This window comes from Gordonia otitidis NBRC 100426 (assembly GCF_000248075.1).
GTDB lineage: Bacteria > Actinomycetota > Actinomycetes > Mycobacteriales > Mycobacteriaceae > Gordonia > Gordonia otitidis.
This window is the reverse complement of the sequence record NZ_BAFB01000113.1, coordinates 1-40,394: the sequence shown is the minus strand read 5'-3', so window position 1 is coordinate 40,394 and position 40,394 is coordinate 1. Positions and strand designations below refer to the sequence as shown.

The 40,394-nt window shown below is 65.8% G+C and carries 34 protein-coding genes; 20 read left to right on the top strand and 14 right to left on the bottom strand.

Annotation, left to right across the window (positions count from 1 at the left end):
* Positions 1-718, top strand: a 718-nt coding sequence (locus GOOTI_RS11740; RefSeq protein WP_007238807.1) for an AMP-binding enzyme, incomplete at its 5' end; no start/stop codon positions are given.
* 16 nt (positions 719-734) lie between these two features.
* Here the strand turns inward: GOOTI_RS11740 and GOOTI_RS11735 are convergent.
* The 4 genes from GOOTI_RS11735 to GOOTI_RS11720 all read right to left on the bottom strand — a co-directional run bounded on the left by GOOTI_RS11735 (position 735) and on the right by GOOTI_RS11720 (position 5,200).
* Complete coding sequence (locus GOOTI_RS11735; protein ID WP_007238806.1) at positions 735-2,309, bottom strand: hypothetical protein; 1,575 nt, start codon at positions 2,307-2,309, stop codon at positions 735-737.
* Positions 2,306-3,241, bottom strand: coding sequence for a PQQ-binding-like beta-propeller repeat protein (locus GOOTI_RS11730; RefSeq protein ID WP_007238805.1), 936 nt, complete (start codon positions 3,239-3,241; stop codon positions 2,306-2,308). Before GOOTI_RS11730 ends, GOOTI_RS11735 begins: the two co-directional genes overlap by 4 nt.
* Positions 3,242-3,256: 15 nt before the next feature.
* Complete coding sequence (locus GOOTI_RS11725; protein ID WP_007238804.1) at positions 3,257-4,030, bottom strand: hypothetical protein; 774 nt, start codon at positions 4,028-4,030, stop codon at positions 3,257-3,259.
* 132 nt (positions 4,031-4,162) lie between these two features.
* Positions 4,163-5,200, bottom strand: a complete 1,038-nt coding sequence (locus GOOTI_RS11720; protein WP_007238803.1) for a tocopherol cyclase family protein — start codon at positions 5,198-5,200, stop codon at positions 4,163-4,165.
* A gap of 335 nt (positions 5,201-5,535) precedes the next feature.
* On the opposite strand from GOOTI_RS11720, the gene GOOTI_RS11710 reads away from it, so the two are divergent.
* The 3 genes from GOOTI_RS11710 to clpB all read left to right on the top strand — a co-directional run bounded on the left by GOOTI_RS11710 (position 5,536) and on the right by clpB (position 10,148).
* Complete coding sequence (locus tag GOOTI_RS11710) at positions 5,536-6,393, top strand: NAD-dependent epimerase/dehydratase family protein (RefSeq protein WP_007238802.1); 858 nt, start codon at positions 5,536-5,538, stop codon at positions 6,391-6,393.
* A 71-nt stretch (positions 6,394-6,464) separates the two neighbouring features.
* Entirely contained in the window at positions 6,465-7,349 is an 885-nt protein-coding gene (locus GOOTI_RS11705) for a LysR family transcriptional regulator (protein ID WP_007238801.1), read from the top strand.
* Positions 7,350-7,595: 246 nt separating this feature from the next.
* Positions 7,596-10,148 carry an ATP-dependent chaperone ClpB gene (gene clpB, locus GOOTI_RS11700; protein ID WP_007238800.1) on the top strand — a complete coding sequence of 851 codons (2,553 nt, stop codon included), beginning with the start codon at positions 7,596-7,598 and terminating at the stop codon, positions 10,146-10,148.
* An 82-nt stretch (positions 10,149-10,230) separates the two neighbouring features.
* Here clpB and sigK read toward each other — a convergent pair whose 3' ends face one another.
* Both sigK and GOOTI_RS11690 read right to left on the bottom strand, forming a co-directional pair.
* Positions 10,231-10,797 carry an ECF RNA polymerase sigma factor SigK gene (sigK, locus tag GOOTI_RS11695; RefSeq protein ID WP_007238799.1) on the bottom strand — a complete coding sequence of 189 codons (567 nt, stop codon included), beginning with the start codon at positions 10,795-10,797 and terminating at the stop codon, positions 10,231-10,233.
* Positions 10,798-11,059: 262 nt separating this feature from the next.
* Positions 11,060-12,688 (bottom strand): dihydroxyacetone kinase family protein, encoded by a 1,629-nt coding sequence (locus tag GOOTI_RS11690; protein ID WP_007238798.1) that lies wholly within the window; start codon positions 12,686-12,688, stop codon positions 11,060-11,062.
* Between the two features lie 62 nt (positions 12,689-12,750).
* Here GOOTI_RS11690 and GOOTI_RS11685 point away from each other — a divergent pair, with 62 nt between their 5' ends.
* The 3 genes from GOOTI_RS11685 (at position 12,751) to GOOTI_RS11675 (ending at position 14,625) form a co-directional block, all read left to right on the top strand.
* Positions 12,751-13,353 (top strand): DNA-3-methyladenine glycosylase I, encoded by a 603-nt coding sequence (locus tag GOOTI_RS11685; protein WP_007238797.1) that lies wholly within the window; start codon positions 12,751-12,753, stop codon positions 13,351-13,353.
* A gap of 89 nt (positions 13,354-13,442) precedes the next feature.
* The gene (locus GOOTI_RS11680; protein ID WP_007238796.1) at positions 13,443-14,213 is read left to right on the top strand and encodes a maleate cis-trans isomerase family protein; all 771 of its coding nucleotides are present in this window, start codon (positions 13,443-13,445) and stop codon (positions 14,211-14,213) included.
* 22 nt (positions 14,214-14,235) lie between these two features.
* Positions 14,236-14,625, top strand: coding sequence for a PPOX class F420-dependent oxidoreductase (locus GOOTI_RS11675; protein ID WP_007238795.1), 390 nt, complete (start codon positions 14,236-14,238; stop codon positions 14,623-14,625).
* 32 nt (positions 14,626-14,657) lie between these two features.
* On the opposite strand, the gene GOOTI_RS11670 is transcribed toward GOOTI_RS11675, so the two are convergent.
* A complete protein-coding gene (locus GOOTI_RS11670; protein ID WP_007238794.1) occupies positions 14,658-15,179 on the bottom strand; it encodes a DUF6611 family protein in 522 nt (173 codons plus the stop codon).
* Positions 15,180-15,603: 424 nt separating this feature from the next.
* Here GOOTI_RS11670 and kdpF point away from each other — a divergent pair, with 424 nt between their 5' ends.
* The 6 genes from kdpF (at position 15,604) to GOOTI_RS11640 (ending at position 23,707) form a co-directional block, all read left to right on the top strand.
* Positions 15,604-15,702 carry a K(+)-transporting ATPase subunit F gene (gene kdpF, locus GOOTI_RS11665; protein WP_051997949.1) on the top strand — a complete coding sequence of 33 codons (99 nt, stop codon included), beginning with the start codon at positions 15,604-15,606 and terminating at the stop codon, positions 15,700-15,702.
* 54 nt (positions 15,703-15,756) lie between these two features.
* Positions 15,757-17,595 (top strand): potassium-transporting ATPase subunit KdpA, encoded by a 1,839-nt coding sequence (kdpA, locus tag GOOTI_RS11660; protein ID WP_039993992.1) that lies wholly within the window; start codon positions 15,757-15,759, stop codon positions 17,593-17,595.
* Positions 17,592-19,766: a potassium-transporting ATPase subunit KdpB gene (gene kdpB / locus GOOTI_RS11655; protein ID WP_007238792.1), complete on the top strand. Its 2,175-nt coding sequence runs from the start codon at positions 17,592-17,594 to the stop codon at positions 19,764-19,766. The genes kdpA and kdpB overlap by 4 nt, the downstream gene beginning before the upstream one ends.
* A 6-nt stretch (positions 19,767-19,772) precedes the next feature.
* On the top strand, positions 19,773-20,396 hold the full coding sequence (locus tag GOOTI_RS11650) for a potassium-transporting ATPase subunit C (RefSeq protein ID WP_007238791.1): 624 nt from the start codon (positions 19,773-19,775) through the stop codon (positions 20,394-20,396).
* 84 nt (positions 20,397-20,480) lie between these two features.
* Positions 20,481-23,000 (top strand): DUF4118 domain-containing protein, encoded by a 2,520-nt coding sequence (locus tag GOOTI_RS11645; RefSeq protein ID WP_007238790.1) that lies wholly within the window; start codon positions 20,481-20,483, stop codon positions 22,998-23,000.
* On the top strand, positions 22,997-23,707 hold the full coding sequence (locus GOOTI_RS11640) for a response regulator (RefSeq protein WP_007238789.1): 711 nt from the start codon (positions 22,997-22,999) through the stop codon (positions 23,705-23,707). The genes GOOTI_RS11645 and GOOTI_RS11640 overlap by 4 nt, the downstream gene beginning before the upstream one ends.
* Here the strand turns inward: GOOTI_RS11640 and GOOTI_RS11635 are convergent.
* The gene (locus GOOTI_RS11635) at positions 23,652-24,416 is read right to left on the bottom strand and encodes a maleate cis-trans isomerase family protein (protein ID WP_007238788.1); all 765 of its coding nucleotides are present in this window, start codon (positions 24,414-24,416) and stop codon (positions 23,652-23,654) included. The genes GOOTI_RS11640 and GOOTI_RS11635 overlap by 56 nt on opposite strands.
* Before the next feature lie 73 nt (positions 24,417-24,489).
* On the opposite strand from GOOTI_RS11635, the gene GOOTI_RS11630 reads away from it, so the two are divergent.
* The 5 genes from GOOTI_RS11630 to GOOTI_RS11610 all read left to right on the top strand — a co-directional run bounded on the left by GOOTI_RS11630 (position 24,490) and on the right by GOOTI_RS11610 (position 29,364).
* Positions 24,490-25,926 carry an amidase gene (locus tag GOOTI_RS11630; RefSeq protein WP_039993991.1) on the top strand — a complete coding sequence of 479 codons (1,437 nt, stop codon included), beginning with the start codon at positions 24,490-24,492 and terminating at the stop codon, positions 25,924-25,926.
* Positions 25,927-25,929: 3 nt separating this feature from the next.
* Positions 25,930-26,427, top strand: a complete 498-nt coding sequence (locus tag GOOTI_RS11625) for a DUF3830 family protein (protein WP_007238786.1) — start codon at positions 25,930-25,932, stop codon at positions 26,425-26,427.
* Positions 26,428-26,442: 15 nt separating this feature from the next.
* Entirely contained in the window at positions 26,443-27,180 is a 738-nt protein-coding gene (locus GOOTI_RS11620) for a GntR family transcriptional regulator (RefSeq protein WP_007238785.1), read from the top strand.
* Positions 27,181-27,324: 144 nt separating this feature from the next.
* Positions 27,325-28,719, top strand: a complete 1,395-nt coding sequence (locus GOOTI_RS11615; RefSeq protein ID WP_007238784.1) for an MFS transporter — start codon at positions 27,325-27,327, stop codon at positions 28,717-28,719.
* A 51-nt stretch (positions 28,720-28,770) separates the two neighbouring features.
* Complete coding sequence (locus tag GOOTI_RS11610) at positions 28,771-29,364, top strand: TetR/AcrR family transcriptional regulator (protein ID WP_007238783.1); 594 nt, start codon at positions 28,771-28,773, stop codon at positions 29,362-29,364.
* 41 nt (positions 29,365-29,405) lie between these two features.
* Here the strand turns inward: GOOTI_RS11610 and GOOTI_RS11605 are convergent, their stop codons facing one another.
* From GOOTI_RS11605 to GOOTI_RS11580, 6 genes are all read right to left on the bottom strand, one after another.
* Positions 29,406-30,596 carry a M20 family metallopeptidase gene (locus GOOTI_RS11605; RefSeq protein ID WP_007238782.1) on the bottom strand — a complete coding sequence of 397 codons (1,191 nt, stop codon included), beginning with the start codon at positions 30,594-30,596 and terminating at the stop codon, positions 29,406-29,408.
* 42 nt (positions 30,597-30,638) lie between these two features.
* Positions 30,639-31,907 carry an aminotransferase-like domain-containing protein gene (locus tag GOOTI_RS11600; RefSeq protein ID WP_007238781.1) on the bottom strand — a complete coding sequence of 423 codons (1,269 nt, stop codon included), beginning with the start codon at positions 31,905-31,907 and terminating at the stop codon, positions 30,639-30,641.
* A gap of 9 nt (positions 31,908-31,916) precedes the next feature.
* On the bottom strand, positions 31,917-33,110 hold the full coding sequence (locus GOOTI_RS11595) for a M24 family metallopeptidase (protein ID WP_007238780.1): 1,194 nt from the start codon (positions 33,108-33,110) through the stop codon (positions 31,917-31,919).
* A gap of 65 nt (positions 33,111-33,175) precedes the next feature.
* The gene (locus GOOTI_RS11590) at positions 33,176-34,666 is read right to left on the bottom strand and encodes an NAD-dependent succinate-semialdehyde dehydrogenase (protein WP_007238779.1); all 1,491 of its coding nucleotides are present in this window, start codon (positions 34,664-34,666) and stop codon (positions 33,176-33,178) included.
* Positions 34,663-37,644 (bottom strand): FAD-binding and (Fe-S)-binding domain-containing protein, encoded by a 2,982-nt coding sequence (locus GOOTI_RS11585; protein WP_007238778.1) that lies wholly within the window; start codon positions 37,642-37,644, stop codon positions 34,663-34,665. Before GOOTI_RS11585 ends, GOOTI_RS11590 begins: the two co-directional genes overlap by 4 nt.
* Positions 37,645-37,653: 9 nt before the next feature.
* Complete coding sequence (locus tag GOOTI_RS11580) at positions 37,654-38,982, bottom strand: aspartate aminotransferase family protein (protein WP_007238777.1); 1,329 nt, start codon at positions 38,980-38,982, stop codon at positions 37,654-37,656.
* 86 nt (positions 38,983-39,068) lie between these two features.
* Between GOOTI_RS11580 and GOOTI_RS11575 the strand changes: the two genes are divergently transcribed.
* Complete coding sequence (locus GOOTI_RS11575) at positions 39,069-40,100, top strand: D-2-hydroxyacid dehydrogenase (RefSeq protein WP_007238776.1); 1,032 nt, start codon at positions 39,069-39,071, stop codon at positions 40,098-40,100.
* Between the two features lie 113 nt (positions 40,101-40,213).
* A partial coding sequence (locus GOOTI_RS11570; protein ID WP_007238775.1) for a TtfA family protein occupies positions 40,214-40,394 on the top strand: 181 nt, incomplete at its 3' end.

The window sequence follows — 40,394 nt, the reverse complement described above, 5'->3', positions numbered from 1 at the left end:
CGGGGGATCCCCCATGCCGCTGCCGACGATTCGGGCATGTCTGGACACGTGGCCAGACGTCGACTTCTACCAGGTGTACGGCATGACCGAGATGTCCGGCGTATTCAGTGTTCTCGGTCCTGCCGATCATCGCGACGTCGAACATCCTGAACGGCTCGTCTCCGCGGGTCGACCGCTTCCCGGAGTCACCGTCAAAGTTGTTGACCCAGAGGGAAAGACGGTGGCTCCCGGTGAGGTCGGCGAGTTCTGGACACAGTCCCAGCAGCACATGCTCGGCTACTGGGACAAGCCACAGGAGACCGCGGAGACACTCGTCGGTGACGACTGGTTGCGTACCGGGGACGCCGGGCACATGGATGCCGACGGCTACCTGTTCATCTCCGACCGGGTCAAGGACATGATCATCACCGGCGGCGAGAACGTCTATCCCGTCGAGGTCGAACGTGTCGTGATCGAACACGACGCCGTCGCCGATGTTGCGGTGATCGGTGTGCCCGACACGAAGTGGGGCGAGTCCGTGAAAGCGGTGATCGTATTGAGTCCCGGCGCCGAGGTCACCGAGGATGAACTTGTCGCCCACTGCCGCGCCCGGCTCGCCGGATACAAGGTGCCCAAGTCGGTCGACATCGTCACCGATCTGCCGCGCAACTCGACCGGCAAGATCCTCAAACGCGAGATCCGCAAGGAATTCTGGGAGGGGCGGACGCTGCACACGTGACGATCATGCCGAGCAGTTAACGGAGGCCGATGATGTCAAATGTCCCGGACGACAGTTCGCATACTGCGATGACGGAACCGGGCACGGTCAGCACCTGGCGGATGTACTGGGAACCGGTGCAGGTCGCGACGTCGACGGCTTGCACAGCGCCGGTGAGCGGGTCGACTCTCGAGAGGCTGCGACCGTCGAGCGTGGCGACGATGTGGTCACCGACGAGTGCGAAGTCACCTGGCCGACGTGCGGGATAAGCAGGCACTTCCACCGTGTGACGCTGTGCGTATGAGCGCACGAATACCGAATCGGCCGACACATCTGTGGGGATGAGAACGACCGTACCGCGCGGGCCGCGTGCGAGCTGCCCGACGCTGCCGGGCACCGGTGCGGAGTCGACCTGCTGCCCGCGATCGTTGATCACGACGACGTGTGCTGAGTCCGCCGAGCTTCCCGGCGCGACGAGAACCGCGAACTCATCCTCGGAGACCGCGGCAACGTGGACGACGTTGCCCGAGGGCAGGTCGGACTGCAGACGAATGGGTGCACCCGTCGTACGATCGGTCAGCTCGAGCTGTCCGTCGAGGCACCTCGCCTGTGCAGCGTGTGTTTCTACACCAGGGCAGTCCTCGTAGGACTGATCCGCATGGCTGTCGTCGACGGAGCGCGAACGGATCTCGCCGGTGACGGGGTCGAGTCCGACGGTGATGTTCGCGCGGCGCGCCGACACGGTTCCGTCGGGTTCGACGGCGAGTGTGACCTGAGGCCCGTCCTGATCATCGACGGTGAGATCAGCGAAATCGAACGACCATCGGGGTGATCCGGTGCGCCCGTCGTAGGCTGTCACCGTGTTGTCGTAAACCGCCACGAATCCGTCACCAGCGCGAGCGAGTGGGTCTCGGCCGTCTCCATTCAGCCTTGTGCGGTAGGCGACTTCGGTGACATCGGTCGGCAGTGGCGCCGTCGGCTCGGCCGCGGCGAGGTGCGGCCGCCACGGATTCGCGTACGAGCGTGCGAGGGTGATCGTCGACGGCACGACGAGTGCGATGACGAGAAGAGCGACGACAGCGCTGGTCCGGGCCCGACGTGGTGCGGAGATGGGCAGCGCAGCGACTGTGCACAGTGCGACCGAACCACACACAGCCGCGACGATCGCGTAGACGAACGCACCATGGCTGTCGAAAAGTCTTGTGACATCGCGGTTCTTCGATCCTGCGACAACGCAGGCAATCACCGCGATCACGGCCATGATCGCAACCGACGGCAGGCTCGCCGACCACCATTCCGCGGTCCACGCTCGCCTGCGGACCGACAGCGCAAGCAGTGCGAGAGCACCAGCGATGAGAGCGCCGAATGCGAGCGCCCGTGCGATCGCACCCGGCGCACCGGCGAGGTGGAGATCGGTTCGGAGTATCAGCGAGGTCACCCCGAAAGCAAGTGCGAGCAACGCGAGCGATATCGAGAAGCCGACGAGCACCGGCGCACTGACGACGTTCGACTCGACGGGCGCACCCTGCGTCGGTGACGCAGTCGATTCGTCCGTCGGTTGTGCGTCCTCCGACGGCGCCGCCACGTCGTCGCGATCACTCTGAGCGGTCATCGGGTACCTCGCATCGTGGAGATGGTGTCGTCGAAGCCCATGACGACACCGCCTGGGAAGGGTTCCATCGACTCCGCCCGGCCAGGTCGGCTCTCATGGGTGCCCGCGCGCAGGTCGACCGTGGTGATCTGTCCCGTGGATGCCGAGCGCGGCTGACTCCCGTCCCAGGAAAGGGTGGCGATCAGGAGTTGATCGTGCAGGAAGAGCGAGGAGGAGTAGCTGCCCTCGACCGGAAATAGCAGAGGAGTGGTGGGTGCGGCGAGCGAGATGAGTTCGATTTCCCCACGGTTGGCCGGTTCTGCGATGCAGTTCTTGGAGGCGTTGTCGCAGTTGATGATTCGCTTGTCAGTTAACTCCGCGACATGCTTGCCGGTCGCGTCCGCGATAGCGGCAGGGTACTGATCCTGCTGGTCGGCGACGTAGTGATATCCCTCCGGTAGTGGTGGTCGGTCGGGGTCGCGCGCGTCGCGCTCCGGGCGGCTCGGGAGCACTGCGCCGGTGTTCGCGTCGAGTACGCGGGTGTGACTGCCGTCGGGGCAGGTGAGCGTGAGCTCGACGGTGTCGTCCAGATCTCTGACGTCGTCGATGCTGCACGTCGTTCCCGCGTCGTGGCTCCAGCGCAGTTGGCCGGACGTGGGGTCGTACTCGCGAACGGTGCTGTCGTCCGTTGCCTCCAGGAGGTGATGAACCTGTGGGTCACCCTCGACATCGCGATCCGAGTTCGCTCGTGGAAGCGACAACGTTGTCGAGTTCTTCCATATTCTCTCGCCGGTTGTCGCGTCGATACCGAATGATCTCGTCCCTCCGGGGAATCCGCCGACGGTGACCGCAACGATTCCCTTGGCGGTGACGACGTGGACGCGTATCGAGGGGGAAGGATTGCCGACCACTCGCAGGTTCCATCTGGTGGTGAGGTCGTCGCCGTTGTACATCGTCAGACTGCTCGGTTAATCGTAAAGCCCGGCCGCGTCGACCGTCACGAAACCTGGACCCACCGGGTATGCGGCTACGACGCCGTCGGCGAACTGACGCGGCTCGCCAACGACAGCAGTGGGAAGAGGCGTCGAAACCTGATGGCGGTCACCGAGATCGATCTCGATCATCTGATCTTCGGCACCGGCTGTCGGCGGCGCGAAGACCGCTGTCGCGGTTGCCGCTGCAACGAGCGCGATCACTGCGGCCAGGGCGACTCCGCGCGTCGTCGACGTGCGGGGTGCGCGCCCTGCGAGGCCGAAGGGCAGAAGAAGAAGCCCAACGAGCGCCACCCAGAATGCGGCGAGTGTGCCGCCGTAGCCGGTGCCGTGGATGTCCGCGTCGTTCATCGACGGCGCGTGAGTGAAGTAGAACAGGCCCACGAGGGCCTGGCAGAGCAGCGCGACGAGGCACACGAGTTTCGCGGTGTACCGGGCAGTATTCGAACGCGTGAGCACGGCGACGACCGTCAGCGCGACAACGACCAGGGACAGCACCATCGTCGCCGTGTTGACGGTGAGCCGGATGTCGCTGAAGCGGACCTTGCCGCCCGTCATCGACCTGTCGACCAGGTTCTCGGTACCGAACAGGATCACCATCAGGGCGACGGCGGACGCTCCGAGCAGTGCACCGAGGCCAAGGCCGGTGACCACCCAGTCGACCCAACCGCGGTGCTTGGTCGTGCCCCCTGGCTGGTCAGCTGCTGACGCTGTGACTTTTCGGGCGTCGGGGTCGGGGGTTCTGCGCACGCCGGGGATGCTACCTATCGGGCAAACGAGTGGTTCGACGTCCTCATTCGCGCGAGCGACGGCTCGAAGCAGATCGGCCTGTGGAGCCGGGGTGGATGCGTTCGGGTGTGAACGCGGCGCGGGTCCGAGGATTCAGGGGATCGGGGGAGCGTCGGTGTCGCTCGCGGTGCCGCCGCGACGCAGGATTTCTGCTTTCGCTCGGGCGATGCCACCGTGTTCCAGTGCGGCCAGGTTGGATTCGCCACTCCAGACCACCCGACCGTCGCGGCGTCGAACCTCGACAGTCATATGTGCGCCGAGATGCTCGATCGCGCCGGGGATGTTGCGTCGCTGGCTGGGGAGGGGCACCGGCAAGACGTGCGCATCGCCCAAACGACCAGACCCTTCGACGTGAACGACGTACCGACGCCCTGTGCTGTGCAGCGACCACGATTCGTCGGTGACCTGTGCGCGGACGGGTGAGATCAGCGGGTCGCCGACGCGTATCAGGCGTCCGTCGGGTAGGAGGACGACGATGACGGTGACCTCTGTCTTCAATGGCCCCGCACGGACGGTTCCGCCTGCAAAGGCCACGCACGCCGTCGGTTCGGTGAAACCCTGGGCCTGACCCCACCACCAGCTCTCGGGGAATCCCTCACGACCCCAGTTCTTTTCGGCGTACACCTGGGCGCCGTCGAGATTCCAGGTCTCATCGCCGACGGCTGCGGTACCGCTCGCGCGGCCACCGAGCAGCCACGGAGACCAGTACTGGTTGAGCCCCGGTATGGAATGGAACAGTCCGGAGGCGCCGTAGGCTCGACGCGGCCACGGCACCGGATCGTCGACGCGGACGTCGAGACGCGCGTCGGGACCCAAGTCGACGTGGAGCTCATTCGTGTCGGCGCGAAAGGCTGAGTTGGCGGCGACCTCGAGAGCGTGTGGATTGTCTTGCGCGCCAGGATGTGCGCTGGTGCGGAGCACTCTGTTCGGGTGGGAAGCCAGCCCTATCGTGGCCCAGCGGTCGCCGTTGGCAGCCGTGTTCACGCCGCATAGGGCGATGAGCGTGCGGCCACGGTCGGGTTGAGTGAACCGCCAGAAGTAGCCTTCCATGGCCACGCCGTGCCCGGCCAGGGGATTGCCGAAGGGGAGGTCGGCGCCGCTGACGCGATAGCGAGTGCTCAGTCGGGACATGTGCCACTCCTCGTGCCGCTCCTGGAGGCAGGCTACCGCGCACCGGCAGAGCCCCGCCAAGGCTTCGGGGACTCCGCACGACTATTGGATTTGGCATTGCCAGTCGGTTGTCGGTAGGCGACGCTTCTCGGGTTCGACGACCTCAACGACGTATTTCGACCACGGCATGAGGAACCGGACCTTGCGAGAGTCGCCCGAGGAGGTCGGCGAACCGCATGGAACCGTCGATGCCCGATCGGCATCACAGCGACCGATCCAGGTCTTGGACGCCACCGACACCCACCGCGCACACTCGGGTCGAGGATGCAGGACGCTCCACATCGAAAGGAATCGACATGAAGGTCTTCGTCACCGGCGGTTCTGGCTACGTCGGCACCGCCGTCATCACGGCACTACAGGACCACGGACACACCGTCGCAGCGCTCGCCCGCAGCGACCGCTCCGCCGACGCGGTCCGCGGTCTGGGGGCCACTGCAGTCCGCGGCGAAATGACGGACCTCGAGGTGTTGAACGAGGCCGCTGTGCAGAGCGAGGCCGTGATCCACCTTGCCCAGGCGACCACCGGCGCCGAGGATCGAGCAGCTGCTGAGGCAATGCTCGACGGGGTGGGGAGCGGAACCTACATCCATACCGGTGGCACCTGGGTTTACGGTGACACAGACGGTGTCGCCGACGAGGACGCGCCGTGGAATCCGCCAGCGATCGTGGGCTGGCGTCGTGACGTCGAGGACGCGGTGCTGGGACGCGTCTGCGACGGTAGGACTCCTGTCGTCATCCGACCGGGTCTGGTGTATGGCGGCCAGAACCGCCTTATCGAGGAGTTTGTCATTCAACCGGCCCGCTCCGCAGGTGCTGTGGAGTACATCGGCGACGGGTCCGCGCACTGGGCACTGGTGCACGTCGAGGATCTGGCTGATTTGTACGTCGCCGCCCTGGACGCATCGGCGGGGTCCGTGTACGTCGGCGTGGGCGGGGTCAACCCGTCGACGCGCGACGTCGCCGAGGCGATATCGTCCGCACTTGGTCTCACCGCCACTCCGGTGTCGATCCCGCTGGACGAAGCGCGAAGCACGATGGGACCTGTCGCCGACGCGTTGGCACTCGACCAACAGCTCACTCCGGCTCGCGCCCAGCGTGAGCTGGCCTGGGCTCCGGCACATCTCGACCCTCTCGGGGAGTTGTCACAGGTCTGAAGGTGGCGCATGGTGGAGATTGCGACCGCGGACGGTGCGCGCAGCGATGTCGACGACGGGGAGGACGATCGGTGGACCTCGATCTGAGGAAGCTGCGCTACTTCGTCGCGGTCGCCGACGAACTCCACTTCGGACGCGCAGCCGCGTCCCTGCACGTTGCGCAACCCGCGCTGTCGCGCCAGATCCGCGCGCTGGAGGCCGACCTCGGAGTGATGCTCTTCGATCGGGACCGACGGCGCACAACGCTGACCGACGCAGGGCGACAGCTTCACGCGGACGCACCAGCCTTGCTCGAGGCAGCGACCGCTGCGACGAGGAAGGCGCGGGCCGCCGCTGAGACGACCGCCTCGATCACCATCGGGTTCATGCCCGGTCTCACCCTCTCGGCGCTGTTGCGGCGCCTTCGCGAGACCCATCCCGCGATGCAGGTGAGACTTCTGCGCACCGATTGGAACACCCAGACAGCAGTCCTCCGTGACGGCAGGGTGGACATCAGCGTGGTCCGACTTCCAGTCCCACGCAGTGGAATCCATCTACGCCCGTGGTTCAGCGAACCACGTGTCGCGGCGATCCCCGCACACCACCCACTGGCTGGGTCGTCCTCGATCGCGCTGGCCGACCTGGCACGCGAGCACCTCCTCCAGAGCACCGATGCGGTCCCAGAGTGGCAAGCGGTCGCAGACGAGTTCTGTTCGGGGACACCGGTACCGACCCATCCCCAGCACAGCGTTGAGGAGAAGCTGGAACTGGTCGCCGCCGAGGAGGGCATCTGCATCCTGCCGCTGAGCACCGGACAGTTCTACACACGGTCCGATGTCGCGGTGGTCCCGATCCGCGACATCCCGCCCAATGAGGTGGCATTCGCTTGGCTTACAGGGTCGAGGAGCCCGCAGGTGCGCGCCGTGGTGGACGCTGCGACGGCCGATCGGGACGCCATGGCCACCGACGATGGATGACACCCGCACGGTCGCGATGCCGGTGCCCTCGAAGGTGATGGTCGGAGTGGGGCCCGACACTGAAACTCGTCCGCCAGTCCGGAAACTGGCCGAGCGCGGCAACCGTAACTAGTGACTCAAGTCACAAAATAGACAAACCTGAGCGGAATGGACTCAACTCTGCGTGCGTTGAACCACTCGAGTGGCCATAATTGAGCCACGGAGACTTAAGAACGCAAGAACACGTAAAGAAAGAGGTACCACCAAGTGGACAGCTTCACCCCGACCACCAAGACGCAGCAGGCGTTGAGTGCTGCTGTGCAGGCGGCGGCCGCTGCTGGTAACCCCGACGTACGTCCGGCCCACATCCTGGTCGCGCTGCTGGACCAGTCCGACGGTATCGCTTCGCCGCTGCTCAAGGCGGTGGGAGTGAACCCGTCGACTGTTCGGGCGCAGGCTCAGGCCATGGTCGACCGGGCGCCGACGGTGTCGAGTGCCAGTGCTCAGCCGCAGCTTTCCCGCGAGTCGATCGCGGCGGTCACGGCCGCCCAGCAGCTCGCCACCGAACTCAACGACGAGTACGTCTCCACCGAGCACCTCGTCGTCGGGCTCGCCACCGGCGATTCCGATGTCGCCAAGCTGCTGCACGACAACGGCGCAACCCCGCAGGCTCTGCAGGAGGCGTTCGTCGCCGTCCGCGGAACCGCGCGCGTGACGTCGGAAGACCCCGAATCCACCTACCAGGCATTGGAGAAGTACTCCACCGACCTGACCGCTGCCGCCCGCGAGGGCAAGCTCGATCCGGTCATCGGCCGCGACTCCGAGATCCGTCGTGTGGTGCAGGTGCTCAGCCGCCGTACCAAGAACAACCCGGTCCTCATCGGTGAGCCCGGCGTCGGCAAGACCGCCATCGTCGAGGGGCTCGCGCAGCGCATCGTCGAAGGTGACGTGCCGGAGTCGTTGCGCAACAAGACCGTAGTGTCGCTGGACCTCGGATCGATGGTCGCGGGCGCCAAGTACCGCGGTGAGTTCGAGGAGCGGTTGAAGGCCGTGCTCGACGAGATCAAGGGGTCGGCCGGGCAGGTCATCACCTTCATCGACGAGCTGCACACCATCGTGGGTGCCGGTGCCACAGGCGATTCCGCCATGGACGCGGGCAACATGATCAAGCCGATGCTCGCTCGCGGTGAGTTGCGCCTGGTCGGTGCGACGACGCTGGAGGAGTACCGCCAGTACATCGAGAAGGACGCCGCCCTGGAGCGTCGGTTCCAACAGGTCTATGTCGGTGAGCCGAGCGTCGAGGACGCCATCGGCATCCTGCGCGGCCTGAAGGAGCGTTACGAGGTGCACCATGGTGTGCGCATCACCGACTCCGCGTTGGTCGCTGCCGCAAGCCTTTCCGATCGTTACATCACATCGCGCTTCCTGCCCGACAAGGCCATCGACCTAGTCGACGAGGCTGCGTCGCGGCTGCGGATGGAGATCGACTCGCGCCCCGTCGAGATCGACGAGGTCGAGCGCGTCGTCCGACGCCTCGAGGTCGAGGAGGTCGCCCTCGAGAAGGAGCACGATGAAGCGTCGAAGCAACGTCTCGAGAAGCTGCGTCAGGAACTGGCCGACCAGAAGGAGAAGCTCAACGAGCTCTCCGCACGCTGGCAGTCGGAGAAGACCGCCATCGACGCCGTTCGCGACACCAAGGAAGAGCTCGAACGCCTTCGTGGAGAAGCGGATCGGGCCGAACGTGACGGTGATCTGGGTCGTGCGGCCGAGCTTCGCTACGGCAAGATCCCCGGCTTGGAGAAGGAGTTGGAAGCCGCGATCGAGAAGACCGGCACCGACCCCGACGAGGACGTGATGCTGCAGGAGGAGGTTGGCCCCGACGACGTCGCACAGGTTGTGTCGGCGTGGACGGGCATTCCCGCAGGCAAGATGCTCGAGGGTGAGACCGCCAAGCTGCTGCGCATGGAAGAGGAACTCGGCAAGCGCGTCATCGGCCAGAAAGAGGCCGTGGTCGCCGTGTCCGACGCAGTCCGGCGTGCTCGTGCAGGCGTCGCCGACCCGAACCGGCCACTGGGATCGTTCCTGTTCCTGGGTCCGACCGGCACCGGTAAGACCGAGCTGGCCAAGGCGCTGGCGGAGTTCATGTTCGACGACGAGCGCGCGATGGTGCGCATCGACATGAGTGAGTACGGCGAAAAGCACGCCGTGGCAAGGCTTGTCGGTGCACCTCCCGGCTATGTCGGATACGAGCAGGGCGGTCAGCTGACCGAAGCGGTACGTCGCCGTCCGTACACGGTGGTTCTCTTCGACGAGGTCGAGAAGGCCCACCCGGACGTCTTCGACATCCTGCTGCAGGTGCTCGACGAGGGTCGACTCACCGACGGCCAGGGACGCACGGTCGACTTCCGCAACACCATCTTGATCCTGACGTCGAACCTGGGTGCAGGAGGCGACCGGGACCAGGTGATGGCGGCGGTGCGCAGCGCGTTCAAGCCGGAGTTCATCAACCGACTCGACGACGTCGTGATCTTCGAGGCGCTCAGCCCCGAGGAGCTGGTGTCGATCGTCGACATCCAGCTCGGCCAACTGCAGAAGCGTCTTGCTCAGCGTCGACTCGAACTGCAGGTCACGCCGAAGGCGAAGGAATGGCTGGCCGAGCGGGGATTCGATCCGCTCTACGGCGCCCGTCCGCTGCGTCGCCTGGTGCAGCAGGCCATTGGCGATCAGCTCGCCAAGGCGTTGCTCGCCGGTGATGTCCGCGACGGCGACGTCGTGCCGGTCAATGTGAGCGCCGACGGAGATTCGTTGGTTCTCGGCTGACAGCACTGACAGAAGGTCCCCGACCCACAACGGGTCGGGGACCTTTTCGTGTCTGGGTCTTTCTGAAGACTGGGTTGACGCCTCAGGCTGCGGTCACCGCGATGTGCGGTTCGAGCCGTTTGAGTGCCTGCCGGATACGTGACTTGGCCGTCGGCAATGCCACTCCCAATTCGTCGGCGACCTCGCGGTAGGTCATTCCTCGGAAGTAGGCCAACTCGATCGCCTCGCGCTGCAGTTCGGTCAGGCGGGACATCAGGAGTCGGACCTCACGGATGGTTTCGCGGCGCTCGGCCGATTCGCTGACCACGTCGTGTTCGACCCTGGTCGACTGCTCGGCCGTGCTGTAGACGTGGAGTCGACGCTTGGCAGCGGTTTCGGAGCGAACCCGGTCGACGGCGCGACGATGAGCGAGAGTCATCAACCAACCGAGCGGCGAACCCGACTCGGGGTCGAACGTGTGCGCCGAGCGCCACACGGTGAGGAAGACCTCCTGCGTCGTTTCCTCGCTGAGCCCGCGGTCGCGCACGATGCGGAGCACCATGCCGTAGACGCGGTGACTGGTCTCGTCGTAGAACTGAGCGAATGCACGGGCGTCGCCGTTCGCGATCCGGGTCAGGAGCACCGAGAGCCTATCGGTCGTTTCGGTCATGTTGTGCTCCTGTCCAAGCGATCGTTCCCCCGATCGTTGCGGACTACGCTAGGGCGTCGCGCACGTGCGGCGTCAGATCCAGCAGGGGATTGCGACTAACTCGAAACCCAAGACGCCGACGGTCACGGTGCGATAACACCTCGAGGGCCGAACAGTTAACGATGTGCTGACACGTATTGTGTTTTGCGCAATCGGCCGAATGCGAAAAGCTGCAGACGGTGGGCGGAGCACTGCTCACCGCTTTCGGGTAGAGCTGGGACTGTCAGCTGTTGTCGGTGGTGGCCTGGTACAGCCAGGAGACCACCAGAGCGCCCGGGTCCACGACGCCGCGAGCATTCTCTCCGACGTAGCTCGCGCGTCCCTTGGTGGCGGTGGTGTCGCGGGTAGATTCGGCTCCGTCCGCAGCCTTCTGGCCGACCGCAGAGAGGGGCTCGCCGTCTTCGAGGGCGTCGACGGCCGGGCTCAATGCGTCGACCATGGTCTTGTCACCGACCTGTGCTCCGCCGAGGTCCTGGATCTCGGCGAGGGCGCGCGAGGAGCCCTCGCGGATCGCCGACTCGAAATCGTCGTTGTCGGCGAAGGCCAGGGACAGTTCGCGGAACAGTACGCCGAAGATGACTCCCGATGTGCCGCCGGAGCGGACGAGGTAGGAGGTGCTGATCGCGCTCAGGACTTCGCTGTCGGAGCCCCGCAGAGGAAGACTGAAGTGCGACAGGGCGGCTTCCATGTTCGTGCCGAAATCGCCGTCGCCCGCGCGTTGATCGAGCTCCGTCAAATCGGCGATGGAGTCCTGGACGTGCCCGACGAAGCGGGTCAGCCATTCGTTCTCGGGGCCGTCGTCGGCGGAGTCCGAGGGTTGGGCGAACGTGGTGTCGCTCAGGGGTGCTGTGCTGCGAGAGGGACTCGCCGCCCATCCCGGTGCTGTGGTCGGGGCGTCGAACAGGGTGAGGATCTCGTCGTCGGCGCGAACGAGTGTGATCGAGACGCCGCGCATGTCGAGTGCGGTGACGAACGTGCCGACCATGGGACGCGCGATGGCGATTCCGCGGCGGTCGAGATCGGCGACCACCTCTCCGAACACGAGATCGAGTTCGAGGGGATGCGCGGCGCCCAGTCCGTTCACGAGACAGATCACCTCCTCGCCGTGAGTCAGCGACAGTGCGTCGACGATCGGATCGACCATGCGGTTGACCAGTTCGCGGGCACCGACCCGGGTGGTGCGTTCGCGCCCTGCCTCGCCGTGGATGCCGACGCCGAACTCCATCTCGTCGGCGTCGAGTTCGAAGGTCGGCGACGACTCGGAGGGCATGGTGCACGCGTGGTAGGCCACCGAGATGCTCCGCGCGTTGTCGACCACACGTCGTCCGATCCCGGCGACAGTTGCCAGGCCATCGCCGCGCGCGGCCGCCGCGCCGCAGATCTTCTCGACGAGAATTGTCGCTCCGGTTCCACGACGACCGGGACCGGTGTCGGAATCCGACGCGACGTCGTCGGAGACGATCACGTGGTCGGTCTCGATGTCGTCGCGTACGAGGTGTCGAGCGATGCGGAAGTTCATCACGTCGCCGGTGTAGTTCTTCACGATGTGGAGAACGCCTGCGCCGCGATCGGCCCACCGTGTCGCGCCGACGATCTGCAGGGCGTTGGGTGAGGTGAAGACGAGTCCGGGGCACGCGGCGTCGAGCATGCCGGCACCGATCATGCCGGAGTGCATCGGCTCATGACCGGAGCCGCCGCCCGAGACGAGAGCGACGGTGCTGTCACCGTTGCGTTCGCGTAGGTGGAGGAATCCCGGGTCCGACTGCCAGGCGATATCGGGATGTGCGGCGACGAATCCACGCAACGAATCCGTGATGAAGGTGTTCGGCGAGTTGAGGATGTAGTCGCTCATTGGATCAACCGTATCCTGCAACCGTTACCAGTGCTGTCGGTGCCTCGGAGTAATCTGCGGCCGTGAACGCAGATGTGATCGTCGGCGACGACGGACGGGCGCGGTGTACGTGGGCGTCGGTCGAGCCCGAGACCACCTACCACGACACCGAGTGGGGTTTTCCGCTGACGGGCGACAACGCGTTGTTCGAGCGGGTGTGCCTCGAGGGATTCCAGTCAGGTCTGAGCTGGCGCACGATCCTGAACAAACGTGAGAACTTCCGGGCAGCCTTCGACGGCTTCGATGTCGAGAAGGTGGCGGCATTCACCGAGCGCGACGTCGAACGGCTTCTCGGCGACGCTGGCATCATCCGGCACCGCGGCAAGATCGAGGCGGCGATCAACAATGCGCGGTGTGCGACGGAACTCATCGAGAACGAGGGGTCGCTGGAGTCGTTCTTCTGGGGGTATGCGCCTGCGGCAGAACATGTTCCGGGATCGATGACGCTGTCCGACGAATCGACGAGGCTCTCGAAGGATCTCAAGAAGCGTGGCTGGAAGTTCGTCGGCCCGACGACGATGTTCGCGCTGATGCAGGCGTCCGGGATGGTCAACGACCACGCCCATGAGTGCGTCATCCGGCCGAAGGTGACTGCCGCGATCGAGGAGTACCTGACGTCCCGCTGAACGCCCGTGGCGGTGACACACATCTGCGGCGCCCGGGCACTCGTCGCGCTCAGACTGTCAACAATCCGACAATGTGTCATCATGCCTGCATGGAGCATGAATCCGCGCTGTTCGGCGGCCCAGGGGAGCAGATCGGGATCGGTGTGATCTGTCCGTTCGACATGGCACTCGACCGTGAGCTCTGGCGCTGGATGCCCGACGGGGTGTCGCTGTACTTCACCCGCACCGGATTCATCGACGCGCCGGTCGACGTCGACATGTGCCGGGACCTGAACAACCACACCGAGATCGCGGCAGCGGTCCGATCGATCTCGGCGGTGCGTCCCAGCGCGTATGCCTACGCGTGCGCGTCGGGCAGTTTCGTGTACGGGATCTCCGGGGCGGTCGAGCTGTCGAATTGCATGCTCGGTGCGGGTGCGCAGCGTGCGGTCACGACCTCCGAAGCACTTCTTCGCGCGCTCGACTCGCTGGGGATCAGTTGTATCTCCGTGGCAACGCCCTACACCAACGCGCTGACCGGACTGCTCTGCGACTTCCTCGCACAGTCCGGTCGAAGTGTGGTCGCGCAGTGCGGTCTCGGACGCGACCATGACATCTGGACCATTCCGTACTCGGTCACCGCCGACCTGATCCGGGGTGCCGATCATCCCGACGCCGACGCGATCTTCGTGTCCTGCACCAACCTCTGGACCTATGACGTCCTCGGGGCGCTCGAGGCCGAACTCGGCAAACCTGTGCTATCCGCCAACCAGGTCACGGCGTGGGCGACACTCGTCGACGCAGGCGTACTCACTCCGGGGTTTGCGCAGCCCCACACGCTGCCTGCTGCCGATCAGTCGCTGTTCACCCGTGCCGCGTGATGACACCGACGTAGGGTGGGGTATGGCCGCAGCACAGCCCTTCGACGCCGCAACCGACGCAAAGTACGTGCAGCTCACAACGTTTCGCAAGGACGGCACACCCGTCGCGTCGCCGCTGTGGGCGGCAGCGGAGGGCGAGACCCTGATCATGTGGACGGAGACGACGTCGTGGAAGGTCAAGCGGATTCGACGTGACCCGCACGTTGTCGTCCAGGCCTGCGATGCGCGTGGGAAGAACCTGCGGGGTCGGCCCGTGGAAGGTTCCGCGACGATTCTCGACGGCGCAGGCACCGAGCATGCGCGCCAGTTGATCGCGAAGAAGTATGGGATCGTCGGGTGGATCCTCGTGAAGGCGAGCAGACTGCGCCGGGGTGAGGACGGCACCGTCGGCATCTCGATCACTCCGCGGTGAGCGTCGACTCCGCAGGACGGGTCTCCGGGCGCCTACGTCAGCGCGTGACGTCGACGCTGTGCCGACGGTATTGCGCCGTGGCAACGCGCCCAGATCATCTCGTGCTCGACAGGTGTGATGGCTCCTGCGCGGAGACGACTGTCGGCGTCGCGTAGGACAGCCGCACGTACGCAGATCTCTCTCCGAGTGGAACGGGCAGCGGCGTCGGCTCCGTAACCCGTCCAGGCCTCCAAGGTGCGCGTCTGAGTGCGTACCCGATGTGTCTGATGTTCGACGACTGCCACGAGCGCCAGCGCCAGCACGATGCCGACGAACAGTCCGGCGAGGCCCGCATCGCCGACCGTTTCCGCGACGTACGCACTTGCCAGCACCACCGCGACTGCGATGAACGGCGCAGCACGCCAGATGCGCATCCACCGGACCTCGTGCTCGCTGATACCGGGTGGATACACGACGAGGCGATGGCACACCCAATGGCGCGCGTAGCCGACCTGGACGTATCCCCATCGCGCGGAACCGGAGACCACCGGCTGCAGATGCGCTGACTCGTTCATACGATCGGTTCTAATCCTGATAGGCGCGAGACCGCCCGTTTCTGACGCCTTCTCGACGTGGCGAGCGCAAATCTTGACGCGGCTTTGACGCGCACCTTCCGGTGAGGCCGACGATCCTCGACGACTCGGTGGCGGTCGCGCGTCGGGCGATCCGACATGCCGGGAATGCACCCGATCACATCACGAAGCCCGGCGCGCGAAGGTTGTGTCAACAAACCCCGCCGCTGCGTATGGAACGCGTTAAGAGCACTTCCCACACCGACGAATAGGACCGAAGCTGTGGTGCGCCGATCGCCAGCCCGACGGTCGGCATCGTCAGTCAAGGAGTGTGAAAAGTGGCCGATGTGCTCTACGTACTCGCCGCGTTGATCGGCTTTGCGATCTGCGTCCTGGTGGTCCGGGGCGTCGACGCGAGGATCGGCCGATGACCGCAGACGGAGTCGTGAACGTTGTCCTGCTGGTTCTGTCCGTCGCGACGGCGATCTATCTGATGATCGCGCTGATCAAGCCCGAGAGGTTCTGACCTGATGAGTGGTGCGCCGGCCGCAGAGTCGGCCGAGTTCGAGAGGTTGTGTTCGTGAGTTCTTCCGTTGCGGCGGCGCTCCAGGTGGCATTCGTCATCGTGGTGCTCGCAGCCGTCTATGTGCCGCTCGGCGACTACATGGCGCGTGTGTACCGAAGCACACGCGACCTTTTGCCGGAGCGCGCGATCTATTCGCTGGCCCGTGTCGATGCGCGGCGTGAACAGACGTGGGTGGGATACACCCTTGCGGTCCTGGCGTTCTCGCTGATCTCGTTCCTGTTCCTCTACCTGCTGCAGCGTCTGCAGGGAGTCTTGCCGTGGTCGGACGGCAAGGGCGGCGTGAACCCGGCGACGGCTTTCAACACAGCGATCTCATTCGTCACGAACACCAACTGGCAGTCGTACTCGCCCGAGGCCGTGATGAGCAATCTCTCGCAGATGCTCGGCCTCGCGGTGCAGAATTTCGTGTCGGCTGCGGTCGGGATGGCAGTGGCGGTCGCATTGATCAGGGGATTGGTGAATCGACGCGGTAACGGGTTGATCGGCAACTTCTGGGTCGATCTGACTCGCACCTGTGTCCGAATCCTTCTGCCGCTCAGTGTGATCGTCGCGGCGATCCTGCTCACTCAGGGTGTGGTGCAGTCGTGGCACAGCAGTTTCGGGTTCACGACGATGTCGGGTGAGCATGCGCAGAGCATGGTGGGGCCGTTCGCCTCTCAGGAAGCGATCAAGGAACTCGGCACCAACGGCGGCGGAACCCTTTCGGCGAATTCGGCGCACCCGTTCGAGAATCCGACGCCGTTGAGCAACGTCGTGGAAATCCTTGCGATTCTCATCATTCCGGTATGCCTGACCCGCACTTACGGGACGCTCGTGCGCGACCGTCGCCAGGGGCTGACGCTGCTCGGTGTGATGGCGACGATCTGGGGCGTGATGCTCGCACTCGTGTGGAGCTTCGAGTCGCACGCACACGGACTGGCGGCACAGGCGGCCGGCGCGATGATGGAGGGCAAGGAACAGCGATTCGGTATTCCCGGAAGCGCGTTGTTCGCCGTGTCGACGACCGGAACGTCCACAGGCGCAGTAAATTCCGCACATGACAGCCTTTCGGCCGGCGGCGGTGGCGCGGTGATCTGGAACATGCTGCTCGGCGAGGTCGCGCCAGGCGGAGTCGGTACAGGGCTCTACGGAATCCTGATGATGGCTGTGGTGACCGTGTTCGTCGGCGGGCTGCTCGTCGGGCGCTCGCCGGAGTTCCTCGGCAAGAAGATCGGGCAGAACGAGATCACCATGGCCGCACTGTATGTGCTGGTCATGCCTGCCCTCGTGCTGGTCGGGGTCGGGATCAGCGTGGCCATGAGCTCTACTCTCGACGCTCAGGGCAACAGCGGCGCCCCCGGTACGCCCGGCTCGATCCACGGCTTCTCCGAGGTGATCTACGCCTACGCATCGGCAGCCAACAACAACGGCAGCGCGTTCGGTGGCCTGACCGTCACCAGCGACTGGTTCCAGACATCACTCGGCTTGGCCATGCTGTTCGGCCGGTTCCTGCCGATCGTGTTCGTGCTCGCGCTCGCCGGGTTGCTCGGACGGCAACGGCCGCGGGGCGTGGTCTCGGCCGACGGGGTTTCGACAAGCTCAACCGGCGAGGGCAGTTCAACCGGCGTGGGCAGCTCAACCGGCGAGGGCAGCTCAACCGGCGTGGGCAGCTCAACCGGCGGTAGTGGGGTCGTTGCGGTCCTCGAGCGACAGGAAGCCGTCAGGGCCGAAGCCAATCTCCCCACACACGGGGTGCTCTTCGGCGCACTCCTGCTCGGCACGATCGTTCTCGTCGCCGGTCTCACCTTCTTCCCGGCCATGGCGCTGGGACCCATCGCGGAGGCACTTCTGTGAGCGTCAACACCATCGAATCCGACGTGACGTCCGAGGAGGCGTCGGCCGGGCAGGACGAGACACAACTCGTCTCACGTGGATCATTCGATCCACGACAACTCCTCACCTCGGTTCCGCAGGCGCTGCGGAAACTCAACCCGCGCGATCAGGCTCGCAATCCGGTGATGTTCGTGGTCTACATCGGATCGATCGTGACCACGGTCCTCGCCATCTGGCGACCGTCGTGGTTCGCGTGGTTGATCGCTGCATGGCTGTGGTTCACGGTGCTGTTCGCCAACCTGGCCGAGGCCGTCGCCGAGGGGCGTGGTCGTGCGCAGGCCGACTCGCTGCGAAAGGTCAAGCGCGACACGATGGCCCGGCGACTGGACGAGAACGGATCGATCTCGCAGGTGTCCGGCACCGCGCTGACGGTCGGCGACCTCATCGTCGTCGAGGCAGGCGAGGTGATCGCAGGTGACGGGGACGTCGTCGACGGCATCGCGACCGTCGACGAATCGGCCATCACCGGTGAGTCCGCGCCCGTGGTGCGTGAATCGGGTGGTGACCGGTGCGCGGTGACCGGTGGCACCGTGGTGCTCAGCGACCGCATCGTCGTCAAGATCACTGCCGCACCCGGCGACAGCTTCGTCGACCGGATGATCGCGCTCGTCGAAGGGGCGTCGCGCAAGAAGACACCCAACGAGATCGCGCTCGACATCCTGCTCGCCAGCCTGACGGTGATCTTCCTCCTCGCGGTGGTCGCCGTCGGACCGATGCAGCAGTATGCGGGCCAGAGCCCGGACGCCATCAAACTGATCGCGCTACTCGTGTGTCTGATCCCGACGACGATCGGGGCACTGCTCAGTTCGATCGGCATCGCGGGCATGGATCGCCTGGTGCAGCGCAACGTACTCGCCATGTCGGGACGAGCGGTGGAGGCAGCAGGTGACATCGACACCCTGCTCCTCGACAAGACGGGAACCATCACCTTCGGCAATCGGCGGGCCACCGAGATCTTCCCTGGGCCGGGTACGTCGACTGCAGAGCTCGCCGAGGTCGCCTACCGGTGCAGTCTCGCCGACGACACACCTGAGGGCCGCAGCATCGTCGAACTGTGTCTCGACGAGCACGACGTCGTGCCCGCCGATGCGGAAGCACTCGCTGCCACCCGCGGGCACGAGCATCCCGAGTACGAGGTGGTGCCCTTCACCGCGGAGACGCGGATGAGCGGTATCGACGTGTACGCGGGAGCCGATACCACGGTCGAGTACCGCAAGGGCGCTGCCGATGCCGTCGCGCGATGGGTGGCCGCGCTCGGCGGGACGATGCCACGTGAGGTCACCGAGCGTGTCGCCGAGATCTCGACGCGCGGCGGCACCCCCCTGGTCGTTGCCGTGAACGGTGAGGTCTCGGCGTCAACAAGGGGGACGACGGCCGTGGTCGACGCCCCGCGCGTGCTCGGCGTCATCCAGCTCTCGGACGTCGTGAAACCCGGTATGACGGAACGCTTTGCGCAGTTGCGCGAGATGGGTATCCGCACCGTCATGGTCACCGGCGACAATCCGCTCACCGCACGGGCGATCGCGGAGGAAGCGGGTGTCGATCACTTCGTCGCCGAGGCAACGCCGGAGGACAAGCTGGCCTTGATCCGTGCCGAACAGTCCGGTGGTCGTCTGGTCGCCATGACCGGCGACGGCACAAACGATGCGCCCGCGCTCGCGCAGGCCGACGTGGGCGTCGCGATGAACTCCGGGACGTCGGCTGCCAAGGAGGCCGGCAACATGGTCGACCTCGACTCCGACCCGACCAAGCTCATCGACATCGTCGCGATCGGCAAACAGTTGCTGATCACCCGCGGCGCGCTCACGACGTTCTCGCTGGCCAACGACCTCGCGAAATACTTCGCCATCCTGCCGGCCATGTTCGTGAGCATCTATCCCCAGCTCGACACCCTCAACATCATGCGGCTGCACTCGGCCCAGTCGGCGATCGTGTCGGCGGTGGTGTTCAACGCGCTCATCATCGTGGCGTTGATCCCGCTGTCACTGCGCGGTGTGCGGTATCGGCCCAGCTCGTCGTCGAAGTTGTTGGGGCGCAACCTACTCATCTACGGCGTCGGTGGCGTGATCACCCCGTTCGTGGGGATCTGGCTCATCGATCTCGTCGTTCGCTTTCTCCCGGGAATGGGGTAATCGCTCATGAACACCATCACGTCCGGATTCATCCGGCAGTGCGTCGTGGCATTCGCGATGCTCGCGGCGCTGACCGTCATTCTCGGCGTAGCCTACCCGACTGTCGTCTGGGCGGCGTCGCGCGTGGGGTCGAACTCCGCGGAGGGCTCACAGGTGACCGACGCGAAGGGTTGCAACGCAGGGTCGACGCTCATCGGGCTCGATCCGAAGGCACCGAGCGGGGCGGCCGACACCTTCCTGCACTCTCGGGTACTCGGGTCGGCAGACGACCCGATGGCCACCGGCGATCCGGCGGCATCGGCCGCGAGCAACCAGGGACCCAACAGCGAGACCCTCGAACACAACATCGCCGCACGGCGTGCGCTGATAGCGCAGCGTGAGGGGGTCGAACCGTCGGCGGTACCCGCGGATGCGGTGACCGGTTCCGGGTCGGGCCTCGACCCGCAGATCAGTCCGGAGTACGCGGCGATCCAGATCCCGCGTATCGCGCGCAACACCGGGAAGTCGGAGAGTGCGATTCGTGAGGTCGTCGACGCCCATACCTCCGGCAGGCAGTGGGGATTCCTGGGGCAGGAGCGCGTCAACGTCCTCGAGGTGAACCTCGCGCTGGGACACACGGCGTGCAAATGAGCACCGATCACCGGGTGAGGGGCCGGTCGGTGTGGACGAGCACGTCGCGCCGGTCGACCGTCAGCCCTGATTAGACTCACGTCCATGGGTTCAGGTGCCGACGCCCGGGGAAGGCTCGAAGTCTTCCTCGGGTGTGCGCCCGGTGTCGGCAAGACCTACGAAATGCTCTCGCATGCACGAGGTCTCGCCGACGAGGGTGTCGATGTGGTGATCGCGGTGGTCGAGTCACACGGCCGGTCGGCCACGGCTGCGCTAACCGAGGGACTCGAGGAGATCCCGCGCCGCGATGAGGTCTATCGCGGCGCGGTCCTCGAGGAGATGGATCTCGATGCCGTGCTGGCACGTGCCCCACGGGTCGCACTGGTCGACGAACTCGCGCACACCAACGCTCCGGGATCTCGAAACGCCAAGCGGTGGCAGGACATCGAAGAGCTGCGCAACGCGGGCATCGACGTGCTGACGACCGTCAACGTGCAGCATCTGGAAAGCCTGAACGACGTGGTCGCGCAGATCACCGGCGTCATCCAGCGTGAAACCGTTCCCGACGCCGTGGTGCGTGCCGCGGACGAGATAGAACTGGTCGACATAGCCCCCCAGGCGCTGCGCCAACGCCTCAGCGCGGGCAAGGTGTACCCGGCCGGACGCATCGACGGAGCGCTCTCGAACTACTTCCGGCAGGGCAACCTCACCGCTCTACGCGAGTTGGCGCTGCTGTGGCTGGCCGATCGCGTCGACGACAATCTCGCCGACTATCGGGCAGCACACGCGATCACCGACACGTGGGAAGCCCGCGAACGTGTGGTTGTGGCGATCACCGGGGGACCGGAATCGGCGACGTTGATGCGCCGGGCCAGTCGGATCGCGTCGCGATCGAGCGCCGAACTGGTCGTGGTGCATGTGGTCCGTGGCGACGGACTCGTCGGGACGCCTGCAGCGGATCTGTCACGACTGCACGAGTTGGCCAAGGGATTCGGGGCACGTATCCACACGATCGTCGGTGACGACATCCCGTCGACGCTCCTCGACTTCGCGCGCGGCGTCAACGCGACCCAGCTGGTGCTGGGCACCTCTCGCCGACCGCGGTGGCAACGTCTGTTCGACGAGGGCGTCGGCGCGAACGTCGTTGCACACAGCGGCAAGATCGACGTCCACATGGTCACCCACGACGAGACGCGACGCCGCAATCGCCTTGACATCCGAGACACGCGATTCCACCGTCCGCTGAGCTGGGTCGCCGCGATCGTCGTACCACTCCTCGTGACCGGTGTGCTCGCGATCCTCGACCGTTGGCTCGGGTTCGCCAGCGAGTCCGCGTTGTTCTTCGTGACGGTCCTCGCGGTCTCGATGCTCGGAGGTATCGGACCGGCAGCGTTGTCGGCGGTGGTGTCGGGGCTACTGCTCAACTACTTCTTCACCGATCCGCGGTTCACGTTCACCATCAATGAACCCGACAATCTGATCACCATCCTGGTCATGCTGGTGATCGCGATAGCAGTTGCCGCGCTGGTGGATTCGGCAGCGAGCAGGCGGCGCCAGGCCAGTCTCGCCAGTCGCGACGCCGAGTTGCTGGCGTTGTTCTCCGACGCCGTCCTCGGCGGTGCCGACGTCTCGGCGCTGCTCGCGCGGGTCCGCGAAACCTACGACCAGAGTGCCGTCTCGGTGGTGCACGCCGTCGATGACAGACCGATGGTCGACGCCGCTGTGGGCGACGACCCGCCGCGGCGCGCCGAAGACGCCGATACCGTGTGCCCGGTGCCCGGCGGCGAATACGAATTGCTGTTGCGCGGGCCCAAGCTCGGTGGCCGCGATCGCCGAGTGCTCGCCTCGGTGGCCACCCAGGCGGCCGGAGCGGTGCAGCGTCGTCGACTCGAACGCGAGGCCGCCGAGGCCCGTGCGCTGGCGCAGACCGACGAGATGCGACGTGCACTGCTCTCCGCGGTGAGTCACGACCTGCGGACGCCCCTGGCGGGTGCGAAAGCTGCCGTGTCGAGTCTGCGCGCCAGCGACGTGACGTTCAGCCCGGAGGACACCTCCGAGCTTCTCGCGACCATCGAGGAATCCGTCGACCATCTGTCAGCGCTGGTGGGCAATCTGCTCGATTCCTCCCGGCTCGCCGCCGGAGCGGTGCGCCCGAAACTGCAGCGCACCTACCTCGTGGAGGTGGTACATCGAGCGGCAACCGCGGTGAGCTGGGTCGGCGGACCGATCCCCGAGATCGCCTTCACGTTCCACGCCATGTGGGCATACACCGATGGAGGTCTGCTCGAACGGGTGCTGGCCAATCTGATCGACAACGCGGTGCGCCACGGAGGTGGCGGTGGGGTCGCGGTCACAGCGGAGTCCGAGAGCGACAACGACGGGTCGGCGCGTACGGTCATCCGTGTGATCGACCATGGGCCGGGCATTCCGGCCGATCGACGTGACCAGATCTTCGACGCGTTCGTCCAAGGTGGTGACCGCAACGGAGCCGACGGTGGCGTCGGTCTGGGCCTGTCTGTGGCACAAGGCTTCTCGGCTGCCATCGGTGGAAAGCTCGGCGTCGAGCAGACCCCCGGGGGTGGGACCACGATGGTGGTTTCCCTGCCCGCAGGAGACGACTCATGAGTGAGGGAATCCGGGTGCTGGTTGTCGACGACGAGCCACAGTTGTTGCGCGCGTTGCGGATCAACCTCTCCGCGCGTGGATTCGCCGTCACGACGGCATCGACCGGCGCGGCTGCGCTCACCGCGGCGGCGAAGGTGAATCCTCAGGTCGTGGTGCTCGACCTCGGCCTGCCCGACATCGACGGATTCACCGTCCTCGAGGGGCTTCGGGGCTGGACCAACGTGCCGGTCATCGTGTTGTCGGCGCGTGGCGAGTCCGTCGACAAGGTGGCGGCGCTCGATGCAGGTGCAGACGACTACGTGACGAAACCGTTCGGGATGGACGAGTTCCTCGCGAGACTGCGTGCAGCGGTGCGTCGCGGGGTCGCTGCACCCGATGCGTCGGAGGTGCCGGTCGTCGACGCGGGTGACTTCGTCGTCGACCTCAGTGCCAAGCAGGTATCCCGTCACGGCGAGCAGGTGCACCTGACGCCGACCGAATGGGGGATTCTGGAACTGTTGGTGCGCAATGAGGGAAAACTCGTGGGGCAGCGGGAGATTCTGTCAACCGTGTGGGGTCCGAAGTATCTCAACCAGACCAACTACCTGCGTGTGTACCTGGCCAGTCTGCGTCGCAAACTCGAGGACGACCCGGCACATCCGGTGCACCTGCTCACCGAGGCCGGGATGGGATATCGCTTCGTGCGTGGGCATACGGCGCCGCAGTGAACAATCCACCGAGTTTGTCGCTGTGCGGGGTCAGACCCGCAAGTCTCGCACCCTCCCAGGCTGTCACCTGATTCGCGGTGAGCACGGGTTTACCGATCTGCTGCTCGAGGTCGGAGATCCAGGCAATGGTGTGTAACGCCGTGTCGGGCACGAGAACAGCCTGCGCCGCGGGACGGTCTGCGTCGAGCACCATGTCGAACAGCGCGTCACCGTCGAGGGTGCCCGCGTCGGAAGCGGTGAGGATGTCGTGGGCCAACAGGTCGACGACGTCGATGCCTGCGCCGCCGAGGAATGTCGTGAAACCCGTCGCGACCTCGGCGGGATAGCTCGCCGCGATCGACACCGTGTCGATGCCCAGGGCGTGGCACGCACCCGCGAATGCGAGTGAGGTCGACGACGCGGGCAGTCCGGTGGCCTCCGACAGGGTCTGTGCCTGGCGGTGGGCCCCTTCCCAGCCGTACAGGAAGCTGCCCGAGGTGCACGCCCACATGAGTGCCGCGGGTTGGTGTGCGCGTGCTCGGTGAGCGCCTTCGAGGAGCCGATCGGACTCACCGACAGCACGCATGGCGCCGACCGTGTGATCGTCGGAGTCGATCTCGGTGATCACCACGGGCAACTCGATCGTGTGTCCGAGGGCGTCCTCGATCAGTCGGTAGTCGTCTTCGGCTGCATGGCCCGGGTAGAGAATTGCGATTGCAGCGGTTGTCACGGATGGTCCTCCCGACTAGATTGTCAACAATCAAACAATTGTCTCTCACACCGTATCGGAACCCGAGGTGACCATGCAGGACTCAATACGCGCGATGTCGGCGTCGGAACTCGGTGATGCCTATCGCAGCGGATTGCTCAGTCCCGTCGACGTCGCGGCGGAACTACTCGACACCATCGCCGAGGTGAACGCCGAGATCAATGCCTACTGCCTCGTGGACCCGGATACGACGATGGGCGCGGCACGGGAGTCTGCGGCGCGATACGCGGCGTCGGCCGCTCGCGGCCCCCTCGACGGTGTGCCGGTGTCGATCAAGGATCTCTTGCTCACCGACGGCTGGCCGACGCTGCGCGGCTCACTGACCATCACACCCGAAGCGCAGCCATGGGACGTCGACGCCCCCGCCGTTGCTCGATTGCGGGAAGCCGGAGCAGTGCCACTCGGGAAGGTCACAACGCCCGAGTTCGGTTGGAAAGGCGTGACCGACAGCCCCCGCACCGGCGTCACGCGCAACCCCTGGTCGCCGGATAGAACCTCGGGCGGCTCCAGCGGCGGTAGCGCTGCCGCGCTCGCGGCAGGCCTCGGACCCCTCTCGGTCGGTACCGACGGAGGTGGCTCGATCCGGATTCCCGCCGCGTTCTGCGGCATCGTCGGATTCAAGCCGACCCTCGGCAGGGTGCCGATGTATCCGCCGAGCCCGTTCGCTCCGGTTGCCCACGTCGGACCTATGACACGGACCGTCGTCGACTGTGCACTGTTGCTCGACGTGCTCAGCGGATTCGACTCACGCGACTGGTCGGCCGCGGCGACCCCCGACCCGGCCGCAGCCACGCTCGCCGCAGGCGACGGCAGTCTTGTGGGAGTGCGCATCGCCTACAGTCCCGACCTCGGCTATGCAACCAATGATGAGGCGGTGCAGGCGAATACCGACGCAGCCGTGGAGGTGCTGCGGTCGCTTGGTGCCGAGGTGGAAGAAGTCGACATCGGCTGGGACGATCCGGTGTGGGCCTACCACACGGTGTGGTTCGCAGGCGCTGCCGCCGTCGTCGGCGCACTCGACGGGGCAGCACGCCGGCTCGTCGACCCGAAATTGCTCGCAGCCCTCGAGCGACACCGTGACTTCAGCGCGCAGGATTACGTCGACGCGACTGCGCTGAGGATGTCGATGGGTACGCAGATGGGTGCCCTGCACGAAAGATTCGACATCCTGGTGACACCGTCGATGCCATCGGTTGCCTTCGAGGCCGGCGTCGACGTGCCTGCCGGGTCGTCGTCGCAGGACTGGACGTCGTGGACGCCCTACAGCTACCCGTTCAATCTCACCGGCCAACCGGCGATCACCGTACCGAGCGGGCTCGCTGCATCCGGAGAATCGCTGTTGCCCACCGGGATACAGCTCGTGGGCGCTCGACATGACGATGCGACGGTACTGCGTGTGGCTGCCGCGTACGAAACCGCAGCGCCTTTCGCGTCGATCATTTCATCTGCCCATCAACGAAAGTCAGGATGATCCGTGGCCGACAGATTCATCGTTGTCACACTCACGTCGCGTGAGGTCAGTGCGCGAGCCCGCTTGCTCGACGACGAGGCCCCGCGCACAGCCGCCGCGGTGTGGGACGCACTCCCGTTGGGCGGTCAGGTGTTCCACGGCAAGTTCGCGCGCAACGAGATCTACACGCTCACCCCCGCATTCGCCGAACACGAACCCGGGCCGGAGAACACAACGGTGACGCCGATCCCCGGCGACCTTTGCTATTTCACCTTCGACGGTGTACTGGACAATCCCGCTTACGGTTACGAATCGAGTGCAGCTCCATCCGAACACTCGCTACTGATCGACCTCGCTGTCTTCTACGGACGAAACAACTTGCTGGTCAACGGCGACGTCGGCTGGGTTCCGGGAAATGTGTTCGCCACCATCACGGAGGGCCTCACCGAGTTCGCCGCTGCATGTAACGACGTGTGGATGGGTGGCGCTCGCGGCGAAACCCTGACATTTGCGCGCGCATAGAGTACGAAGAAGAGGATGATCACGATGGCAACAGACGGACACCGCGGAAAGTCGGCGGGACGCCGACGGGTGCTCGAGCCGATCGAACAGGAGTCGACTCCCGCGATCATCGCTCGGAAGTTGCATGATGCGATCGCGAACGGTAACTTTCCGTCCGGTTCACAATTGACAGAAGCGGGTCTCGCGGCCGACCTCGGGGTCAGCCGCGGACCACTGCGCGAGGCGATGCAACGACTCACAGCCGAGGGGCTGCTGGTCAGCCATCGCAACCGTGGCCTGTTCGTCGTCTCGATGGATGACGACGACATCCGCGACATGTATGTCGCGCGAACCGCAGTCGAACGAGCTGCGATCGAACAGGTGATAGCCCATGCGGATCCGGAAGCGGTGGAAGCCCTCGGCGAGGCGGTCGCGCAGATGCGGCGACATATAGACGATCCGAACGGCGCAGACATGGCCGAAGCGGATATGCGGTTCCACCAGACACTGGTGGATCACGCGCGGAGTCAACGACTATCGCGTTTGCACAGCACGATTCTCGTGGAGACGCGAATGTGCTTGCGCGCGATGCGGGGAACCTATTCCTCGGGAAAGGAACGCACAGACGAACACCAGGCATTGGTGGACGCCATCGCAGCAGGGGATGCGGCGGCGGCCGACGTGCTGATGATCGAACACATGCGGGACGGACTGCATCGACTGGTCGGCGACGCCGACCGGGACGACGTGTCGCCTGCAGAAGTAGCTCTGTAGCAGGCAGCAGGCCGGCGATGCTCCCTTCACTTCCAGAAATGTGGTGAGGGTCCGCCGATGTCGCACCGCACGAGCCGATCACCGCCCACCGATGTGAGTCACCGGTAAGACACACTGGCCCTGATTTTCTCCAGGAAGGCACAGATGGCTACGGCAAACTCCTCGGCAACCTATGAGGAACTCGCACCCGATCCGGAATCGCGAGAAGGTAAAGCACTACTGCGCAAAGCAATCGGCGCATCAGCAATCGGAAATGCGACCGAGTGGTACGACTACGGCGTCTACGCCGCGACGGCGACATATCTCACACACGCATTCTTTCCCGGTGATCTCGGATCCATCGGCACGATGCTCGGTTTTGCCATCTCGTTCGTGCTTCGCCCACTCGGCGGCATGATCTGGGGTCCGATCGGCGATCGCATCGGACGAAAGTCGGTGCTCGCGATCACCATCCTGCTGATCGCCGGTGCAACCGCTCTCATCGGTGTGCTGCCGACCCACGCGGTGGCAGGGGTGTGGGCGCCTATCCTGCTGATCGCGCTGCGCGTGGTCCAGGGCTTCTCCACCGGCGGTGAGTACGGCGGTGCCGCGACGTTCATGGCCGAATACTCACCGGACAACAAGCGCGGCAAGTACGGCTCGCTCCTGGAGTTCGGCACTCTGGCCGGCTTCAGTGCCGGTACCGCGATCGTGTTGCTGCTCGAAGTGCTGCTCACCGACGACCAGATGCAGACGTGGGGCTGGCGCATCCCGTTCCTGATCGCGCTGCCGCTCGGCCTGATAGGTCTGTATCTGCGATCGCAACTCGAGGACACCCCGGTCTTCCAAGAACTCGACAAGCGCGACGAGATCACCGGAAACGCCTACACGCGTTTCAAGGATCTGTTGGTCAACTACTGGAAGCCGATCCTCATCATGTTCGGCATGGTCATCGCGCTGAACGTCGCGAACTACACTCTGCTCGCCTATCAGCCGACCTACCTCAAGGAAACGATTGGACTCTCCGAGTCGTCGGGCTCCACCGTGGTGCTGATCGGACAGCTCGCGATGATGGCGGTCATCCCGTTCTTCGGAGCGGCGTCGGACAAGACCGGCCGCAAGCCGATGTGGTGGATCTCCCTGATCGGGCTCTTCGTGCTCGCGTTGCCGCTGTACTGGTTGATGGGTAAGGGATTCGTCTGGGCGATCGTGGGATTCGTGATCCTCGGCTTGTTCTACGTGCCGCAGCTCTCGACCATTTCCGCGACGTTCCCTGCAATGTTCCCGACGCAGGTGCGCTACGCCGGATTCGCGATCTCCTACAACGTGGCCACCGCGGCCTTCGGCGGAACTGCCCCGCTGGTCAACGACGCGGTGGTGAGCGACACGGGGTGGAACCTCTTCCCCGCGGTCTACATGATGGGCGCGTGTCTGATCGGTATGGTCGCACTGGTCTTCTTGAAGGAGACTGCCGGAGCCTCGTTGCGCGGCACGGCGATTCCCGAGCGCACCGATGACATCTCGGTGCCGCAGGGGACCACGACGTCGTCGACTCGCTGACGGGACACCAGCACGCGCGTGGCGTCGCTCGCCGCCGATAGGATGTCGACCATGTCGAGGCCAGCGTCCTATCATCACGGCGACCTCGCCGCGGCACTGGTGCAGGCGGCGATCGGACTGCTCGAAGAGGACGGCTCCGCTGACCTGTCGTTGCGCGCGGTCGCGCGTCGTGCTGGTGTGTCACCTGCCGCGCCGTATCGGCACTTCGCGGACCGCGACGCTCTCGTCTCGAGTGTGGCCGCCGTCGGCTACCGCGAACTCGCCGAACGATTGAGTGCAGCCAGTGCGGCGCCGACGAGTGTCGACGATCTCGGCGACATCGCAGTCGCCTATGTGCGATTCGCACTCGAGCGTTCGGGCTTGTTCCGTGCGATGTTCGCCGAGCGGTGCGATCCAGCGAGCCCCGAGCGGGCCGAAGCCGTGGCCGTCATTCACGACTATCTGGCTTCCGTTGTGGCGGCGGCTGTCTCGACGTCCGACCCCGAGGCGGCGGCGACTGCCATGTGGTCCCTGGTGCACGGCCTGGCTTTCCTGCACCTGGGCGGGAAATTCTCCGAGGCGTCGGCGACGGAGGTCGATGCGCGCGTGCGGTCCGCAGTGCGTGCGGTGATCGAGATGGGTGGTCTCGACAAGCCCGACCGGTGACGATGAGCCAGCCGACGGTGATCGACCGTCGGATGGGGGAGTCAGCCGAGCAGTTCGAGCGCGACCAGCGCGTAGGCCCGGGCGGCGGTGACGAGATCGTCGACGGCGACGGACTCGTCGGGTTGGTGTGCCTGTGTGTTGATGTTGCCGGGCCCGCAGACGATTGCGGGTATGCCGAGGTCGCGGCTGACGAATCCGCCGTCACAGGCGGCGGTCCAGCCCCCTACGGATGTCTCCACCTTCAGGGTGGTCAACGCGTCGACTGCGGCGGTGACCAGCCGGTGGTCGGCTGCAGTCTCGAAACCCGGCATCTCCATCGTGACCGCCACCTCGACCTCGATGCCGTCTGAGTCGATGCCCGCCGCAGAGATGCGCCCGCGCAACCACGCGGCGACCTCGTGTGCGCTCTCGTCCGGCATCAGTCGACGGTCGATGCCCAACGACGCCATCGGCGCGACCACCGAGATGCCCTGACCGCCGCTGACGGTTCCGACGTTCCAGGTGCCCGAGCCGAGAAGTCCGCCTGCTCGGGAGGTCATCGATTCGTGGTCGGCGCGGATGATGTCGATGATCGACGCAGCCGCGTAGATCGCGCTCCTGCCGTCGTCTGGTCTACCGGAGTGCGCCGCCTTACCTCTGATGTCGATCTCCAGATACGACGCTCCCCGGCAGCCGCGGACAACGAGAAGATCGGTCGGCTCGGCGACGATGCAGCCGAGGAAGTCGCGGGCGGTGTCCTGCCGTCCGACGAGGTCGCGGACACCTGCGCCGTGTTCTTCCTCGTCGACGGTGCACACCAGTTGGACGGGGCCGGACAGGCCGCCGTGCGCGGCAAGCGGTGCCAGCGCGGACATCGCCGCGACCGCCGCGGCGAGACCGCCCTTCATGTCCACGGCACCGCGCCCCGTGAGCATGCCGTCGACCAGCCGCGCCTGATACGGGTCGGCACTCCAGCCGGGGCCCGCGGGAACGACGTCGGAGTGGCCGAGAATCATCAGTCCCGGTCCGTCGCCGCCGGGCAGCGTTGCGATCAGGTTGGGCCGTCCCGGTGCCACCTCGTGGGTGGTGACGGTGAACCCGGCACCGCGGCAGGCGTTGTCGAGGACGGCGACCGCGCGTTCTTCGGTGCCGCCGGGATTCTCGCTGGGAGCCTCCACCAGTGCACCGGTGAGCGCGGCGATCTCGTTCGGACAGATCCGCGCCAGTACCGCCTCGGATTCGCTCACCGTCACCGGCGTGACCTCCCTGATCTGCGTGCGGTCACCCGCTGCGGCTCATCTGTTCTGTGCCATCCTCTCGCAGGTTCCGGCGAGACGTCGAATTCCCTCGTCGATCCGCTCCGGGGTGCTCGACGCGAAGCACAGCCGCAGCGCATTGCGGAACCGACCCGTCGGGGACAGCGCGGGACCCGGGATGAACGCGACACCGTCGGCGAGTGCGATCTCGAACAACTCCCGGGTGTCGATCTCGGCGAACTCGCCGCTCAACGTGAGCCAGAGGAAGAAGCCGCCGTCGGGGTCTGTGGTGGTGACCCGGTCACCGAAGTGACGCGCGATCGACGAGATCATCGCGTCCTTGCGCTCGCGATAGAGAACACGCAGACCCGCGAGGTGGTCTTCGAGCCCACCACGCGCGATGTATTCGGCGACGATGTGCTGGTTGGGCACGTTGGTGCACGTGTCCATCGCCTGCTTGCCGTTGATGAGGAGCTGTCGGAGCGACGGGTCGGCGTCGACCCAGCCGACCCGCCAGCCGGGCGCGAGGATCTTCGAGAACGTGCGCACCGAGAAGATCAACGGATCGCCCGGTGAGAGTGTCTGGAAGGTCGGGACGTCGTCACCGGAGAAACGCAGCAGGCCGTACGGGTCGTCGTCGATGATCACTGCACCCCACTGATGCGCGAGCCGCAACAGCTCACGTCGACGCTCCTCCGACATCGTCACCCCGGACGGGTTCTGGAAGGTGGGGATCGTGTAGATCGCCTTGGGCGTCCGTCTGGTGCGTGCCACGAGGTCCTCGAGGGTGTCGACCTGCATGCCGTCGTCGTCGACGGGCACCTCGAGGAGTTGCGCACCGTAGGAGAGCGCGGTGGCGCTGCCGTTGGTGTACGTCGGTGATTCGACCACCACGAGGTCGCCGGGATCGACGAACAGTTTGGCTGCGAGGTCGAGTCCCTGCATCCCGCCCGTTGTGATGACGAGGCGGTCGTGACTCGACGGATCGGGTGTGGTGGCCAGGTAGTCGACGAGGAGCTGCAGCAGACGCGGCTCGCCCTCGGTGGCTCCGTAGGTGAACGACGAGTTGTCGAGGATCTCACCGGCGATCCGACGGAACTCCTCGGCCGGCACGGCCTCGTCGGCAGGTGAGCCCATCGCGAACCGCACGATGTCGTGTGTCTGGGACGCCAGTAACGAGGTCGACGAGTCGATCATCGAGCCGACGAGATCCTTGGCGCGCCCGGCGAGCGGCAGTGTCTGTGCTCCGCGCCGGACATCGTGGAGGGATTCGGTTGCGGGGGCCGCTGTGGCGTTGGTGATGGTCATGCTGACACCTCATTTCCTGATCAGTTCGCGCGGGAACCCCGTGAAGGTCTCCACACCGGTGGGGCTGACGCGTACCGACTCCGAGAGTTCGAATCCGTAGTCGTCCATCCACATTCCGCAGACGATGTGGAAGGTCATGTTGGTCTCCAGTATGGTCTCGTCCTCGGAGCGGATGCTGATGGTGCGCTCACCCCAGTCTGGTGGGTAGCCGATCCCGATGGAATAGCCGAGACGAGAAGGCTTTTCGAGGCCGTACTTGGCGAGGGTCCAGTTCCAGGTCGACGCGAGTTCGCGAGTGGCGATACCGGGTTTGATCGCCTCGAGGACATTGTTGAGCCCCTCGGCCGTTGCCCCTGCCACGTAGTCGAGGTCTTTCGACGGTGTGCTCAGTGCCACGGTGCGGGCGAGCGGGCAGTGATACCGATTGTGGGCGCCGGAGAGCTCGACGACGACGGCCTCGTCCGCGGTGAACGTTCCCTGGTGCCAGGTCAGGTGGGGTGTGTCGGCGGCGGCGCCGGTTGGCATCATCGGCACGATCGCAGGGTAGTCGCCACCGAACTGTTCGGTGCCGGTGATCTGCGCCTGCGAGATCGCTGCAGCGGCGTCGCATTGCCGCACACCGACATCGATCGTCTCGATGGCGGCACGCATCGCCTCCGAACACACCATGCCTGCCTGGCGCATCAACTGCACCTCGGCGTCGGACTTGACCGAACGCACCCAGTTGACGAGTTCGAAGTTGTCGACCAGCTTCCACTCCGGTATCGCGTTGTACAACGCACGATAAGCCTTGGGGGAGAAGAAGTGTGAGTCCATCTCGAGCCCCACTGAACCGGCACGTGACGCGGGTGCGATCTGATGGCGTTGGCGCAGCGCCCACGCGACCCAATCGAATGGGTGGACATGGGGGCGATGCACGTAGCTCTCCGGGTAGCCGATGATCTGGTCCTCGGGCAACCACGTGGTGCGGTGTGCGCCATGGGCATCCATCTCGCGCGCGAAGAACAACATGTCGCCCTCGATCGGGACGAAGAGCATCTGCGGGGTGTAGAACGACCACGCGTTGTACCCGATGAGGTAGAAGATGTTCGCAGGGTCGGTCACGATGATCGCCGAGAGTCCTTGCAGGTCCATCCGTTCGCGCACGCGCGTCAGCCGCTGCTGGTACTCGCTGTCGGTGAACAGCTGGGCGCCGAGGTACACCTATCGCCTCCTTGGTGTTGTCAGTGCGGGCGTCGTGATCGCGGGGGTTGTCAGCGAGGGGGTTGTCAACGGCGTCGAATCGGGGTGGATGTGTATGCGACGTCGAGGAACTCCTCGATGCCGAGACGACCGCCTTCGCGGCCGAGACCCGACTCCTTGATCCCGCCGAACGGCGCCGCGGGATTGGAGACCAGACCCGTGTTGACTCCGACCATACCGACCCGCAGGCCCGAAGAGATGGCGTCGAGGCGCTCGGCGTCGCGGCTGCACACGTAGCCGACGAGGCCCGCGGGGGTGGCGTTCGCGAGCTCGATCACGGCGTCGTCGGCGTCGGCTCCCTGACCGTCAAACGGGATCAGAGCCGCCACAGGGCCGAAGATCTCGGCGGACATGAGCATCGAGTCTGCGCGTACGTCGCGCAGCACGGTTGGCGGATAGAAGTAGCCCGGCCCGTCGGGGCGCATGCCTCCGCAGAGCACGGTCGCACCGCGAGAGACGGCGTCGTCGACCAATTCGGTGACCTTGTCGACAGCTTTGCGTTCGACGAGTGGCCCGACGTCTGTCCCGTCGGCCATGCCGTCGCCGACCCGCAGTCCGGACATGCGTCGGGTGAGCATGTCGGAGAACTCGTCGATGACGTCGCGATGCACGAAGATCCGGTTGGCCGCGGTGCACGCCTGTCCGGTGTTGCGCATCTTGGCGACCATCACTGCCTCGAGCGCGCGGTCGAGGTCGGCGTCGTCGCACACGATGAACGGCGCGTTGCCACCGAGCTCCATCGAGGTGCGCATCACGGTGTCCGCGGCCTGCCGGAGCAGGAGCTTCCCGACCGCCGTCGAGCCGGTGAAGCTGACCTTGCGTGCCAGTCCGGACGACATCCACGTTCCGACGACCTCGCCGGGGTTGCTGGTGGTCACCACATTGAGGACGCCGTCGGGCAGACCGGCCTCGCTCAGCGTCTCGGCGAGGAGGAGGGACGTCAACGGCGTGAGTTCCGCCGGTTTGAACACCATCGTGCAGCCCGCGGCGATCGCCGGTCCGATCTTGCGGGTGCCCATCGCGAGCGGGAAGTTCCACGGGGTCACGAGAATGCACGGCCCGACCGGTCGATGCTGCACGACGACGCGGTTGTTGCCGTCCGGGGTGAGGAAATGATCACCACCGACGCGGACGGCCTCCTCGGCGAACCAGCGGAAGAACTCGGCACCGTAGGCGACCTCACCGCGTGCCTCGGCGAACGGCTTGCCCATCTCGGTGGTCATCACGGTGGCGAACTCGTCGGCGCGCGCGGTGATCAGCTCGTACGCGCGGTAGAGGATCTCGCTGCGGGCGCGCGGACTCGTCGCGGCCCAGTCGGCTTGCCGATCCGCAGCGACGCGCAGGGCGGCCAGAGCGTCGTCTGCGGTTCCGTCGGCAACGGCGGTCAAGGCCTCACCGGTCGCGGGATTCTCGACGTCGAAACGTCGACCCGACACCGCGGGAACCCACCTGCCGTCGACGAACAGATCGGTCGGCAGGTCGGATACGACCGTCCGTGGGGGCTCGGTGAGTGTCATCGGGTTCCTTCCTCGGATGGGTTCAGGGCTTCGGCGAGCACCTCGGCCAGGTGGCGGCCACGGGAGGTGACGCCGGGTTCGGTGGCGTTCAGATGGTCGACGCTCATGGCGCAGCTGAATCCGTCGGTGATCACCGGGCGGTCGGGAGCTGCGCGCAGCGTGGGAGCCAGCGCATTCTCGGCAACCGCGACGCTGACCTCGTAGTGGCCACGTTCGAAGCCGAAATTGCCTGCAACCCCGCAGCATCCGTCCGCGGTCGTGACCTCGACCCCCAGCGCGCCTAGAGCGCTCGTCGACGACTGTGCGCCGAACGCGGCATATTCGTGGCAATGGGTCTGCACCGTCACCGCATCGGGAAGGTCGGGGATGCGCAGCCCGGCGTCGACCAGCGTGGGCAGGTGTGTGGCGAAACTGCTGACGCGGGCCGCGACCCGGCGCGCGGCCGGTGTGTCGACGAGTTCGGGTAGATCCGTGCGCAGTGCGGCGGCGCAACTCGGTTCGGCGACCACGATCGGGCGTTCGGTGCCGTCGTCGAGTCGATCAGCGGTGCGCCGCAGTACCTTTCGGGCGTGATCGAGTTGTCCGGTCGAGATCCAGGTGAGGCCGCAGCACACGTCGTCGCGCGCGGTCACGGTGTCGCCGGTGGCTCCGAGTACCGTGGCGGCAGCGGTCGCGACCTCTGGCCGGAACGCCTTGGTGAAGGTGTCGACGACCAGGACGACGTCGGCGTTGTGCGTCGACGGTAATCCTCGCCTGGTGCGGCGTGCTGCGCGGCGGCCCGCGAATCGCGGCATCGCGCGGCGGGCGTCGAGTCCTCCGGCACGTGCTGCCAGCCCGCGCGCGAACGGTATGTCGAGCGCCCGGTTCACCACGGGCGCCACCGCGGATGCGACGGGAAGCCACGCGGGCATCCAGCCGAGCGAATAGTGCGACAACGGACGCAGTCGGCGGCGGTAATGGTGCGAGAGGAACTCAGCCTTCAACGACGCCATGTCGACACCGGTCGGGCAGTCGGTCGAGCATGCTTTGCAGGACAGGCAGAGGTCGAGTGCATCGGCCACCTCGGTTGACCGCCAACCGGAGTCGACGCTCGAGGCCGTGCGCACCATGTCCTGCAGTACCCGGGCGCGGCCCCGCGTCGAGTCCTTCTCGTCGCGCGTAGCGCGGTAGCTCGGGCACATCACACCGCCGCTCGTGGTGCGGCAGCGTCCGACTCCGATGCATCCCTGGACGGCATGGACGAACGGGTCGAGTGATACCGAGCCCGCGGACGAGTCGTTGGTGCCGTGCGTGTGCCACTGACGGTCGGGCACGTCGGCAAGCGCGAGGTCGGCGGTGATGGGACGCGGTTCGACGATGCTTCCGGGGTTGAGGATGCCGGTCGGATCCCAGATCTCGGAGAACTCCGCGAAGGCGTGCAGCATCGCGTCGGAGTACATGATCGGAAGCAGCGCGGAACGTGCACGCCCGTCACCGTGCTCGCCTGACAGCGAGCCGCCGTGTGAGACGACGAGTTGCGCTGCCCGAGTGCAGAACCGGGACATCACGTCACGGCCCTCTGCGGTGCGCAGGTCGAAGGTGATCCGCACGTGCATGCACCCTGCGCCGAAGTGTCCGTACATGACGCCGGTGAGGTCGAATTCGTCGAGGAGTGCGGTGAAGTCGTCCAGGTAGTCGGCCAGTCTGTCGGGTGCGACGGCTGCGTCCTCCCAGCCGGGCCACGATTCATGGGTAGACTCACCCTCGGCGTCCGGATCGACGAGGCGTGCCGACAGCCCCGCGCCGTCCTCACGGACGCGCCAGAGTGCGCGCCTGCGGGTTTCGTCGTCGACGAACGCGGCGTCGACCATGCGTCCCCGTGTGCGAAGGTGCTCTAGTAGCCGCTTGGCCGTCGCGGGTACGTCAGGCTCGGATTGTGCTGCGGCGCTCTCGTTGTCGAGGTCGATGAATAGCCACGAGTCTCCGTCGGGGAGTCCTGCGACGGTCTCCGGCCCGCGGCGGGCCGCCATCGTGGCGACGATTCCCCGATCGATTCCCTCGATCGCCGACGGAGCGAAGGGAAGGATGTCGGGAACGTCTCTCGCAGCCTCGGCGACGGACCGGTAGCCGACGCAGACGAGCAGTTGCGACGTCGGTGCAGGCACGAGCCGGACTCTGGCGCCGACCACGAGAGCGCACGTGCCCTCACTTCCGACGAGTGCGCGCGCGACGTCGAAACCGTTCTCCGGCAGAAGATGCGCCAGGTGATATCCCGACACCTGGCGGGGGATCTGCTCGAGCTGGGTACGAAAGATCGCGAGGTTGCGTCTGGTCAGTTCGGCGAGGGCGTCGGTGAGTTCGTCGGCTCGAGCCGAAGCGGGCAGGTCGTCGGGGAATGTCGGTTCGACGCCCGATCGCGTTGCAGTCAGCCGTAAACCGTCGGCGGTGACGAGGTGCAATGCCTCGACGTGGTCGGTGGTGCGACCGTGTCGTACCGAATGGTTGCCACACGCATCGTTGCCGATAGCGCCGCCGATAGTCGCCCGCGACGCCGACGACGGGTCGGGGGCGAAAGTGAGACGGCCGTCCGTGGCGCTGCGTGTCGCCGCGGCGAGGTGGCTCAGCACGACACCCACCTCGACGTCGGCGATCGCGGCGTCCTCGTCGATGCGGTTGACGCGCGTCATGTGGCGTGAGAAGTCGAGGATCACGCCGGTGCCGATGGCGTTGCCCGCCATCGACGTTCCACCGCCTCGAGCGATGATCGGCGTACCGAGTCGATGACAGCACTGCGCGATCAGCACGACGTCGTCGGCGTTGCGCGGGAACACCACTGCCGTCGGCCGCACGCGGTAATTGGATGCGTCGTAGGAGTATTCGGACAGTCGACGCGCGGAGGCGTCGACGTCGACGCCGAGCGCGGCCAGTTCGGTGACGATTGCGGGGATGGACGCCTTTCGCGTGGAGGTCGTCGGTGTCGGCAGATGCTGGAGAACCATCGTGTACGGCTACGAACCGTCGGTGTGTGCGCGCTCGCCCGCGACCTCGGCCAGCGCCGAAGCGAATCGCTTCGTGCCCATGGCGATCTCCTCGTCACTGACCACGAGGGCCGGGATCAGGCGGACGACGTTGCCCTCGGGACCGCAGGTGAGAGTCAGCAGGCCGTGGCGCGTGGTGGCTTGTTGCACGGCGAGAGCTGCAGCGGCGTCGGGGCGCGTCGCGTCGCCGTCGCGTGCGACGAACTCGATACCGACCATCAGGCCGAGTCCACGAACGTCGCCGACGACGTCGTATCCCGCGGTGACTTCGCGGATGCCGCTCAGCAACTGCTCACCGCGGACACGGGCGTTCTCGACGAGTCCTTCGTCGTCGATGACGTCGAGCGTCGCGACGGCCGCTGCCGCCGCGACGGCGTTGCCACCGTAGGTGCCACCCTGCGATCCCGGCCACGCCTTGCTCATCAACTCTGTCGGTGCCGCGATCGCCGAGATGGGGAAGCCGGATGCGAGACCCTTTGCGGTGATGAGGATGTCGGGGGTCAGGCCGTCGGCGTGTTGATGCCCCCAGAACTTGCCTGTTCGACCGAAACCCGCCTGCACCTCGTCGACGACGAGCAGGATGCCGTGACGATCGGCGCGCTCGCGGAGTCCTGCGAGGAATCGTGGCGGTGTCGGGAGGTAACCGCCGTCGCCGAGGACCGGTTCGATGAGGAATGCCGCGGTGTCGTTGGGTGCGACCCGTGAGGTGAGCAGGTAGTCGAGTTCTCTGAGCGCGAAGTCGACTGCGGTGTCGGTGTCCCAGCCGTAGCGGTAGGCGTAGGGGAAGGGTGCCATGTGGACGCCACCCATGAGCGGTGAGAAACCCGCCGAGAATCGGGTGCCCGCGGTGGTGAGGCTGGCCGCTGCGACCGTGCGCCCGTGGAATCCGCCCTGGAAGACGATGATGTTCGGCTTCGCGGTGGCCATGCGTGCCAGACGCACCGCAGCTTCCACTGCCTCGGAGCCGGAGTTGGCGTAGAAGACAGAATCGAGCCCCATGGGCAGTACCGCGCCGAGCTTGTCGGTGAGTTCGAGCAGCGGCGGGTGCATCACGGTGGTGTACTGCGCGTGGATGATCCGGGTGCACTGCTCCTGGGCCGCTGCCACGACCCGCGGGTGGCAGTGACCCGTACTGGTGACGCCGATCCCGGTGGTGAAGTCGAGGTAGTCGCGTCCGTCCGTGCCGTGGATCCAGGAGCCCAGGGCGTGGTCGACGATTACGGGTGTCGCCTGCTTGAGGATCGGCGAGAGCGAAGCGGTCTGCTGAGCGAGGACGCGGGGCGATTCGACGACGGTCATGGGTACACGGTGTACCCGGATCGTCGGATTGTCAACAATTAGACATTGACGCTGCCGGGACGACGGCGAATGCCTACGGTGGGGGGATGTCCGAACCCGTGTCGCCCGCGCGTGTGCGCCCCACCCTCGTCCTGCTCGGTGCCGACGATGCACCGAATCCGTACAACCTGACGGAGCTCGAAGCGCTCGCCGACGTGCGTGAGTGCACCGTCGAGACCCTGCCACAGGCGCTACCGGGCGCCGACGTCCTCGTGGTGTGGGACTTCTTCTCCCGTGCCCTGCGCGACAACTGGGGCACCGCCACGGAATCGTTGCGGTGGGTGCACGTCTGCGCGGCAGGCGTCGATTCACTGCTGTTCGGCGAGTTGGCCGACTCCGACATCGTCGTTACCAACGCGCACGGCGTCTTCGACCAGCCGATCGCAGAATTCGTCCTCGCGTCGATTCTGGCTCGAGACAAGCAATTGCACACCTCGGCGCGACTGCAGGCCGCGCACGAATGGGTGTGGCGCGAAACGACCAGAACGGCGGGATCGTCGGTACTCGTGATCGGTACCGGAGGGATCGGCCGGGCAATCGCGCGGTTGCTGCGCGCGGTCGGCATGCGCGTCACAGGTGCCGGCCGCAGAGTGCGCGACGACGATCCCGACTTCGGTGAGGTGCGGGCGACCGACGACCTCGTCGAGTACGTCGGAGAATTCGACAACGTCGTCGTCGTGGCGCCGCTCACGCCCGAGACCGACGGCATGATCGATGCCTCCGTGCTGAAAGCGATGCGATCCGACGCGCACCTCGTCAACGTCGGCAGGGGCAGGCTCGTCGATGAGCAGGCACTCGCCGACGTCCTGCTCGACGGTGGCATTGGTGCGGCATCGCTCGATGTCTTCGTCACCGAACCACTCCCTGCCGACAGTCCGCTGTGGTCTTGCGACAACGTGGCGATCTCGGCGCACATGAGCGGCGACGTGGTCGGTTGGCGGGACGAACTCGCCGATCAGGTCCTCGACAACCTGCGACGGTACGTCGAAGCGGGGCCCGCATCTCACGGAGCGGAGTTGTCGGCAGCGCTGCGCAACGTCGTCGACAAGCATCGTGGGTACGTGGCGTCGGGCCGGTGAGCTCGATCCGCAGCGGATGGTCGACCGGTGCGTCGGTTGTCTGATCGGCCTGCTGGCGCGACGTGTCGCGGGGTCACGCGGGGTGTGAGCACCCTGAAGTAGGCTATAGCGCGATGACCATCGTCTATTTCGTGATCGCAGCCGTGGCGCTTGTCGGCGCGGCGGCGTTGCTGTGGCTCGACCGGCAGCGCTCCAGCGGTACACGCCATCAGCGCGCCGTGTGGGGCGACGCCCACGACTTCAAGTATCGCGCGTCGGATACCAAGCTGCGCAAGGTGTTTCATCGCGCGACGA

Excerpts from the sequence above, each read along its gene's own strand:
- GOOTI_RS11680 (WP_007238796.1), top strand. The coding sequence starts at position 13,443 with ATGGAGCATGAATCCGCGCTGTTCGGCGGCCCAGGGGAGCAGATCGGG.
- GOOTI_RS11670 (WP_007238794.1), bottom strand. The coding sequence starts at position 15,179 with ATGAACGAGTCAGCGCATCTGCAGCCGGTGGTCTCCGGTTCCGCGCGA.
- GOOTI_RS11645 (WP_007238790.1), top strand. The coding sequence starts at position 20,481 with ATGGGTTCAGGTGCCGACGCCCGGGGAAGGCTCGAAGTCTTCCTCGGG.
- GOOTI_RS11590 (WP_007238779.1), bottom strand. The coding sequence starts at position 34,666 with ATGACACTCACCGAGCCCCCACGGACGGTCGTATCCGACCTGCCGACC.
- sigK (WP_007238799.1), bottom strand. The coding sequence starts at position 10,797 with ATGACCGAAACGACCGATAGGCTCTCGGTGCTCCTGACCCGGATCGCG.
- GOOTI_RS11585 (WP_007238778.1), bottom strand. The coding sequence starts at position 37,644 with ATGGTTCTCCAGCATCTGCCGACACCGACGACCTCCACGCGAAAGGCG.
- GOOTI_RS11600 (WP_007238781.1), bottom strand. The coding sequence starts at position 31,907 with ATGACCATCACCAACGCCACAGCGGCCCCCGCAACCGAATCCCTCCAC.
- GOOTI_RS11640 (WP_007238789.1), top strand. The coding sequence starts at position 22,997 with ATGAGTGAGGGAATCCGGGTGCTGGTTGTCGACGACGAGCCACAGTTG.
- GOOTI_RS11620 (WP_007238785.1), top strand. The coding sequence starts at position 26,443 with ATGATCACGATGGCAACAGACGGACACCGCGGAAAGTCGGCGGGACGC.
- GOOTI_RS11720 (WP_007238803.1), bottom strand. The coding sequence starts at position 5,200 with ATGTCCCGACTGAGCACTCGCTATCGCGTCAGCGGCGCCGACCTCCCC.
- GOOTI_RS11580 (WP_007238777.1), bottom strand. The coding sequence starts at position 38,982 with ATGACCGTCGTCGAATCGCCCCGCGTCCTCGCTCAGCAGACCGCTTCG.
- GOOTI_RS11675 (WP_007238795.1), top strand. The coding sequence starts at position 14,236 with ATGGCCGCAGCACAGCCCTTCGACGCCGCAACCGACGCAAAGTACGTG.
- GOOTI_RS11730 (WP_007238805.1), bottom strand. The coding sequence starts at position 3,241 with ATGTACAACGGCGACGACCTCACCACCAGATGGAACCTGCGAGTGGTC.
- GOOTI_RS11615 (WP_007238784.1), top strand. The coding sequence starts at position 27,325 with ATGGCTACGGCAAACTCCTCGGCAACCTATGAGGAACTCGCACCCGAT.
- GOOTI_RS11650 (WP_007238791.1), top strand. The coding sequence starts at position 19,773 with ATGAACACCATCACGTCCGGATTCATCCGGCAGTGCGTCGTGGCATTC.
- GOOTI_RS11710 (WP_007238802.1), top strand. The coding sequence starts at position 5,536 with ATGAAGGTCTTCGTCACCGGCGGTTCTGGCTACGTCGGCACCGCCGTC.
- GOOTI_RS11575 (WP_007238776.1), top strand. The coding sequence starts at position 39,069 with ATGTCCGAACCCGTGTCGCCCGCGCGTGTGCGCCCCACCCTCGTCCTG.
- GOOTI_RS11690 (WP_007238798.1), bottom strand. The coding sequence starts at position 12,688 with ATGAGCGACTACATCCTCAACTCGCCGAACACCTTCATCACGGATTCG.
- GOOTI_RS11735 (WP_007238806.1), bottom strand. The coding sequence starts at position 2,309 with ATGACCGCTCAGAGTGATCGCGACGACGTGGCGGCGCCGTCGGAGGAC.
- GOOTI_RS11630 (WP_039993991.1), top strand. The coding sequence starts at position 24,490 with ATGCAGGACTCAATACGCGCGATGTCGGCGTCGGAACTCGGTGATGCC.
- kdpF (WP_051997949.1), top strand. The coding sequence starts at position 15,604 with ATGACCGCAGACGGAGTCGTGAACGTTGTCCTGCTGGTTCTGTCCGTC.
- GOOTI_RS11610 (WP_007238783.1), top strand. The coding sequence starts at position 28,771 with ATGTCGAGGCCAGCGTCCTATCATCACGGCGACCTCGCCGCGGCACTG.